This window comes from Kitasatospora sp. NPDC002040 (assembly GCF_040296785.1).
Taxonomy (GTDB): Bacteria; Actinomycetota; Actinomycetes; order Streptomycetales; family Streptomycetaceae; genus Kitasatospora.
The window spans coordinates 1-56,052 of sequence record NZ_JBEOXV010000023.1; the positions used below are offsets into that span (position 1 = coordinate 1).

Here is a 56,052-nt window from a genome sequence, read left to right on the forward strand (position 1 = left end):
GGATCATCGGCAAGGAGGGCCGCAACATCCGCGCCTTCGAGGCCGTCACCGGCGTCAACCTGGTGGTGGACGAGACCCCGGGCGTGGTCCAGCTCCCGATGCTCGCCCGCCGCGTCCACGAGGCCGAAGAACCCGACCCCGACGCGGAGTTCGCGTTCGGCTTGGAGTGCGTGCTCGACGGTCTCGCGGCCCGCTTGGGCCGCTGACCGTGCAGTACGGCCACCGGTTCAGGGCAGGACCGCCGTCTGCGCCCGTACGCCCCGTTGCCGTACGGTGCTTCTGGCAGCCGAAGGAGGTACCACGTGAGCGCCCAGCCCATCCACGGTCCCGAGCTGATCCCGCAGCCGGCCCGCACGCCCATGGCCCTGTACGAGGCGGTGGCTGCCCTCATGCCGAACCGGCTGGCCGAACTGACCGCAGACCAGGCCCGGGCGATGACGGAGGCGGTCGACAAGGGCAGTCTCAAGCCCCTGCTCCGCTTCACCGCGAAGTGGGCGGTGGAGGTGGAGATCGCCCGGCACCCGCAGACACTTGCCGAGCTGCACCGGGCCGAGTACCTCGCCAACCACGCGGAGACCCTGGAAGAACGGCGCAACCAGGCGGCTGTGGCCGGCGCCATCGCAAGCGCTGCCGCGGAGGCGGTGCACGGGTGACCTGGGCCTGGGAGTACAACCCGGACGAGGCCGGCGTCATCGCTGGCGCACCGCTCGCCTTCGTGGCCCAGGTGGAGAAGAAGGCCGACGAGATCGTCCGTGCCGCCGCCGCGCTCTACCTGGACGGCACCACCTACCAAGGAGCCGGCGAGAAGATGAAGACCGCCGACGTCGAGGACGGCATCCTCTGGTACCTGGTCATCCCGCGCGACGAGCGCGTCTACCTCCTCCGCGTCCAAGCCCTCTAGTGCTGTGACCGCATAGGTTCGCCGGGTTGGTCAGCCGAGACAGGGCCAGCGGTCTTGGGTAGCCTCGCCCCGTGGTGGATCAGGAGCAGTACGTCCGGTATCGGGAAGACTCGAAGGTGCTGGCAGCGATCGGGGAGCATGTCGAGACCCAGGTCGGCCGGGTCACCGTTCGGCTGCCCAGGGCCGTGGCCGAGGCCGCGGTGGATGCGTGGGAGCGTGACGAGCTGAGTGGGCTCGCTCCCGAGTCCCATGAGCAGTACATGGTGCGGGACCGGGCCGCGGAGCTGGCGTTCATCGGTCTCGCGATCTCGCAGCACGGTCGCTGGGAGGGCGAGGAGGTCGTGATCGACCTCGATGTCGCCTCCGCTGGGGCGGCCTTGAGGGCGTCGCAGTAGTCAGGCCGCCCCGACGACCGGCCGGCCGGCCGCCCCAGCGGAGGCCCTTCTCGCCGCGCGATCAGCAACCCGGCGCACCTATGCGGTCACAGCACCAGGCCGACCCACCACCCCTCCCAGGGGCGCAAGCTGAACTACTGGTGCAGCTCAAGGCTGCGACGACGACGCGGTGGTCCGCCGGGTCCTGCACCGGACCGACCCTGCCAGGGACGGCACAGGACCGTCCGGTGCAGTGTCGCTCCGAGGTGGCGGTGCGTCAGCTCTGTGCGGTGTCGTCGCCTGCCTGCTCGGCGCCGTCAACTGCGCCTTCCTTCTCGCGAATCTTGCGCACCAGCTCCGCCTTCCGGTCGGCCGCACCCTGGCGGTCGAGGTTGCGGTGCGGGCCGTTGTTCGCCCGCTCGGTGCGGGACAGCCTCTTCCGCTGGCCACCACCCATGCCCACGGGGTTGTTGATGTTCTTGCTCACGGTGATCGGTTCTCCCGGTAATCATCGATGGGGACGGGTGGTGACATCGAAGTATGTCAGCCGGGGTCCATCACACTCGCACTCGTAGATCGGCGCCCGACTGACCACCGCCTTCGCCGCGAGCTTGCACGGAATCGGCGAGGAACTGCCGCGCGTCGTGGGCCGGGATCCGAGGATCCTGACCGAGGCGCAGCAGGAGATCCGCTTGCCGCAGCGGCACCTGGGCGGTAGCCGAGCGATTTCCGGGCGAAATTGACCGGCGCGGTCGAACGGCCGTCGGTACGGTCACCCCATGGAAGAACTGCCTGCGAGCGTGGACCGCCACATCCTGGACCACAAGATCGTCCTAACGCTCAAGACGATCATGGACGCGTCCGGCTGCACCCTCCACGAGGCGATCGACATCTTCGGGGTGCGGTACGAGGAGCTCCGCCGCGACCGACCGGACGACTTCCAGGTGAGCCGTGAGGAGTACGGACGCAACGTCTACACCTGACCTGCGGCCTCCCTGCCGTTCAAACTCGGAGACCCCCAGTGGATGAAGCCAGGATGCAGCGCATCGCCGCCATGAGCGAGGCCGCGCGTCCGACCTGGGAAGCAACCCGTGACCCTCATCTGCTCCAGCAGTTCCTCAAGGATCACGACTGCCACGGCGTGGACGCGGTACTCGCCACCACGAAGGTCATGGACTGCGGCCTCCGCGAAGCTCAGGCCGCGTTCTTCACCGCACCCTGCCGGGCAGCGGAGCTGGAACTCCACAACCACTTCCTGGACGCTCTCGAAAGCACCGCTGACGACGTGGCCGTCCGCGACTGATCCGCCCCTGGCCCCCGAGGCCGCGGCGGAGAGAGCTGCTCAGGTCGGGTACGGCCAGGTGAACCCGAGCTCCTCCGCACGCTCGCGGCTGCCGGCGTACACCCGCGCGTAGGACTTCGGGTCCTCCTCGGCCAGTCGGCGGAGCGCGGCGGCAGCCTGCGCCTCGGGCGGGGTCCCGTCGTCGCGGAGGTCCCAACAGAACTGGAGCGGGCGGTCGGGTCGGTCCGGCTTCCCGGCGGCCAGGCCCGGCTGGTACCAGAAGGTCACCACGGCGGTGTCGGGGTCCTCGGAGTGGCTGCTGATCCACCCCCGGGACGCGTCCCACCGGGTCAGCAGCTCCGGCCGTTCGATCAGCCCGGCCTTGATCAGGCGCGCCACCGTCCGGGCCCGCCAGGACCAGGAGCAGTCGGCCTCCGCGCGGGCGATCTCCTGGTCGTAGGCCGCGGCGTCGAACCGGCGGGCGGGCGGCCCGACCAACGGTAGCCGGGAGGACGGAGTGGCCTCCGACCAGCGCCAGTTCTCCCACACCACCTGGTCGCCGTCCCGCCGGACGGTGACGTACAGGGCACCGCAGCACTCCTCGACGCAGGCGGCCTCGGCGAGCCGGACCTCGCGGGGCTCCGGCCCCGCCCGCAGCCCGCCCTCGTCCAGCAGGTCGTCGGGCCTGGTGGCGGGGCCGAGGCCGAAGAGGGCCGGGACCACCGGGCGACCGTCGATGAGGATGCGGGTCTCGACCGGGTTCCGGTCCGCCGGGTCGCCGGACACCACCTCGATCCGCAGGCCCTCCGGCGCGGCCGGGAGGTCGAACGGCCGCCGTCCGGTCCGGTGCAGCCAGCGCGCCCGCCGCCGCTGCTCCGGCTCCTGGGCGTCGGTGTCCGCCACTGCCCGGCGCGGCTCGGCGAGCAGCCGGCCGAGGTGGTCCAGCAACTCCTCCCGCCGGCCTGACGGCCAGTCGAGCAGCACGCCGGTCCCACTGCTCAGGTCCAGCGCGAGCGAGAGCAGCAGGGCCGCGTGGTCGAGCGTGGGCGCCAGCAGAGCGGCCCGGGTGACGACGGTGTCGTACAGCCTGAGCGCGTCGTGGTAGCCGAGCAGATCGTCCGGGTCGTCGCGTGAGCACCCCATCCGTACGAGCAGCCGGCCCGCCACGGCGAGCAGATCCGCGTCGGCGGGGTACTCGTCGAGCAGGTCGGGCAGTTGGGCGGTCGCCGCCATCCGGCGCGCGGTGGCGCTGCCGACGACGCGGGGCGTCAGCGGGACGGCGAGCAGCTCCGCCCGGACGGCCTGCCGGTCTCCGGTCCGCACCGCACGGACCAGCGGGCGGAGTTCCTGTTGGCGTCTGTTGACGGCCAGCCAGATCTCGGCGGCGCAGGGGGGATCAAGGACGTCCAGGACCGCGATCGCGGGGCCGGTGAACTCGCGGAACAGGCCGAGAACGGCCAACTCCTCGACGTCCCCCGGCTCGCCGACGCGCAGCAGCAGGGCGAGGCCCGCGGTCACGGCAGGCACGGACGTACCGGACCGGGTCAGCCCCCGTGCCAGGACCCGGACCGCCTCCGTCCGCCCGGCCGGCAGTGGCAGCGCCGCGACCAGTCGCCAGACCAGGTGCCGGTGACGGTCCTGGAGCCCGCAACGGTCGAAGCGTCGCTGCAGCTCGGCGGGGTCGTCCGGCAGCGGCTCCAGCGCCTCCCGGATGCCGTCCACGGCCTCCTGCCGGGACAGCGGGTCCGCGCCCGCCGGGCGCGCGCCCGCGAGCGACCGGTAACCGGGCCGTCGCGGGCCTCCGTCGGGGGCTGCGCGCAGCAGGCTCAGCGCGAGGTCGTACAGGGCGGGCGGACAGGTGAGCGCCTCGCGCTCGTCCCGGGCGGTCACCGGCTGGGGTGGTACTCGATTCCACAGGTCATGCGCGCAGCGTGCCAGGCCGGTTCGCGTCTGTCGACGGAATTTCGGCCCGGTCCTGGCAGGATGGCGGCATGGAACGTGTGCTTGGACTCGGCGGATACTTCCTGCGGGCGGGCGACCCGGCGGCCCTGGGTGCGTGGTACCGCGACTGCCTGGGGCTGGACGCCGACGAGCACGGCCTGTGGCGCCCGGAGGCTGGGGTGACGGTGTTCGCGACCTTCGAGTCGGACACCGACTACTTCGGCTCCCGGACCCAGCAGACGATGCTCAACTTCCGGGTCCGCGACCTGGACGCGATGCTCGCCCAACTCCGCGCCAAGGGAGCGGACGTGGCCGAGGAGACCCAGGACATGGCGGGAGTCGGCCGGTTCGGCTGGGTCACCGACCCCGAGGGGAACCGGATCGAACTGTGGCAGGCCGGCTGACACCGGCCTCGATCGGACCGACCTCACCAGGTCACGGGTCCGCACCGAGCCCGCCGCCTCAGCCCGGAACGACCCACCCGATCACGGCTTCCGCAGCGAGCGCTCCGCCTCGGCCAGCAGCTCGACCACCCGCAGGCCGAAGGCCGCGTCGCACGGGTGCGCGGTGCCGTCCGCCGCCGAGCGGAGCAGCGCCGAGACCGCCCGCCCGTAGGCGACCTGAGGGTCCTCGCTCCGGTCCGGCATCACCAATCGCCCGGCGTCGCCGCGGAGTTCGACCACCACACCCTCGACGGCCGCCCGCACCGGGGTGGTCAGACTGAGCGTCAGGGTGCTGGACGCGCCGCCGGTGTGCCGCAGCACCAGGTGCACGGTGTCCAGCGGCCCGGCCACGGCGGTGACCTCCGTGGCGTCGCCGAGGACGGGCAGCAGCATCGAGAGCGCGTGCGGGCCCACGTCCCACAGGGCGCCCTTCTCCCGGCGCCAGGGCGAGTCCGCGTACGGGCTGCCGCTGTCGGCGGCGAAGACCGAGCCGAACCACTCCGCCCGGGCGGTGAACCAGCCGCCCCGCTCGGCCTGTTCGGCCAGCCAGGCGGCCTGGGCGGCGCCGAACCGGAGGGTGAAGAAGACCACCGAGGCGACCTGCGCCTGCCGGGCCGCGTCCACCACGGCGCGGGCCTGGTCCACCGTCAGGGCGACCGGCTTGTCCAGCAGCAGGTGCTTGCCCGCCCCGGCGGCCCGGACGGCGTACTCGGCCTGCACGGCCGGGGGCAGCGCGATCGAGACCGCGTCCACCTCGGCGAGCAACTGCTCGACGTCGGCGAACGCGGGCACGCCGAACCGGTCCGCCAACTCCCCCGCCGCCTCGGGCCGCCGGCCCCACACCCCGGCGAACTCCGCCTCCGGATGGGCGGCCAGGGCGGGTGCGTGCACCCGCTGCGCCCAGGGCCCGGTGCCCAGCAGTCCGATCCGCATCCCTGACTCCTCCTCAGCCCGTCCGACGCCCGGCCCCGCTGTGCCCTAGCGCTCCACCCGGATCAGGGTGAAGCCGTCGTACCCCTTGGTCCCGACGGTCTGGACCGAGGTCGCCGTGACCCGGTCCGAGGCCGCCAGCTGGTCGTGCAGCCGGCGGGTGCCGAGCACGCTCGGGTCGGTGCTGTCGGCGTCGGCGACCGCGCCGCCGCGCACCACGTTGTCGACCACGATCAGCGTGCCCGGGTGCGAGTGCTCGATCGCCCAGGCGACGTAGTCCGGGTTGCTGACCTTGTCCGCGTCGATGAAGTAGAAGTCGAACGGCTCCACGCCCTCGGCCGCCAGCGCCGCCAGCGTGTCGGCGGCCCGGCCCAGCCGGACCTCCGCCTGCTTGCCCAGACCGGCCAGTTCGAGGTTCTGCCGGGCGACCTCGGCGTGCCCGGGGTCGATCTCCAGGGTGATCAGCTGCCCGTCGGCGGGCAGGGCCCGGCCGAGCCAGATGGTGCTGTACCCGCCGAGCGTGCCGACCTCCAGGATCCGCTTCGCCCCTGCGGTCCTGGCCAGCAGGTGGAGCATCTTGCCCTGATTGGGCGCCACCGCGATCTGCGGCAGACCGGCCGCGTCCGCCGCCGCCAGGGCGGCCGTCAGCACCTGGTCGTCGCCGATCAGCAGGTCGCTGAAGTACTCGTCAACCGTCGTCCACTGTTCCTGCGACATCGTGGTCCTCCCGTCGTCGGTGATCACCCACACACTAGTACCGCGAAAAAGCGAACCGCCGGTGAACCCCCTCGGGGTGCACCGGCGGCGGCGACGGCTGACGGTCAGTCGGCGACCGGGACCTCCACGACGGGCTGCCCGCCCGAGGTCTCCGCGACGGGCTGCCCACCCGAGGTCTCCGGGTGCTCGGCGCGGTGCTTGGCGGCCCGGCGCTTGATCACCCACGCCGACCCGATCCCGAACAGCACGGCCGCGACCAGCCCGACCCAGGAGAAGCTCTTCAGCCACTGCTCGGCCGCCTTGCCGACGGTGTAGATCAGCCAGGTGGTGCCACCGGCCCAGATGATGCCGCCGAGCACGTTGGCGACCAGGAACTTCCAGTACGGCATCTTCAGGCAGCCCGCGAGCGGCCCGGCGAAGATCCGCAGCAGGGCGATGAAGCGGCCGAAGAAGACCGCCCACATGCCCCACTTCTGGAACGACCGCTCGGCGGTGGCCAGATGGCCGGGGCCGAAGTGTTTGGGGAACTTCCGGCCGAGCTTCTCGAACAGCGGTTTCCCGCCCTTGCGCCCGATCGAGTAGCCGATCGAGTCGCCCACGATGGCGCCGATGATGGCGCAGCCCGCCACGATCCAGGGGTTGACCACGCCGCTGGCGGCCAGCACCGAGGCGGTCACCAGCGCGATCTCGCCGGGCAGCGGGATGCCCAGGCTCTCCAGCAGGATGATCCCGCCCACGAGCGCGTACACCGCGGCCGGTGGCACGTGCTCCAGCCATTGGTCGATGTGCAAGGTCGGATACCTCCGGGGCGGGACGCTCGCTCGGGGAGTGCCCCGGAGCAGGAGTGGTACGGAAAGGTACAGAAAGCCGAGGGCAGCCTAACCCGGTCGCCAGGCCCGCCCGTCAACACTCACGTTCGGGGAGCCCGGTCAGTTCCCGCCGCCGGCCAGGCCGCGGTGCAGCAGGGCGGTGAGGGTGTCGACGATCTGCGTGTCGGTGGCCCCGGGGCCCTGCTCACCGGCCGTCAGCACGGCGTAGCCGAACATCGACAGCATGCCGCCGATCGCGGCGGCGACCAGCTCCGGGTCCCCGGGCAGGGTGTGGCCCTGCTCGCGCATGTACTCCAGGTGGTCGCGGAAGACGCCGGTCTCGGCGGCGAGCGCGGCCCAGGCCCGGCCGGAGCGGGGCGGTTCGACCATCGTCGACTGGGTCAGCGCGATCACCACCGGGAGGTGGTCCCGGAAGACCTGCCAGGAGACGGCCAGGTGCTCGCGGAGCTGGGCCGGGTCGGAGAGGTCGTGCTCGCGCTGGTGCCCGTCGGCGGCGATCGCCGCGTCGGCCTGGTCGCCCATCTCCCGCAGCAGGGCCTGCAGCAGCTCGTCCTTGCTCGCGAAGTGGTCGTAGAACGAGCCGGTGGCCCGCCCGGCGGCCCGGGTGATGTCGGTGATCTTGGTGTTCAGGTAGCCGTGCTCGACGAACAGCCGCCGCGCCGCCTCCTTGAGCGCCGCCTCGGTCTCGGCCGCCCGCTCCTTGCGCACTCCCACCAGGGCACTCCTCTGTCCGCTCGGCGCCCCTCTTGACGCCGTACCGCCGGGATCAGCATACTGAGCCCGCTTTCACCGAATAAGGATTCACCGAATCAAGATTCAGGGAGTGATCATGCGCATCACCGTCATCGGCGGCGGCGTCGCCGGAGCCGCCACCGCCCTCGCCCTGCGCCGCACCGGCGCCGAGGTCACCGTCCACGAGGCGTACCAGGACCCGGCCGGAGCGGTCGGCTCGTTCATCAGCCTGGCCGCCAACGGACTGCGCGGGCTGGCCGCGCTCGGCTGCCTGCCGGAGGTGCAGCGGCGCGGCTTCGCGGTCGCCGAGCAGCGGATGTGGTCGGCCACCGGCCGGCTGCTCGGCGCGATGCCGCGCGGCCGGCTCGCCGGGGACACCCTGCGCAGCGTCACCCTGATGCGGGGTCAGCTGGTCGAGGCACTGCGGACCGAGGCCGAACGGGCCGGGGCCACCCTGCGCACCGGGCAGCGGCTGACCGGCCTGACCGAGCACGCGGACGGCGTACGGGCCGAGTTCGCCGACGGCTCCACGACCGAGGCCGACCTCCTGGTCGGGGCGGACGGCCTCTGGTCCGCCACCCGCACCCTGCTCGACCCGGCCGCGCCGGGCCCGGCGTACGCGGGGCTGTACAGCGTCTCGGGCCGGGCCGAGGGCGTGCCGGGCGACCCCTCCGTGTTCAACCTGACCTTCGGCCGCAGCGGCGCCTTCGTCCACCTCCCCGCCCCCGACGGCTCCACCTGGTGGTCGGCCCAGGTGGCCGCGCCCGAGCCGCCGGACCTGGCGGCCGTCCCTCAGGCGGACTGGCCGGACCGGCTGGCCGGGCTCTACCGCCACGAGCAGCTGCCGCTCGCGCTGCTCCGGGCCACCACCGAGGTGCACCGCCCCACCCTGATGCACACCCTGCCCGCCGTCCCGACCTGGCACAGCCGCCGGGTCGTCCTGGTCGGCGACGCCGCCCACCCGGTCGGCGCGGGCCAGGGCGCCTCGATGGCGCTGGAGGACGCCGTCGTGCTGGCCCAGGTGCTGCAGCGCGGCGGCCCGCTGGCCGAGTACGACCGGCTCCGCCGGGACCGGATCGGCCGGATGCTCAAGGCCGCCGCCGCCAACCGGGACGCCAAGACCGCGGGCCCGCTCGCCCGCCGGGTCAACGACGTGGTGCTGCCGCTCTTCTTCCGGCACTTCCACGACCGCTCCACCGCCTGGCTCTACACCCACGAACTCGGCGTCCTGGCCTGACGGTTCGCCACCCCCCGGGGACGACCGACCCGGGGTCAGCCCCGGCGCAGTGCCTCCGGCAGGCCGACCGACCCGACGATCCGGGCCCGCAGGTCGGGGAGGTCGAGCGCCAGCACCCGGAACAGCCAGGCGTGCCGGGCGATCAGCGGTACGGTCCGGGCGTCCCGCAGCAGCTCGTGCGAGCGGACGCCCCAGGGCATCGGCGGCACCCGGTACCCGCGCCGGTCGGCCCGGGCCTTCGTCGTCATGGTGCTGAACCAGCGCGGGACCACGTCGAAGAGCAGCGTCCCGCCGGGGAACCGCTCGGCGCAGCGGGCGAACAGCTCCCGTACCTCGCCGGGCCGCAGGTACATCAGCAGGCCCTGCGCCACGATCAGGACCCCGAGCTCCGGGTCCACCTCGTCCGGCCAGGCCGGGTCGGTGGCCGAGCAGGCCAGCAGGCGCTGACGCGGTTCCGGGGGCAGCAGGCGCTCGCGCAGTGCGACGGCCTCCGGCAGGTCGACGGTCAGCCAGCGGGCCCGGCCGTTGTCCACCCGCCAGTACTGGGTCTCCAGGCCGTCGCCGAGGCTGACCACGGTGCCGCGCGGGCAGCGCCGCAGGAAGTCCGCCACCTCCTGGTCGAACAGGCCGCAGCGGGCGCCCTGCATCCGGCCGGCCAGGCCCTGCCCGCTGCCGAACCGGGCGGCGAAGGGGTAGTCCAGCCGGTCGACCAGTTCGACCGCCTTGGGGTCGGGGTACCGCGTCCCGGGCCGCCGGGCCTCCCCGGCCCGGTGGTACAGCGTCCACAGCGCCGTCTCGGGAATCGCCGACAGCTCCTCCACCGCAGGTCCCTTCGATGAACCGGCCCCCGTCGCATTCTGACACCGCGTCGGGCCCCGGGCACCGAGGCGCAGCGACCGTTTGCCATCCTGGACCGATGGCGCACACCCCCGAGCACGACCCGGTCCGGCGGAGCTACGACACGGTGGCCGAGGAGTACCGGGGCCGGATCGGCGACGAGCTGGCCCACAAGCCGCTCGACCGGGCCCTGCTGGCCGCCCTGATCGAGCAGGCCGGGCCCGGCGCGCCCGTCGCCGACCTGGGCTGCGGCCCCGGCCACGTGGCCGGCTGGCTGGCGCAGCACGGCGCCCACCCGGTCGGCGTCGACCTCTCCCCCGCGATGGTCGCCCTGGCCCGCCGCGACCACCCGCAGCTGGAGTTCCGCGAGGGCGACCTGCTCCGCCTCCCGGCGGCGGACGGCGAGTTCGGCGCGGCGGTCGCCCTCTACTCGGTGATCCACCTGGCGCCGGACGAGATCCGGCCCGCCTTCGCCGAGATCCGCCGCGTCCTGCGGCCGGGCGGCCTGCTGCTGCTCGCCTTCCACCTCGGCACCGGGGTCAGGCACCTGACCGAGTGGTGGGGCCACCAGGTGGACGTGCGGTTCCACTTCCTGGATCCCGGTGCGGTCGAGCAGGACCTCACCGCCGCCGGCTTCACCGTCGAGGCCCGGCTGGAGCGCGCCCCGTACCCGCAGGAGGCGGAGACCCGCCGCGGCTACCTGCTGGCCCGCGCGGTCAGCGGGGCGGACCGGACCAGATGACGCTCTTGTGCTGCGACACGGGACCGTAGCCGTAGTCGACGGTGATCGTCTCGGCCGCGCTGTTCGGGACGGCGTACTGGAACCGGAGCTCGGCCTCCTTGCCGGGGGCGATGCTGTCCGGGAGGAACTTCTCCCGGCCGCTGCCGTCACTGATCGGGAACACCAGGCCGCCCTTGGCGTCCCGGACGAAGGGCAGCCCCGCCCCGACCAGCGAGAGCTCGGCCGGTCCGGTGTTCACCACGGTGATCGTCACCTGGATGATCACGGCGTCCTTCGGGGCCTCGAAGACGATCTCGCTCGGGACGTACCGCTCCGGCTTCGCCATCGTCACCTTCAGCCCGTCCGGGTAGGTGTAGGACCCGCCGAACGACAACTGTCGGGCCTTCTCGTCCGCGGCCTTCTTCGCCTGCTCGGCCTCGACCCGCTTCCGGTCGGCCTCCAGCCGGTTCCACTCCTTCACCTGCTCGTCCCGGGCTTTCGCCTCCCGCTCCCTGGTGGCCTGCTCCCAGGCCTTGTCCTCCGCCTGCTGCTGCTCCTTCACCCGGTACACGTGCGTCACCACGAACGCTCCGCCGCCGGCCGAGACCAGCAGCCCGGCCACGCCCAGGAGCACGCCCGCGAGCGCCATCGCGCGGTTGGCCGCCAGGCCCTTGCGCACCCGGCCCAGCCCGATCGCGCCGAAGACCACCGCGAGCACGGCCGGCAGCCAGCTCAGCCAGAACAGGACCACCAGGAAGCCGAGCACCAGCCCGACGATCCCCAGCACCAGGGCCGCGATGCCCATGCCGTCGCCGGACTGCGGCGCCGGCCCGGGGTGGGGCGCCCAGTACGGCGCACCGTAGGCCTGGCCCGGCACGGCTGACGGGGCCTCACCCTGCCCCGGGTTCGGCGCTGCCCACGGGTTGGTCTCGGCCGGTGCCTCGGCGGGCTGCGGGCTTTCGGTCGGGGCGGGATTGGTCACACGAGATCCTTCGGGTGCGTTCAGAGGTCGGGCGCCAGTTCGACGCCGACCCCGAAGTCTCTCCTGATCCGCCCGGTGGCAGCGACCCGATTTCGGTGCCCGGCCGTCGGCGGCCTACCCGCCGTGGGGAGTTGACGGTGCGTACCGCGCGCGCAGGTGGCGCAGGTAGTCGTCCGGGTCGGGGAAGGGGTGGTCCTGGGCCCCGTGGCGGTGCAGGGTCAGCCGGCCGTCGGGGTGCAGGGCCACGGTGGTCGTCGCCCGGCGGACCCTCCCGTCCGGCAGGTCGTCGCCGGGGTCCGGCAGGTGCAGGACGGGGACCTCGGCGGGGAACATCGACAGCGCCTCGGCGGTGCCTGCCGCGGGCGGACTGCCGGTGCGGTTGGCGCTGCTGACGTACAGCACCGGGTGTTCGTCCAGCAGCGGCCCGAGCAGCGGTCGGCGGGCACCGAAGAGCAGCACCCAGCCGTCCTTGCAGGCGGGCTCGAGCCAGTCGGGCCGCCGGGCCTCCGGGCGGAGCGGCAGCAGCAGGGTGAGGTGCTCCTCCGTCAGCAGCCGTCCAGCCAGGGCGGTGTCGGCGGGGTCGAGCGCGGAGCAGTCGGTGACGGCGCGGAGGGTCCCGGCGTGGTGGGCCCAGAGGGCGACCGGCTGGTCGGCGGGCCTGGCCTTGGCCCGGTTCACGGTCCGGAGTCCGATGGCGGCCACCACGTGAGTGAGCGGCGCCGGGTTCGGCAGCACCACGGCCGCACCCCCGCGCAGGGCCCGGCGGGCGGTGTCGAGATCCACCGGGCCGGGCGGCGCGGTGGCGGGGGTGCTGTTCATCGTGGTTCTCCGTCGGTTCCGTCGGTGTGTCCGGTGTGCTGGGTGAGGCCGTCGAGGTAGTCGGCGAAGGCGGCGTCCTCGACCACGGCCCGGCCGGTGCGGTAGGCGCGTCGCTTGACCCAGTCCATCGCCGCCCGGGTCTGCTCGCGGTCGAGGGTGTGGCCGAGCCGGGTGGCCACGGCGGTGACGACCCGGGCGCTGGCCAGCTGGGTGAGCACCACGCGGGGCGCGATGCCCAGCGTCTGCTCGGGGTCGAACGGCTGGAAGAGCTGCGGGTGGACGAAGGGGGTACCGGTGGAGATCGAGCCCACCCCCGTCCCGACGATCGGCGTGGTGACGCTCAGCGGGACGCCGGTCCGCTCGGCCACCATCCGGGCGATCACCGGCAGCCGGGTCAGGTCGGGCCGGGTCCACCACGGTTCGGCGTCCGCTCCCAACAGCTCCCCGGCGTGCCGGGCGAGCAGGAACAGCAGCTGTTCGGTGGCGACCATCCCGGCCCGCTCGGCGATGCCCAGCCAGGACGCGGAGAGCACCCGGACGCCCGCGCCGGCCGCCTGCAGGGTGTTGGCCAGTCCCAGCCCGAGGTCGTTGTGCAGGTGGGACGCCAGGACCACCTCGGGGCCGGCCGCCGCACCCACCCGGGCGAACATCTCCCGGCAGGCGGACGGGAGTTGGGCACCCACTGTGTCCGCCAGCACGATCAGCCCCGCGCCCGCACCCGTCATCTCCTGCGCGTGGTGCGCCATCAGCGCGTGGTCGGCCCGGGACGCGTCCGCGAAGCACAGGTCCACCGCGACCTCGTCGTCCAGGTCACGGGCCCGCTTCACCAGCTCGACCCCGGCCCCCAGTGCCTCGGCGGCGGTCCGATGGACCATCACCTGCGCCATCGCCTCCGACGCGGGCACCACCACCATCACGCGCGCGTGCCGGCTGCCCCGGACCGAGGCCACCGCCTGCTCCAGGTCCGGCCGCGCCCCGCGGCACACCGCCGCGACGCTCACCGCGCCCTCGGCCTCCGCCGCGACCCGCCGGACGGCCTCGAACTCCTCCCCGCACACGGCGGGGAAGCCAGCGGCGAACACCACGTGCCGGGGCCCGTCCGCGCCGAAGATCCGCCCCGTCTCCCGGGCCAGCGCCACCCGGAAGTCCGCCGGCATCAGCGTCTTCGCCTGCGCACCGTCCCGGGCCGACTCCTCCCAGAGCACCACCCGCCCCGCCCCGGCCGACTCCCGCACCACGTCCACCCGCACCACTCCCTCGCCCCGACCACCCGAACCGGGCGGTCCCTACTGGATCATCGACGTCACGGTAGGCACTCCCGGGCGCCGTGGGAGGAGATTCCAACGAGTTCGGGGCCGGGCCTTGACACCGGCGCTCCCGGTTCCGACGGACCGTCAGGTCCCGTCGGCCGGTTCCTGGACCCAGTCGTCGCAGTACTCGATGTGGATCTCCCGCGCGTTGCCGAGAATGCCGTCGTTGGAGTGGAGCTCCCGGCAGAAGTGCGGGCAGCCCGGATGGACGGGGACGTGGCCGGGACCGTTTCGGGCCACGTCGAGGAAGTGCCCGGCGGTCTCCCGGAACAGCTTCGCGCTGCCGGTCATGAACAGGGTCTCGGCGTGCAGGTGCTGGTGGAACAGGTCCCGGTTCTCGCGGAAGTGCCGCGCGGCGTGGTCCACGTCCCCTTCGACGTCTCCCGGGTCGGACAGCGACACGGTCTGCGGACGGCCCGGCCCGAGCCGCCCGCGCACCGTCTTCCACTGGGAGGGCGCGAACTGGAGCTTCCGGTGCAGCAGCACCAGGTCGAGCCGGCGCCTGCCGTCGTCGGACAGCTCGCCTGCGGGGGCCGGGTTGCCCCTCATCGGCAGGTGGACCAGCGCGCGCGGTGAGCCGGCGGCGAGGGTCCAGAGCGCGCCGATCCGCTCTGCCGCGTCCTGATCGAGATAGGCGTTCAGATATCGATCGTGGTCGGCGAGCACGGCGTTGACCAGTGGCCGGGCCGGTCGGATGACCTTGAACTCCACGGACCCGAGACGTACTTGGTGGATGGTGACGGACAGCTTCATCGGTTCCAGTTCACTGTGGAGGCCCTTCCCGGTCTGCACCGCCAGCCTAGGACATCGCACGTGGTCAGCCGTCACGCCGTGGGTGTCCGCCGGGTTTGGCGGCATGCCGTCGGCCGTCGTACAACTGTCGGATGCCGTCGAACCTGCACCGCCGCTACCTCGCCGCGTGCGCCACCGCGCCCAGCTATCCGGAGGTCGGCGCCACCGCGTCCCCCGCGCTGCCGCCCGGCTACTCCTGGCTGCGCCGCCGGATCCACGTCGGCCACGGGCCCGCGGTGCTGGAGCGGGCCGGCGCCTGTGTGCTGGGGTGGGGCACCCAGCTGGGCTCGGGCTTCGCGCTGTACCCGCCGCCCGGACGGGTCACGGCCGGCGACACCGTCCTGCTGCGGCTCGGCCTGCCCGGGCTGCGGCTGCCCCGGCTGGTGATCCCGTGCCGGGTGGTCTGGACGGTCGAGCAGCCCGACCGGACCGGCTTCGCCTACGGCACGCTGCCGGGGCACCCGGAGTGCGGCGAGGAGTCCTTCGTGGTGAGCGCGGACGCGAACGGCGACGTCTGGTTCGAGGTGACCGCGTTCTCCCGCTTCGGGGCCTGGTACGCCCGGCTCGGCCGCCCGGTGGCGGCGCTGCTGCAGCACCTGGCGATCGAACGGTACCTGCGGGTGGTGGCGCGGGCCGCCGCAGCGGGCTGAGGCGGCCCGCGCGGGTCAGGCCCGGGCGGGCGCCGGTTCGGTCAGGGCGAGGGTGCGCTGGGCGGTGTCGATGAGCTGGTCGTACGTCACCACCGAGATCCTGGCCATGTTGCTGTTGTACGTCCTGAGGGTCTCGGCGACCTCCGCCCGGGTGGTCGGGCCGGAGACGAACGACGCGTGCCCGATCACGACGGTCATGGTGGCGCGGCGGCAGTCGATGCCGAAGTCGGCCAGGATCTGGTGCCGGTGCTCGTCCAGGCTGCGCAGGTAGTTGAGCGCCTGGCCGGTCGCGTCGTTGATGTCGGCGCCGACGGTGAGGTGGCTGCGGTGCCGCTTGACCAGGCTGCGGATCCTGGCCTTCTTGATCTCCACGCCGTGCAGGGTGCTGTCGGGCCTGATCAGCGACAGGTCCAGCTGGTCCTGGGCGGTGAGGTCCCGCCGGGCGGCCCGGGACAGGAACTCGCCGCCGAAGATCCAGGTCATCCGCTCCAGGCACCGCTGCAGGTCCGCCTCCAGGCTGTCCGGGTCCTCGGCCACGGCGCGCAGCTCGGCCAGGTCGGCCTGCCGCCGGGCCTGCTGGACCAGGGCCGCCAGCGCCTGGGCCTCGTCGATCGCTCCGACGGCCTTCGCCGCGGCGGGGTCGCGTTCGAGCAGCCCGAGCAGCCGCCGGACGGCCTCCGCACCCGGAGCTCCCGGGGCGGCTCCTGACGTCCGGTCAGGTCCGGGCACCGGGCCCGCCTGCTCGGCGACCGGCACAGCGGGCACGGCGGACCCGGCGGGCTCGGCGGGCGGCGTCGGCGCGGTGCCCCCGTCGGCCAGCCGGAGGCTGAGGGCGACCCGGGGAGCCCCGTCGAAGGAGGTGCCGCCGTCGATCGGCGGCACCCCGCTCACCTGGCGCAGGCGCAGGATCGGCACCTGCCGCTGCCGGACGGTGCCGTACGGGGTGACCTGCTCGCCGGTGTCGACCCAGCGCGCCACCGGCAGGCTCTCGATCACGGCGAACTCACCGACGTAGAGGCACTCGCCCCGACGCGTCTCGAAGACGCGCAGCGGCAGGCCGCGCCGCAGGTGGCCGAGGACGGCGAGGTTCTCCACCGAGAGGTAGCGGTCGGTCTGGGTGTGGCCGGGCGCGAGCAGCACCTCCTGGCTCAGCCGGGGCATCAGCTCCGCACCGGCCGGGGAGCGGTTGAGGAAGAGGAAGACGTTCCGGGTCTTGCCGCTGGGGCCGGCCCAGACGCGCGAGTTGCCGCCGTAGACGTCGTGCAGCTGACTGCGGCTCACCACGGCGCCGGCCGGGATGTTCCACGCGGAGACCCACTCGGTCGCCGGCGCCGGGTGCTCGACCCACCGGAGCAGCGCCTCCCACTGGCGGTCCGTCAGCGCGAGCCGCGCGAGCACGCCCCGGGCGCCCACCACCGCGCCCGCGTCCCGGACCACCCGTCCGAGCTGGGGGACGCCCCACCGGTCGGCCGGCAGCGGGGTGCTCAGGAACAGCGTGTCGAACCGCACCCGGACCCGGCACCACGCGGGGTCCTCGTCCCCGACCGCCGTCTCCACGATCGCGCCGAGGGCCACGGCACCGCCCCCGCGCCCCGCCCGCCAGAGCACGACGGCGTCACCGACGTGGGCGGACGGATCGGCGAGCGCGTAGTGACCGGTCTCCCAGTCGTCGATCGCGGGGAACGAGCCGGACACCGAGCCCTTGTCCTGTGCGAGCAGCAGCCACCGCGACATGGATTGCTCCATTCATCCAGATGCTCCGATCGGTACCCGGCGCCATGATGCCGTGCGGCTCTGACAATCAGTCAGGCCACCGCCGTCAGCCGATGCTGAAGGCGCCGTCCGGCGGGGGCGGGGAGTCGGTGGCGGTGGCGTCGGTGACCGGGGCGGCGCGGCCGATCAGGCGGGTCAGTTCGGCTTCGTCGCAGAGCCGGGCCGGGAAGACGTCGGCGGCCAGCCGGCGGGTCAGGTCGGCCACCGGGAGCGGTCGGTCGGAGCCGATCAGCAGGACGTTGCCGTACCGGCGGCCGCGCAGCACCGAGGGCTCGGCGGCCAGGCAGACGTACGGGAAGACCGCCCGGACGGTGGCGGCCTGGGCCTTGGCGAAGGCCAGCGGCGGGCCGTCGGCCAGGTTGGCGGCGTAGCAACCGCCGGGGCGCAGGGCGGCGGCGGCCAGCCGGAGGAAGTCGACCGAGGTGAGCCGGCCGGGGGTGCGGGAGCCGTGGAAGACGTCCGCGACCACCGCGTCCACCGATCCGGCGGCGGTCGCGGCCAGCGCGTCCCGGGCGTCGCCGACCTCCACCGCGATGCCGTCCGGCCACGGCAGCTGATCGGCGATCAGCTGCACCAGCGGCCCGTCCAGCTCGACCACGCGCTGCCGGGACCCGGGCCGGGTGGCGGCGAGGTAGCGCGGCAGGGTGAGCGCGCCGCCGCCCAGGTGCAGCACGTCCAGCGGCCGCCCGGCCGGGGCGGCGGTGTCCAGCAGGTGGGCGATCCGCTGGGTGTACTCGAACTCCAGGTGGGTCGGGTCGGCCAGGTCGACGTAGGACTGCGGGGTGCCGTCCAGGGTCAGCAGCCAGCCGCCGTCGCAGTCCAGATCGGGCATCAGTTTCGCCGTGCCGAGCCCGACCGCCCGCTCGACCGGCATCCGGTCCTCGGGCTCCGAGGGGTCCGAAGGGTCCTCGGGGTGGGCGGAATCGCTCCTGGTCACGGCGTCACTCGGCATGACCGCAGCATAGGCGGCACGGCGGCGGAGTCCGCGCCCGCGCCCGGCTACCGGCCGGTACTCTCGGGGAGAGCAGCGGGCCGGAGCAGAGATTGGATGCGGCAGTGGAGTTTCGGGAAGACATCCTGGGTGCCCCGTACGAGGCGGCCGAGCTGCCGCTGGCGCCGGACGAGGAGGGCCCGGTCAGCGCGACCCTGGTCCGCCGGCTGGTGCCGGGGTCGCAGCGGGCGGTGCTCTACCTGCACGGGTACACCGACTACTTCTTCCAGACCAACCTGGCCGACCACTTCACCGCCGCCGGGTTCTCCTTCTACGCGCTCGACCTGCGCAAGTACGGCCGCTCGCTGAGGCCCCATCAGTCGCCGAACTTCATCCGCGACCTGTCCGCCTACGACGAGGAGCTGGACCAGGCGGTCCGGATCGTCCGCGAGCAGGACGGCCACACCCAGCTGCTGGTGAACGGCCACTCCACCGGCGGTCTGGTCGCCGCGCTCTGGGCCTCCCGCCGGGCCGGGCGGGGGCTGGTGCAGGGGATGTTCCTGAACAGCCCGTTCCTCTCCATGCCCACCGCTCCCGCCGTACGCACCCTGGGCGCACCCGCCGTGGAGGCGCTCGGCCGGCTCGCCGCGCTGCGCAAGCTGCCCGCCCCGCTCAACCCGCACTACGTGCACAGCCTGCACCGCGACCACCGGGGCAGCTGGGACTTCGACCTGGCACTGAAGCCCGCCGAGGGCTTCCCGCTCTACGCCGGCTGGCTGGCCGCGATCCAGCGCGGCCACCGCCAGGTCCGCCGCACCCTGCACATCGACTGCCCGGTCCTGCTGATGGCCTCGACCGCCTCCACCGTCACCGCCAAGTGGGACCCGGCGCTGCTGCGCACCGACGCCGTGCTGCGCGCCGACGACATCGCCGCGCTGGCCCCGCGCCTGGGCCACCACGTCACCACCGTCCGGATCGACGGCGGCATGCACGACCTGGTGCTGTCCGGGCCGGACGCCCGGGCCCGGGTCTTCACCGAGCTGGACCGCTGGATCGGCGCCTACTTCCCCCCGGTGCCCGCCTGACGCCGCCTCAGCGCACCAGCCCGGCCACGTGCTCGGTGACCAGGTCGAGCACCTCCGCCGCCGCCTCCGGGTCGCCGAGCACCAGGAAGTTGACGGTCAGTCCGTCCGTCATCGCGGCCAGGTAGCGGGCCAGCACCGGGACGGGGACCAGGAGTTCGAACTCCATCGTCTTGGCGAGCTGCTCGATCAGCTCCCGGTAGGTCTCGGTGTACAGCTCGTACTGCCGCCGGGCCAGGTGCTCGAACCCGGGCTGGCGCAGCGCGTACTGGGTCAGCTCGTAGGTGAGCATGTGCTCGGCCGGGTTGGCCACCACGTGGGCCCAGTACGCCTGGAAGCCGGCCCGGACGGTCTCCCGGAGGGTGGCCTGCGGCCGGATCGCGTCCCGCACCATGGTGACGGAGTGCTCGGTGATCGTGGTGATGACGGATTCGAGCAGGGCCTGCTTGGAGTCGAAGCAGTAGTGGAACACGCTCAGCGACAGCCCGGCTTCGGCGGCGATCGAGCGGGTCGTCGTCCTGGCCACGCCGTCGCGGGTCATCGCGCGGATCGCGGCCTCGGTCAGCTGGCGGCGCCGTTCGGCCGACGGCATCCGTGCCATGGGTGGTTCCCTTCGGTGCGGTGACGGGGTGCCGGTGCGGCCGGGCCGGCGGCTGCCGACCCGGCCGCACCGGTCACCGGGGTCAGGTGCTGTAGATGCCCACCTCGTACAGCGAGTAGCCCCACTGCGTCCCGCGCTGCACCCCGTGCACCCGTACGTACCGGGCCGGGACGCCGGCGAACTGCGCGGTGTCCAGGCCGCCGTCCCCGGTACTGGTCGACCAGACGGTCTGCCAGTTCGCGCCGTCGGTGGAGACCTCGATCCGGTACCCCTTGCCGTAGGCCCGCTCCCAGGCCAGGGTGACCCGCTTGACCAGGTGCTCCGACCCGAGGTCGACCTGCAGCCACTGGTCGTCGCTCCAGTCGCTGGCCCAGCGGCTGCCCTGGTCGCCGTCCACGGCCCGGCCGGGCGCGTAGCTGGTGAACGGGTTCCACTCCGACGCACTGGCCGAGGCGGCGGCGCCGGCGGCCAAGTTCACCCCGGCCTTGCGCTGCTCGGACGCGCCCCAGGTGTCGAGGTAGGACTCGGCGCCCCGGAACAGGTCGTCGATCACGCCCTGGCCGCCGACCAGCCTGATCTGCTCCAGCCAGTCCGGGACCAGGCCGTAGTGCGCGGCGCCGTCGGTGTTGAGGTCCCAGGTCCGCTGACCGGCCGTCTGACGGTCGATCACCGAGCCGCCGTCGGTGCTGCGGAAGGGGTACTGGACCGCGTTGGGGGCGTTCGCCCCGCGCGGGGCCGGCCAGCCGCCGACGCCGTTCATGTCGGTGCCGTAGCCGTAGCCGACGTTGTACTTGTCCCGCAGCGCGTCGGTCCGCTTGGCCTCCGCGCTGAAGGCCTCGGCGCCGTTCATGTACTGGGCGACGAAGCCGCCGAGCTTGTAGACCCGCTCGATCCAGTCCAGGTCCATCCAGCTGTGCGAGGAGAGCACGCCCGGGTAGGACTCGGACTCCATGATGTCGAAGGCCTGGCCCGCGGCCTTGACGCTCATGTGGTCGATCTCCAGCATCATCTTGCGCTTCACCATGCCCCGGACCGCGTACGCGCCGAGCTCGGTCAGGCCGCGGGTGTTGCACTGCGCGTCGGCGGCGTACGAGGGCACCGCCACGCCGGGCGGCAGTTCCTTCTGCGCCGTCAGCGCGGGTGCCAGGCCGATCGGGTTGTCGTGCTGCGGCCCGGCGCACTTCTCGGTCTGCCAGAAGGTGCCGGTCGACAGGAACTGCCCGACGTTGATCGCGGTGCCGAGCGCGCCCTCGTCGAACCGCACCCCGCACAGGGCGTTGTCGAGCTTGTGGCAGAGGAACATGCTGCGCACCCCGAGCCCGTACAGCTCGTCCAGGCCGCGGTCGATGTCCGCCTTGCTGCACTGCCCGACGTCCAGGATCTGCTTGCAGCCGAACGGCTCGGAGGTCTCCACCCCCAGGACCACCGCGAGCTTGCCCTGCTGGACCACCGAGCGGGCCTGCGCCGTGTCGGTGACGATCCGGAACCAGCCCTTGCCGGGGCCGCCGTACATGGTGTCGATGTACGCCTGCATCTCGTAGGTCTTCTGCGCCTGCAGGCGGATCGAGGTCATCTCGTCGCAGCTGCGGTCCTTGAAGAAGTAGACCGAGCAGATCACGCCGTTGGTGACCAGGTCGTTGACCAGCACCCGCTCGCCGCCGCGCCAGGCGCGCTCCACCCAGGCGTAGTAGTTCTGCTGGTGGGTCAGCGAGTCGTACGCCGGCCAGTCCTTGAAGGTGGGCCAGCCGTCGGGGTCGTGCCGGCCGTCCCCGCCCTTGGTGATGTAGTCGAAGACGGCCAGGCTGCCGTCGGGGTAGTGCTCCGGACAGTCCTTCAGCGCGTCCGCCACCCCCAGTTCGGAGAACGGCTTGCCGCAGATCAGCCGGCCGCCGAAGCCCTCGTTGGACATCAGGTGGTCGTGCGCGTCGACGAAGCCGCGCACCTCGCCCTTGGCGTTCGTCCCCTTGAACGGCTCGCCCGTGACGTTGATGCCGGAGTCCGGCGCCGGGCGGGCGGTCGGGGTCCACCAGTCCCCCGCTGCCGCGGCCCCGGGGACCGGGACCAGTGCCATCGCCACCAGGGCGAGGAGCAGCGAGAGAACCGCGATCAGTCTGTGCCTTCTGCTGTGCGGGTGTCGGGTCACGCTCACCACTCCTGACATGTCCAGTGTCCACGGCGTGATGAGAGAATCCCGGCTGTTGGACTCCGAGTCAACAGTCCGGGACGGATGACCTGATAGCCCGTCGGATTCCCAACTCGGGCTCCGGACAAGCAGGGTGGGGCCGGCTACGGGTGCTCGGGCTTGACCCGCCGGGGCCGGCCGGCCGTTCCCCGGAGCACCGAGACGATGCCGAGGCCCGCCGCGCAGAGCGGCACGGCCAGCAGCGCGCCGAGGATGCCGGCCACCCCCGAGCCCGCGACCACGGCGAACATGATGGTGGCCGGGTGGAGTTCGACCGTGCGGCTCTGGATCACCGGCTGCAGGATGTTGCCCTCGATCATCTGGACCGCGAGCACGATGCCGAGCGCCCAGAGCGCGGTGCCCAGGCCGCCGTCCGCGAGCGCGACCAGCACCGCGACGGTGCCGGACAGGAAGGCGCCGACGAACGGGATGTAGGCGCCCATGAAGACCAGCGCACCCAGGCCCGGCGCACCGGGGACGCCCAGGATGATCAGGCCGATGGTGATGAAGGTGGCGTCGATCAGCGCGATCAGCGTGGTGCCGCGCATGAAGCCCGCGGTGGCGGCGAAGGCCTGCTGCCCGCAGGCGATCACCGTCTCGGCCCGCTGGTCCGGCAGCACCGAGCGGACCAGGTCGCCGGTGCGGTGGCCGTCCCGCAGGAAGAAGAAGACCAGCGCCAGCGCCAGCACCGCGCCGGTGATCAGCTGGGTGGCCAGGCCGAGACCGGAGAGCACTCCGCTGGCCAGCGAGCTGACCAGGGAACTGCCGGAGCCCGCCGACTGGGTCAGCGCGAACTGGAGCTTCTCCCCGACCGGGCCGAGCCAGTCCGCCAGCTTGTCGCCCGCGTCCCGCAGCGCGTCGGCGATCTGCGGGGCGCTGTGCACCAGCGAGTTGGTCAGGATGGCCAGCACCCCGCAGACCACCAGCACCAGCACCACGCAGGTCAGCGCGGCCGCCAGACCGCGCTTGACGCCCCGTCGGACCAGCCACGGCATCACGGGGTGGAGCAGCGCGGTGGCGAGCAGCGCCATGATCAGCGGGATGGTGGCGGCCCGCAGCGCGACGAAGGCGTACACCACCAGGGTCGCGACGGTGATGAACAGCACCACCGCCAGCGACCAGGCCGCCGTCGCCCGCACGGTGGGCGGCAGCATCTCCTGCGCCGACCTGCGGTCCTCCGGCCGACCGGGCTCCGCTGGCATACCGTCTCCTGTCTGGGGCTGCCGTTGATGATCAGCCCATCTCAGCACAGGATCTGATGAAATGTCCGTTTAGGCGCGATCCAGCACCCGGCGCAGCAAGGTGATCCGGTTGCTGGTCACCGAGGCCACCCCGGCCCCGAGCAGCCGGGTCATGGTCCGCCGCCGGTCCGCGGTCCAGGTGCTGACGGCCAGTCCGGCCTCCGCCGCCGCGCGCACGTACTCGGCGTCGACCAGGCCGAACGGCGGGTTGAGGTAGCGCGGCCGCAGGTCGGCCAGCAGGGCGGGAACGGGCTGGCGGGGCAGCGTCCAGGTGAGCGACAGCTCGGCGGCCGGGTCCAGTGCGCGGACGGCGAGCATCGCCCCGACCGGCCCGCAGTACCCGACCCGCTGCTCGGCGCCGAGCCCGGCGACCACGGCGTGCGCGGCGGCGGCCGGGCCGGCGTCGTCCAGGTCGATCAGCAGCCGGGCGCCGGGCGTCTCGCCCACCGCCTTGACCGCCTCGGCCAGCGTCGGCACCCGGAGCCCGGGCCCGCCGATCTGCTCCAGCTCGGCCAGCGTGACCCGGCGGACCGGGCGCGGGTCGCCCCAGAGCCGCTCCAGGGTCTGGTCGTGCAGCAGCACCGGGACGCCGTCCCGGGTCAGCTGGACGTCCACCTCGACGGCGTCGGCCCCGGCGGCGAGCGCGGACTCGACCGAGGGCAGGGTGTTCTCGCGGTGGCGGTACGGGTCGCCCCGGTGGGCGACCGCGAGCACGCGGTTCGGCATGGTGGTCCGTCAGCTCCGTTCGACCACGACGTTGGTGGACTTGATCACAGCGGTGGCCGGGGCGCCCGGCACCAGCTTCAGCTCCTCGGCCGACTCCCGGCTGATCAGCGAGACCACCCGGAACGGGCCGGCCTGGATCTCCACCTGGGCGGCGACGTCGCCGAGCACCACATGGGTGACGATGCCGGGGAAGCGGTTGCGGGCCGAGGAGGGGCGGCCCAGCGCCTCGGCGTTCTCCGGCTTGGCCAGCTCGCGCGCGAAGGCGGCCAACTCGGCTCCGGCGATGATCCGGTGGCCGTGCTCGTCGCGCTCGGCGGCCAGCCGCCCGGCGTCCACCCAGCGGCGCACGGTGTCGGCGCTGACGCCGAGCATCGCGGCGGCCTCGCCGATGCGGTACGGGTTGACCGGCGGGTCGGACTGGCCCATGAGCTGCTCCTGTACCTGTGCACTGCTGCTGTCGCGGCCATCCTGCCGCATCGGGGGGCGGGTCAGCTAACGCCCAGTCAGTCATTTTTCGGCATTAAACTGAATGAATCGGGCACGATCGGAGTGGTCGGCCCCTTACCCGCCGGACCCGTCGCAGCCCAGGAGGAGCACTTTCATGGCACCCGAGCCCGTTCCGTTCTCGTTCGTCGCCGAGGCGGAGCGCCACCGGAGCAACGTCGCACCCCCGGCCCGCGAGCGCCGCTCGGTCCGGGCGGTCTGCGGCGGGGTGCTGATCGCGGTGGTCCTGATCGCCGGGCTGGTGGCGGCCGTGGCGCTCGGCACCCCCGCCCTCCGGGCACCCTCGGCGAGCTGACCGGGCGTCAGCCCCGGGGCTCGCCGAACAGGTCGCGGCGGACGGCGTCGCCCGCGGTCAGCACGGCGCCCGCCAGCACCGCTCCACCACCGGCCGTGCCGGCCCTGACCTCGGTCCCGAACGGCGAGAGACCGGCCAGGTGGCGCTCCACCCGCGCGGCCAGCTCCGCCCCGCCGGCCCGGCCGACCTCACCGCCCAGCACCACGCACCCGGGGTCGATCACCACGCAGATCGCGGCCGCCCCGAGCGCGATCCGCCCCGCCAGCTCGTCCAGGAACGCCTCCCGGCCCTCCGCCACCGCGACCCGCACCACCGCCTCGGCCTGCTCGACCGGCCCGCCGTCGGGGACGTCGAGACCGTGCGCGCGGGCCAGCTCGCAGACCGCCGCACTGGACGCCAGCGAGTGGAAGCCGCCGTCGCAGCCGGTCGCGGTGGGCAGCATCCCGGTGCCCGGCACCGGCAGGAAGCCGATCTCCCCCGTACCGCCCGAGGCGCCCCGGCGCAGCCGGCCGTTCAGCACCACCGAGGCGCCGACGCCGTGGCCCAGCCAGAGCAGCGCGAAGTCCTCCCGGCCCTGCGCCGCGCCGATCCGGTGCTCGGCGATGCCGGCCAGGTTCACCTCGTTCTCCAGGATCACCTCGGTGCCCGGCTGCGCCCGCAGCACCGCCAGCAGTTCGGTGTGCCAGCGCGGCAGCTGACCGGAGTTGTTCAGCACTCCCGTGGCCGGGTCCACCACCCCGGGCGCGCCCACCGCCACCGTGTGCAGTTCCCGCGCCCCGACCTGCTCGGCCGCCCCGAGCAGGGCCCGCACCGTGCGCTCGGCCAGGTCGTCCCCGTGGTCCGGGCCGGCCGGGATCTCCGCCGTCGCCAGCGAACGGCCCGTCAGATCCGCGATCACCAGGTTCACCCCGGTGGACCGGACGTCGATCGCGCCCAGGTGGGCCCGGTCCGCCACCAGCGCGTACAGCCGCGCGTTGGGGCCGCGCCGCTGCTCGCCGCTCTCGCCGGCCACGGCCACCAGGCCGCCCCGCTGCAACCGCTCCAGCAGATCGGCCACCGTCGGCCGGGACAGGCCGGTCAGGGTGCGCAGTTCGGGAGCGGTCAGCGGGCCCTGGCCCAGCAACAGGTCCAGCGCCAGCCGGTCGTTGATGGCACGGGCGGTACTCGGCGTGGCCGTGCGCGCAGTGGTCATGAAGAGACATCCTTCCAGAGCTATCTATCAGGGTACCTGCCTGATAGTTTTGCGCGCAGTCATGGGCGAGTCATCCAGAACGGGGACACCGAGGTCAATGGACAGCAACCAGGAGAACCGGCGGGCCAGAGTGCGCATCGCGCTGGTGTTCGCCGTGCACGGGGCCGTCACCGGAACGTTCGCCACCCGGATCCCCTGGCTCCAGCACCACCTCGACCTGAGCGCCGGTCAGCTCGGCCTGGCCCTGGTCGCCCCCGCGGTCGGCGCCGCGCTCTCGATGCCCCTGGCCGGCCGGGTGGTCCACCGGTACGGCGCCCGGGCCGCCGTCCGGACCCTGCTCTCGCTCTGGTGCCTCTCCCTGGTCCTGCCCGCACTGGCCCCCAACCTCGGCCTGCTCTGGCTGGCGCTGTTCACGTACGGCGCCACCGCCGGGATGGCCGACGTGGCGATGAACGCGCAGGGCGTCGAGGTGGAGCAGCGCCTCGGCCGCTCGATCATGTCCGGCCTGCACGGGATGTGGAGCGCGGGCGGGCTGATCGCCTCCGGCTTCGGGGTGCTGGCGGCCCACCAGCAGTTCGACGCCCAGCTCCAGTTGACCGTCACCGCACTGGTCCTGACCGCGCTCGGCATCGCGGCCTGCGGCGGTCTGATCGACGTCCGCCCCACCGAGGACGAGGACGCGCCGCCGCGCTTCGCGCTGCCGCCGCGATCCGCCCTGGCGATCGGCCTGGTGGGCTTCTGCGCCGTCTTCGCCGAGGGCGCCAGCATGGACTGGGCGGGGGTCTACCTCCGCGACGTCACCGGCGCCTCGCCCAGCATCGCGGCCGCCAGCTTCACCGCTTTCGCCGCCACCATGACCGCCGCCCGCCTGGCGGGCGACCTCATGGTCCGCCGGCTCGGCCCGGTCCGCGCGGTCCGGGTCAGCGGCTGCGTCGCCACCCTCGGCGGCCTGCTGGTGGTCAGCTCGCACTCGCCGTACCTCGCCATCCCCGGCTTCGCGCTGATCGGGATCGGCATCGCCGTCGTGGTCCCGCTCGCCTTCGCGGCCGCGGGGCGCACCGGTGGCAACCCGAGCCAGTCCATCGCGGGCGTGGCCACCATCGTCTACTCGTCCGGGCTGGTCGCCCCCGCCGTGATCGGCGTGATCGCCCAGGCCAGTTCACTGACGGTCTCCTTCACCGTGGTCACGGCCCTGACCGGCGCACTGGTGCTGGGAGCGGGCGCACTCCGGCAGTCCCCCTCCCCCGGCCGCTCCTCGGGCCGGACGGACGCCGACCGGCAGAGCATCCCCACGGCGTAGCCGCCGGGGCGCGGGGCCACCGCCCCGCGCCCGCCCGCGCCTCCCACCGGGGGCAGCCCGCCCGTTCCCGGGCCGCCGCTCCTGCCGAGCAGGCGGCCGCTCCTACCGAGGGGCCCGCCGCTCCTACCGCCGGACGGCGAGCAGCAGCCCGCTGGACCAGTCCAGCTGCACCGTCAGGAAGTCCGCCCTGGCGGCCAGTTCCGCCAACAGCCGGTCCACCGCCGCCTGATGGCCGTCGGGCCAGTTCGGCTGCGGCAGCAGGTCGTCGATCAGGTACGTCCCACCGGGGGCGACCAGCGCGAGCGCCCGGTCGAGGTGGGTGAACTTGCCGGGCCAGGTGTCCGCGAAGACCAGGTCGAACGGCTCGCCCTCGTACCCGGCGAGCCAGGCGCCGCCGTCGCCGGTGACGAACGAGACCCGCCGGTCGGCGCCGAGCTGCTCCCGCGCCACGGCCTGGAGCGCCGGGTCGAGTTCGACCGAGACCAGCTCCGCCCCGGCGTCCATGCCGCTGAGCAGCCAGGCCGTGCCCTCGCCGATGCCGGTGCCCAGTTCCAGCACCCGCCCGCCGGGGCGTCCGGCGGCGAGCACCGCGAGCAGGCTGCCGGTCCGTTCGTCGCAGCTCATGGTGAATCCGGCCCGCTCGGCGGCGGCGCGCAGCGCGGGCAGGGTGTCGGGACGGGTCTTCGGGGTGTCGTCCATCCAGAGATCATCGAGGGGCGGCCGGGCCACCGCAACCCCGATTCACCGCAACCCCGGACTACCGCAACCCCCGGTCCAGCCGCAGCCGCTCACCGTCGCCGGCCCGGATCGGACAGTCCGGCATCGGGCAGCCGCACTCGCCGAAGGAGAGCGCGGACCCGGAGACGTACTCGGCCCGGTCGAACTCCCGCCGCCTCCGCACCGCCCCACCGGGCCGCACCCGGTCCTCGATCCGCTCCGCCAACTCGCTCATGGCCGACCTCCGCTGTCGCGCTTTGCCTCGTTGCCCCGCCGACCGTGATCTCGATCGACTAGCTTGGTAACAGGATCGACACGGAGAGCTACCGCGAACAGAGCCGACGGTCCAACAGTCCAGCCGACAGACCCGGCCGCCCTCACCGGCCGGGCCCGCCGACCCGGGGGAACCACGGACGATGCCCAACCCACGCGAACTCGACCCATCCGAATCCATGCTGGCCCTCTTCGGCTCCGAGCTGCGCGAATACCGCTCCCGGGCCCGGCTCAGCCAGGAGAACCTGGGCGAGGTGCTCGGCTACACCGGTTCGCTGGTCGGCCAGATAGAGACCGGTCGGCGCACCCCCACCCGGGAGTTCGCCGAGCGGCTCGACGGGGCGCTGGAGACGGGCGGGATCTTCTCCAAGCTCTGGCCGCACATCACCCGCGGCCAGTTCCCGAGCTTCTTCAAGTCGTACGCCGAACTGGAGCCCCGGGCCTGCCAGATGCTGGAGTACGGCGGCGAGTTGATCCCCGGCCTGGGTCAGACCGAGGGGTACATGCGGGCGGTCTTCGAGGCCGGGCTGCCACTGGCCAGGCCGGAGACGATCGAGGAGAAGGTGGCGGCCCGGCTGGGCCGCCAGGAGCTGCTGACCGGTCCAACACGTCCCTTGTTGTGGTGGCTTCTGGCGGAAAATGCCATTCGTCGACCGGTGGGCGGATTCGGCACGATGGCTGATCAGTTGGGGCGCCTGGTTGATCTCGTCCGGTCACGGATGGTTGTGATCCAGGTGCTGGAGACCTCCAGGGGTGCGCACGCGTTGCTGGAGGGGTCCATGACGCTAATGTCCTTCGCAGACGGGACTCCCGACACGGGGTACGTCGAGGCGCCGCACGCCGGTGTGCTGATCGAACACCCCGACACCGTACGAGAGTTGAGGCTCTCCTACGACCTGGCACGGGCTGACGCACTGTCACCGGAAGCGTCGCTGAACCTAGTTGAAAAGGTAGCGAAGGAGCACCAACACCATGCTGACGAGCACCGAGCTGAACCGGGCTGACTGGCAGTCATCCAGCTACAGCGGGGCCTCCGGTGGCAACTGCGTCCAGCCGGCCCTGAACCTCACCGCCTCGCACGGCGTCGTCCCCGTCCGCGACTCCAAGAACCCCACCGGTCCGCACCTGGAGTTCCCGGCCGCCGCCTGGGCCGCGTTCGCGAGCTGGGCCGGCACCCACCAGGTCTGACCCGCCCTCCCCGCATGGCCGCGACGGCGCCCCCGATACCCTCGTGGCCATGAACACCGCAGCTCAGCCGTCTGCCCCCGCCACCCGCAACCCCGTCGGCGCCCATGTGCCGGTGGCCGGTCGCGGGCTGGTCGGCACCGGTCTGGCCTACGCGGAGCGGGTCGGCGCGGAGGCCGTCCAGGTCTTCGTCGCCAACCCGCGCGGCTGGGCAACCCCCAGCGGGACACCCGCACGGGACCAGGAGTTCCGGGCCGCGTGCGCGGCCGCCGGCATCCCGGCGTACGTGCACGCGCCCTATCTGATCAACTTCGGCTCCGACTCCACCGCCACCCGCGACCGCTCCGCCGACTCGCTCTGGCACTCCCTGGAGCGCGGCCACGCGATCGGCGCACTCGGCGTCGTGGTGCACACCGGCTCCGCCGTCGGCCGGTCCGCCGACGGCGGCTCCCGCCACCCGGAGGCGATGGCCCAGGTCCGCGCGGACGTCCGGCCCCTGCTCGACCGGCTGGACGCCCTCGGCGACGACGCCCCCTGGCTCCTGCTGGAGCCCACCGCCGGCCAGGGCAGCTCGCTCTGCTCCCGGATGGAGGACCTGGCCGCCTACGTCGACGCCCTCGACCACCACCCCCGGGTCGGCGTCTGCCTCGACACCTGCCACGCCTTCGCCGCCGGCCACGACCTCGCCGACCCCGACGGCGTCACCGAGCTCCTCGACACCCTGACCGCCGCCGTCGGCCCCGGCCGCCTCCGCCTGATCCACGCCAACGACTCCATGGACGTGGTCGGCGCCCGCAAGGACCGCCACGCCAACATCGGCGCAGGCCACATCGGCGCCGACGCCTTCGCCCGCCTCCTGGCCCACCCGGCCACTGAGGGCGTCCCCCTGATCATCGAGACGCCCGACGGCCGCCACGACCCGGCCCGCATCGAGGGCGCCCGCCACGCGGCGGACATCGCCCTGCTCAAGCGGCTCCGCAGCTAGGGCCCGGGGTGACCAGGCCCCGGCCGACCGGGCCCTCGCCGGTTAGCTGCCGCCGGTGTTCAGCAGTTCGTTCGCCGACTCCGCCCCGAGGGCCTTGAGCACGTTCTTGGTCGACTTCTCGCTGAGCCAGTCGGCGACCTCCTCCGGCGTGGCGTCCGGGTTCGCGGCCTTGTACAGGGCGGCGACGCCGGCCACGTGCGGGCTGGCCATCGAGGTGCCGTCCATGGTCACGCTGCCGCCGCCGAGCTTCGCCGAGAGGATGCCGGTGCCCGGGGCGTAGAGGTTGATGCAGCGCCCGAAGTTGCTGAACCCGGCCTGCTTGTCGTTCACGTCGCTCGCCGCGACGGTGAACGTCCGCTTCGATCCGGCCGGGGAGATGCCGCACGCGTCCACCGCGTCGTTGCCGGCCGCCACCACGGGCAGCACGCCCTTGCGGTAGACCGCGTTGGCGGCCGCGTTCACCGAGAGGTTGGTGCCGCCGCCGAGGGAGGCGTTCAGCACGCCCGGCCCCTTCGCGTTCTTCGCCACCCAGTCGAGCCCGGCGATGATCCCGGACCAGGTCCCCTTCCCGTCGCAGCCCAGCACCCGCACGCTGACCAGCGACGCCTCCCGGGCCACCCCGAAGGTGGCCCCGGCCGCGATCCCCGCGACGTGGGTGCCGTGCCCCTGGCAGTCCTGACCGTTCCGGCCGTCGCCCATCGCGTCGTAGCCGGCCACCGCGCGACCGCCGAACTCCGGGTGCTGGAAGTCGATGCCGCTGTCCACCACGTACACGGTGACGCCCTTGCCGGTGCCCTGCACCGTGAACTGCTGGTCCAGCGGCAGGTCCTGCTGGTCGATCCGGTCCAGTCCCCAGCTGGTCGCCGGTGCCCGGGAGGCCAGGCCGCCCCGGCCGCCCCGGCCTTCCTCGCCGAACGCGCCCGCCACGGCGTCCTGCTCGACCGCCTCCGTTCCCGGCAGGCCGCGCAGGGTCTCCAGCTGAAGGGGCGTCAGCCGGGCGGCGAAGCCGTTCAGGGCCGCGCCGTAGGTGAACAGCGGCACCAGCCCGGGGAACTTCGAGCTCACGAAGGCGGCCGGGTCGACGCCCTGCCGCAGGGTGACGATGTACTGGTCCGGGATCGCCCGCGCCGTGGTGTGCAGCGGGGCGGGCGTGGCACGCCGGTCCTGGGGTGCGCCTTGAGCACTGCTCATCGGCGCCACGGTCAGGGGCGCGAGCAGCAGCAGGGCGGCGGACGCGCGTCGTACGGACGATCGCATGCGGGACTCCGTTCGAGGGGGACATGGCGGAGCAGGACGGCATGCCGGGACAGGGCGGCCGTGCTCCCCTCGAATCTTCGTCCACGACGCACCGCCACTTGAGCCTCCGTCAGCCATCCGGCCGGTCGGCTCGCCCATCAGGCGTCGTGCCCCCGGCCTACCGGGCCAGGTACCCGCCGTCCACCGGCAGGATCGCCCCGGTGATGAACGAGGCCCGCTCCCCCGCCAGGAAGGCGATCGCCGCCGCCACCTCGCCCGGCTCGCCGAGGCGCCCCATCGGGTGCGCCTGCTCCATCTCGGCCAAGTACTCTGCACCGCCCGGCTGTTCGGCCACCGCCAGCGCCGCCTCGGTCCTGATCGTGCCGGGCGCCACCGCATTGACCCGGATCCCGCGACCGGCCCACTCCACGGCCAGATGCTTCGTCAGCCCCGACGCCGCGAACTTGGCCGGCCCGTACGCCGCCTGCCGGGCCTGCCCGGCCACCCCCGAGATCGACGAGACACAGACGATCGAACCGCCCGCCCCGTCCGCGACCATCGCCTCGATCGCGTACTTGCAGGTCAGGAACATCCCCCGGCCGTCCACCGCGAGCACATGGTCCCACTCCTCGACCGTCGTCTCCAACGCATCCCCGAGCGGAATCACCCCCGCATTGGCCACCACCACATCCAGCCGCCCGAACCGCTCCACCCCCGCCCGATCCCACTGGCCGCCCCGGTCACCAGGCACGCCTTACCCGTCACCCCGAACTCGCCCACCACGGCACCCCTCTCCCTCAGCGCGGCCCGACGCCCCGTCACCCCAACCTCAACGAGACCGCCCCAAAACGGGGTGCGAACATTCCCCCCGACGCCGCGGGCGCTCTCCGGGCTCGAACACGTCCGAGCGTAAAACCGAACAGGAAGGTCGGAGCTGGTCAGGTCGGCGAAGTTGAAAGCTCTGATAAACCATGGGCTCGAGGCGATCAGCCCTGTGACCTCTCAGAGCCGCCGGCCCCGTGAAGTCTCCATCACCACTCCCCCATGCGGTTTGGTATTGACATAGGACCAGCCTGGATCCACCGGTCTGGTGGATCCAGGCTGATTCTTTACCTAGCAGGCAAGCATTTGATTTCTACTTACCCGTTCAACAAGCTGGCGCCAAATGAGAACGGCCACAGCAGACCTACCCGGAGCTCCCATCACGGAAAGCAGTGTAGCCGGGCGACTGAAGAACATTGCTCAGGTTGCTGGCTTGTTGATTCCATTCCTTCCGTGCAAAATCAAGAGCCTCGACACTAAACCACGCAGGAAGAAGAGATCCGGTAGTCTGCGCGGTCTGCTTGAGATAAAGAGAATTATCCCTCGAGGAGACCGAGAATTCGACCGTCGACCCCGGCTTGTCGAAATACCCATCCTTGATAACCGTGAATTTGAATGACGTTGGCGTGACAGAGACCGAAACCGTCCCGTCTCCGCCGAGCGGCCCTCCAATTGTCCCTACAATTCCCTCTGCAATTCCCTCCGCAATTCCCCCTGTAGCTGCCCCTGAAGCTAGCCGTGCAACGTCCCCTGCAAATTGCTTTGCAGCTCCCCCGGCTGCATGGAGCAGACATTCGGCGCCCTCCTTGAACTCCGAGCAACCCTCCACCGGGAACGGGAAGATCTCTTGCGGATGCGCCTTGAAGTAAGCCATGACTTGCTCAGGGGTCCCCAGAGTTGCAGAACCCACGTATTCCTCGTACGTGTAGTCATACTTAGGCAGGAGTTTGTCTGCGACCTTTTGGTTCTGCTCGATGTAGAAGTCGCTGCGCCCGGTGTCAGGGACGAGATGATCCTCCCACCGGTAATTTATGGCCGCCAACAGCCCTGGGGCGTCATCACTGTCGTATCCGAGAGTGCGGCACAACGAACTGCACGTACGCCCGGGCCAGTCCCGATAGTCGGGATTCGATCGGACTTTGTTCACGCTCTGTTGGAGTTGCTGAGCATTTCCTGCCGTGGTTCCGGTCTCGGAGTCCACGGCGATGAGGCCGCTGGCGTCGCTGAAGGCGATGGGGTTGTTGTTCGCGTAGGCGTAGCCGCCCATCTGGTTGGGGTCGCCGGGCACCAACAACGGGTCGGCGGTGAGGAAGCGGCCGAGGACGGCGTCGTAGTTTCGGGCTCCGAGGAGGTTGAGACCACTGCTCGTTTCGACGGGCTTGCCGAGGAATCCGTGGTTGCCCGCCCAGTTTCCGGAGGCGGGTCCGCGGAGGGCGCCGTACGGGTCGTAGGAGCGGCGGGTGACCGCCCGGGTTGCGGCGTCGATCTGCAGCGTCGACGTCTTCTGCGGGTTGGCCGGCTGGTAGCTGATGCTGCCCGTGTTGCTGCGGACGACGGTGGTCCCGTCGGGCTGCTCGTAGTAGCGGTTGGCTGTGATGCTGGTGCCGTCGGCGGACCGGGTGATCTGCTCGGCACCTCCGAACAGGTGGAGGACGGTGCCCTCGGGGCTGCGCTGGATCAGCAGGTCACCGTTGGCGTCGTAGAGGTACTTCGAGATGGCGGTGCCGGTGGTGACGGTCGCGGTGCGGCCTTCGGCGTCGTAGGTGAAGGACTGGGTGGTGCCGGAGGTGGGCTGGTTGCCGCCCGAACCCCACTTCTGGTTGGCGCCCTGGTTGCAGGTCCACAGCGCGACCCGGGTTCCGGAGCTTGTGCTGTTCCAGGGGATGTCGATGCACAGGCCGGAGCTGTGGACCAGCGCGCCCTGCTCGGTGGTGCGCCACCGCTGGCTGCTGGACCCGTCGCAGGCCCACAGTTCGATCTGGGTGCCCGAGGTGCCCTGCCCGTTCACCGGCCGAATGCAGGAGCCGAGCGCACGTACGGTGCCGTCGGTGCCGAGGGTCAGGTCCTGGGCGTTGCTGCCGTTGCAGGTCCAGGACTGGACCACGGTGCCGTTGGCGGTCCCCGAGGCGTTGATGTCCAGGCAGAGCGGGACACCGCCGGTCGCCAGCCCCGAGGTGAGGTTGCCGGTGGTGGCGGTGGCGCGGGTGGTGGTGCTCCCCGCCGCGTCGTACTGCGGGGTCAGGGTGCTGGTGTAGGACGGCCCGGTGATCGCGTTGGTGGTCGCCGGCCACTTCTGGTTGGGGCCGCCGTTGCAGTACCACAGGACGACCAGGGTGCCGGGGGTCTGGTTCGAGTTGGGCAGGTCCAGGCAGTAGGTGCTGGAGGAGTGGAACAGCGCGCCGTCCGGGGTCCCCCACTTCTGCGCGTCGCTGCCGTTGCAGGTGCCGAGTTCGACCGCGGTACCCAGACCCGCCGGTCCGGCCGGCTGGAGGCACTTGCCCAGTGCGCGCAGTGTGCCGTCACCGGGGCGGGTCCATCGCTGGGCGCCGCTTCCGTTGCAGGTGTAGCTCTGCACCGGGGTCCCGTCGGCAGAGCGGCTGGACTTGACGTCCAGGCAGATCGTGCTGCCGCCGGCTCCCGCCACGTCGGACTTGAGGGTGCTGGTCGGTACTCCCGCACGGGTGGTGACGGACTGTACGGTGTTGGGCTTGGCGGCGGGGGTGCGGCCGTTGCCCGGGTAACTGCTGGTCTGGGTCACGTCGCGGCTGGTGTCGCCGGAGATGTTGCGCCGGACCTGCTCGGTGCGGTCGCCGAGTTGGTTGTACTGGAAGCTCTGCCAGTACGGGGCGGGGCCGCCGAGTGCGTCGATGGTGACGGTGGTGTTGTTGCACCGCGCGACCTGTCCGGCTCCGGGGGTCGTGGTGCCCCAGGTGTCGGTCCAGGCCTCGGTCAGGCGCTTGAGGCCGTCGTACCGGAAGCACTGGGTGTCGAAGGTCTGGTCGGTGCCGCCCGAGGACTGCAGTTCGGACGTGGTCGTGATGTTGCCGACCTGGTCGTAGCCGTACGTGGTGGCCGAGACCGGGTTGGCGGCGGACTCCTGCAGGCTGACCCGGTTGGTGGTGAGTCGGCCGGTGGCGTCGTCCCAGGTCTGCGCGGTGCGCATCAGCTGGCCGGCGGTGCCGTAGGTGGAGCGCAGGAGTTGGCCCAAGGGGTTGTAGTTGGCCAGGTCCAGCATCCTGACGCTGTTGCTGCCGGTGCCGACCACCCCGCCTTGGACGTTGCGGGTGTAGCCGTACTTCTCGGTGGGCAGGCCACCGTCCGCGTTGTAGGAGACGCCGGCGGGCAGGGCGATGTTGTCGGTGTAGTGGTTGGTCCGGCTGTAGTCGCCGGCGAGGCCGGTTTCGGCGGCCGGGATCCTGGTGGTGTTGCCGGTGGGCTGGTAGGTGGTGGTGTAGCCGTCGATCTGCTGCACATAGGCGCTGCCGCCGGCACCGCCGACGTAGCGGGTGGACGAGGTGGGGTACCCCTTGGCGAGGGTGTCGTAGGTGAAGGAGGCGAGCAGCTTGCTCTGGTCGCCGGTGTTGGTGCCTTCGTAGCGGCCCGTCATTCGCCCGGTCAGGTCGTACGTCATGGACAGCGAGGCGCCCCGGCCGTCCGTGGTGCTGGTGACCCGGCCGAAGTCGTCGTAGGCCGTGGTCGAGGTACCGGTGTCGGGGTCGGTCTGCGAGACCCGGTTGCCCCGGAGGTCGTACTCGTACTTCCAGGAGTTGCCGACGCTGTCGGTCATCTGGGAGTGAAGGCCGCGCCGGTCGTAGGCGTAGCGGGTGGTGCTGTCACCGATGCCGGCGCCGGCGTGCACGGTGGAGGAGGTGGTCCGGCCGAGGGCGTCGGTGAGCACCGTGGTGGGGCTGCCGCCGCTGGGCGGGGTGGTGTCGACCCGGCCTGCGCCCGGGTAGGAGGTGACGGTCTGCCAGAGTTCGGTGGCCTTGGCGTAGAACTTGCTGGCGGTCGGTCGGCCGAGGCCGTCGTAGACCGTCCTGGTCGCCGAGGGCAGGGTGTTGTCGGTCTCCAGGAACAGCGCGGTGCTGGGCCCGGTGGTCGGGTCCGACCAGAGCGGGATGCTCTTGCTGACCTGGCCGTGACTGTCGTACTGGGTGGAGGTGACGACCCGTCCGCTGTCCCCGTTGGCCGGGTAGGCCTGGGTCTGCCGGGCCTTCAGGAACCCGTCGAAGACGGTGATCGAGAGGTTGTAGGTCTCGTTCTCCCGCAGGGTCCTGGTGGTGACCGTGGCTGGGTCGGGGTTGGTGCCAGCGCCGTGCAGCCCGTACTCGTAGGTCCGCTCCGCGGTCTTTCCGGCGGACTTGCTGCGGCCCGGTCCCCACCACGCGAGGCGACGGCCGAGCGCGTCGTATGTCGATTCGTTGATCCGGCCGTTCGCGTCGACGACCCGGGTGGCCAGTGCGCGGGAGGGCAGGAGCGTGGTCTTGCCCGTCCAGCCGAGCGGGCCGGTGGTGCCGACCTCGGTGGGCAGGACGTCGCTGCTCGGGGTGAAGCTGGTCAGGTTGACGGCACCGGTGGCGTCGACGCTGCGCACCACGCGTCCGTAGGCGTCGACCCCCTGGGCGTTCAGCGTCTGGTAGACCGGCTGGCCCTGCGCGTCGTAACTCTTGAGAGCCTGGGTGGCGGTGACGATGCCGAGGGTGGTGCCGTTCTGCCCGAAGGTGCCGAAGGAACCCGGGTTGTTCGGGTCGGCGCTGCCGTCGTAGATCTTCCGCTGGTCGGAGATGGTGGTCGTCGCCGACTGCGCGGTCGTGCAGGAACCGGCCACCGTGACAGTCCGGTTCGGATAGTTGAGCAGCATCGGGTTGCCGGCCGGCGGCGTGAGGTAGTAGCTCGTCGCGCAGCTGTCCGTCGTCGGGTCGGCCAGGTCCGGCTGGGTGAGGACCTTCTCCGGGCGGCCCAGGTCGTCGTACGTCCTGGTGGTCCGCCCGGTACGCCAGGTGACTCCGTCGGGCAGCAGGGCCAGACCGCGCTCACTGCCCGACTTGAGTCGGCGGGCCTCCAGTGCGGGCAGGACCGACAGCTCGGACGGCGCGGGCGCGGGCTTCTTCGACGTCCACGCGGTGCGGGCGCGCGTGGCGCCCGGCGTGAAGACGCTCGCCCCGGCCAGTTGCTTGGTGACGACGGTGCCGCCCGCCTGGGTGCGGGTCGCCGTCTCCAGCGCGGTACCCGCCAGCCAGTCGCTGTCGACCGTGCCCTCGCCGAGGGAGTTGTTCACCGTGACGCTGCGCCGGTCGCCGCGCTCCTTCTTGTAGTCACCGTCCATGCCCTGCAGGTAGGTGGTGACGCTCTCGTGGAGCGGGTCCGGGGCAGCTCCGCTGGTGGTGGTGACGGTCCGGAAGCCGCGGAAGTCGTTCCAGGTGCGGTACTGGTCGTCCGTCCGGTCCGAGTCGTCCCGGTGCCAGGCCGGTCCGCTGTAGCTGTAGGAGGTGGTCCTGGCCGGAGAGTTGGCCTTGGTCGCGTCCGAGACGGTGACCTTGGCGAGCACGCTCTTGTTGAACCAGTCCTGGAACGGCGCCGCCGCTCCGGGGGTGCTCCACCAGACCGGGAAGCAGGCCATCGTGTTGTTGTCGGCACTGGTCGGCATGGTGTTGTTCTTCCGGGAGCACTCCGCATCGCGGTAGGTCACCGCGATGGAGCTGCCGTGCTCGGTGCGGACACCGATGATCCTGGGCCGGTACAGCGGAGTTGCCTCGGGGCTGGGGGGAGTTCCTGAGCCGGAGCTCGGGGTGTCGACCCGGTTGTCCACCTCGGCACCGGTGAAGACCACCGGGTCGAGCGCGATCGCGTTGCCGCCCGTGGAGTTGTCCACGCCGGTGTGGCGGATCTCGGCGAGCCAGAGCACGGACTGCAGGGAGCCGACGCTCGTCGGGTTCTGGGTCTGACCGGTGACCGGGTCGAAGATGCCGCCGGCGTCGGAGAACGCGTGGGTCAGGTCGTACCGGTCGACGCTCTGCCAGCCACCGACGGTGCGGATCTCGGTGGTGATGCGTCCCAGGCGCTTGGTGGACCAGAACGACGGCGAGGTGGCGCGGCAGACGTTGCTGCCACTGCCGCTGGTGGCCCAGCCGCTCTGGCAGCCGAGGTCGTACGGCACGTCCGGCCAGTTCGAGGCGGTCGAGGACGAGAGGTTCTGCGCCGTGCACACCGTGTCGGAGACCACGCAACGCTCACGGACGTCGAAGCCGATCCGGGCGGACGGCTCCCGGCCGGCCAGAGCGTCGGCGAGGCGGTAGCCGTAGGAGATCCGGCTCAGGGTGCCGCCACGCGTGTAAGGCGTCAGGGTGCCGCTGCTCCCGGCAGCGGCCTGGCCGCCGCCCCTGGCGTAGTAGTTGGTCTCGTTCGCCCAGTCGTAGCGGGTCAGGTTGCCGTGCACGTCGACCGAGAAGTCGAGGTTGAACCGCCAGCCGGGCTGGGCGTCGCACTGCGAGGCCGTGCCGTTGGACGCGCTGTAGCAGGGGTCACCGCTGTTGGGATGGTAGACCGGCACGCCCCAGGCGCTGTTGGTCGCGGCGTCCGAGGTGGTACCGGGGGCGTGGTTGAGGCCGAAGTAGTAGGCGGTGCCGTCGGGCGTGGTGACCTTGAAGTACTCGCCCTGCCACAGCCCGTTGCTCGCACCGGTCAGCCGCTCGACCTTGGTGCCGTCGTCCTTGGCAAGGTGGTAGAGCCCGTTGCTGTCGCGGATCAGCTCACCGGAGCGTCCGCCCAGCGAGACGGTCGCGTTCCAGCCCGTCCAGCACTGGTCCCCGGACTTGTCGATGCCGCTGTTGCGGCACGACCGGTAGGACCGCTCCACGTAACCGGGGCTGTACGACCAGCCGTCACCGATCCAGCTCGCCTGGGAGTTGCGGGCCGAGGTCGACCCGTCGACGGACTGCGAGCTGTAGGACAGCCCCACGTCCGGACCGGTACCGGTCAGCGCAGGTGGAACGGTGATCGAGTGGTTGTAGGTGAACGCGCCCGAGGAGGACTGGGTCCAGGAACCGGAGGCGGACAGGTCCGTCGCCTCGTACGAACCCTGCGAACCGCTGGCAGCGGCCTCGGCCCCCACCGCTATACCGCCACCCGCCGAGGCAGGGGCCTGAAGGGCGTTGAGCTTGGTGCCGGCCGGGGCGTCGGCCGAACCGGCCGCGCTCTCGGGCAGGATGCCCTTGCCGGCGGCGGGCAGGGCCAGAGTGCCGGAGATCCGCTGCGTGGCCGGGTCGACCCTGGACTCCAGCGGCCGACGGGTGCGGCACTCGGCCAGCTCGGGCGTGGTCAGCGCGCAGCTGGGCATGGCCACCAGCTGCAGCCGTGACGCCCAGCCGCCGCCGTAGGCGGCGGCTATCGCGCCGTAGTCGAGGGAGACCTCGACGCTGGCGCTGTCCTTCGCACCGTCGGCGCGTGCCAGCGCGACCAGCAGGCCGTCGACACCAGCCTGCTGCGCCTGGGCCCGGTCGGCGACCTTCACCTCGACGGAGGCCGGTGCGCCCGTAGGCTCCGCGCCACCGGCAGCGGCCTTGGCCTGCTTGCCGACCTGACCGGGCGCGGCGGTGCCGACCAGGACGGGGGTGTTCCCCGCCCGGACGGGCTCAGCCTTGGCCCCGGCGCCCGACTTGGCTGCCGGTGCCCCCAGTTGCACAGTCGTGGTGGCCTTGCCCGGCCACTTCACCGCCGTGGGCGTGTAGGACTTCAGCTCCCGTGCCCCGGCCGGCCGTGGCGGGGCCGGCAGCGCCGACCGGCCGCCGGCGACCTGACCGCTGACCTTCGGCAGGGTCGGAAGCGGCACCTCCTTCGCCGGAGCGGCTGCAACTGCCAACTCGGCACCTGCGGTTGAAATAAGCAAAGCCATGGTAACGCCGAGGACAACTGCAGTGGAACGTCCACCACCCTGTCCTCCGGGCCGAAGTGGGCCCGCCCCGAACCATCTGATTCGAGAACGCATATGGATCCCCCCTTGCTGGTCAATTCCTTGGAGCCGCCACCCGGGTGGTCCGTGCGAGAAGGAAAGGCCGCCGGGCGTACGGCGGTGGAACCGTATTGTCAACCGTCCGGTCGGCGCAATAGCGTACGGCTGCGTCCACGTACACCAGTTGGCGCCAAGTCAGCTGGTACAACGTCAGAAGAGTTACCAATAGCAAGCAAAAGGGACGCTTCGCTCCGGGGAAACGTGAGGTACGCCACAGCCTTCCGCGAGCGGCTCCGACACCGAGAAAAGGACTTGCCAAACCATGGGGGAACCCCTTATCAGCCGGTCACGGCATTCAGGTGTCCGACTGGCCAGACGCATTGCTCTGATATCCGCCGTGGGCGGGCTTCTGCTCGCCACCACCGGCCCGGCGACGGCGGCGGACGACCGCAGCCCCGCCGCCGCACCGCCCGGCAGCACCGCTACGGCCAAGCTCCCGGACCCGGCGCCGGGGAGTGCCACTCAGGCCGCCCGCCTGAAGGCCAAGAGCACCGGAAAGCCCGTCACCATCGACGAGTTGACCACCGAGACGTCGCTGACGGTCGCCGAGCCCAATGGCAAGCTGACCGTGACCACCCACCTGCAGACCGCCCGGATCAAGCGGAACGGCGGCTGGGCCGACCTCGACGCCCGCCTGCGCAAGAACGGCGACGGCACCTGGTCGCCCGAGGCCACTCCCTCCGGCGTCACGCTCTCGGGCGGCGGCACCGGACCGCTGGCCACCCTCACCGACCGGGACGGGAAGAGCCTCGCGGTGAGCTTCCCGATGCGGCTGCCCAAGCCCGTGGTGCAGGACAGCAAGGCGCTCTACCCGAACGTCCTGCCGGGCGTGGACCTGCAGGTGGACGTCACCGACCAGGGCGCGGTGCGTGAGGTACTGGTCGTCAAGGATGCGAAGGCGGCGGCCAATCCGGCCCTCAAGTCCCTGCGCCTGGCCACCAGCACCAAGGGCCTGACCGTGACCACCGAGGCGGACGGCTCGCTGACCGCGAAGACCGCCGACGGCCGGGCCGCCTTCATCTCCCCCACCCCGGTCATGTGGGACTCCGCCACCACGGCCACCGCCCCGGCCTCGGTCCTCTCCTCGGAGGCCCGGAGCAAGGCCGCTGCGGAGAGCCGCTCAGGCGGACAGACCGTCACCGGCCCGTCCACGGCCGACGGCCCCGGCCAGGGGTCCCGGGTCCGTCCGATCGGGGTGCGGGCCGACCGCGACGCCATCACCCTCGTCCCGGATGCTGAACTGCTCGGTGGCAAGGACACGGTGTGGCCGCTGTTCATCGACCCGCCGTTCCAGCCGCTTCCCACCATGGGGACCAATCACTACGCCCAGGTGAAGAGGGGCTGCCCGAGCACCCCGCTGTACGACAAGCCCCAGGACCGGGGCCAGGGCGTCGGGTTCCAGCATTACGACAGTGACTGCTATGGCATGTACCGCTCGTACTTCGAACTCAACACCACATATCTCAAGCCGAACATGTACATCGACAACGCCAAGGTGACCTTCACCGAAACCTATGGCGCGGACTGGAACTGCAACACCCCGTACTCGATAACCCTCAAGTGGACCGGGGCCATTGGTGGCGGAACCGACTGGAATCACCAGCCGGGAGTCATCGGGGACGTCGACACGAAGCAGACCACCAGCGCCAGCCCCAACGGCGGCTGCGGGTGGAAGACGTACAACTTCGACGCGACGGACGAAGTCCGTTCCCTGGCGCAGCAGGACGCCGACAACTGGACGGTCGGCCTGTTCGGTGACGAGGGCGGCGACGTCAACAAGCACGGCTTCATGCGGTTCGGCCCCAATCCGTCCCTTTCGGTGACCTACGACATCGCGCCGAACACCCCCGATTCGCAGTACATCGACCCCTGGCCGATCAACCCGGGCGGCTACGGCTGCAACGGGTCGCAGCCGGGCTGGGTGGGGCGGACGGTGCTGACCGGCAACGGGAACTCCGACATCACGCTGCACGCGTGGGGCTCGACCCCGATGCCCAACACCAACATCACGCTCGGTTTCCACGTCTGGGACAACATGACCGACGGCGGCAACGGGCAGCCGTACACCACCGGTTGGCCGCCGAGCCAGACCATCAACGGTGCGGGCTGGGGCAACGCGAACATCAGCATCCCGGTCTCCGACGGCCACCAGTACGGCTGGAACGCCTGGGCCACCGACGGTCTGCTCAACAGCCCGACCTCGGGCGACTGCCACTTCAACGTGGACACCAGTCCGCCCTCGCTCGCCCAGTTCGGCAACATGCAGGCGTTCCCCCCGCTCGGCAGCGGCATCAAGCCCACCGGCCACGCAGGTGACCAGGGCACCACGATCAAGGTCAGCAGCACCGACCCCACCCCCGGCGGCTGCAACCGGCAGAGCTGCATCAAGAGCGGTGTGTGGGGCTTCCGGTACTCGCTGGACGACAACGTCCCCGTGACCGGTGGCAACACCGCCTGGGCCACCCAGAACGCCGACGGCAGCGCGAGCGCCGACATCCCGGTGCAGCTGAACCCCGACCAGTGGGGCACCCACCGGCTGTACGTGCGGGCCTTCGACGCGGCCGGCAACACCCAGCCCGAGGCAGCCGTCTACGACTTCTACGCCCCGTGGAACCCGGCCACCAAGGTGGTCGCCGGTGACCTGGACTACGACGGCACCCCCGACCTGGTCGTCCCGGCCGCCGACGGCAGCCTGACCCTGCTCCCGGGCAACTCGGACTTCACCGCGCAGCCCGGCACCGCCTCCACCCAGGCCCACTCACCCGAGGGGGACAGCTGGAACAACTACCTGATCGCACACCGCGGTTCGACCATCGACTCGAGCGTTGACGACCTGTTCGCCTACAACAAGGGCACCAGGAAGCTCTACCTCTACCGCAACGACGCCTCCCATGTCCCACAGGGCACCGCTGGGCACTTCAACCTGACCGCCGGCGTCAGCCAGATCTACAACTCCACCAGCCTGTGCCACCCCACCCGACCGGGTGCCACCAGCAACATCACCCAGATGACGGCCCTCAGCCCGACCCCGGCGGTCAGTGGCCGTCCGAACCTGGTCACGGTCGAGGACGGACACCTCTGGTACTACCGCGCCAACACCCTCGCGGGCTGCATGCTGGAGGAGGGCCAGGACATCGGCACCGGCGACTGGTCCGGCGTCACCCTGCTCTCGCCCGGTCTGGTGGGTGGTCAACTGTCCGTCTGGGCCCGTGACAACGTCACCGGCGCGGTGCACAGCTACCCGCTGAACCTCGGCACCGACGGGAAGCCGACCAACACCCTGCCCGCCCCGACCCGGAGCACCCTGGTATCGGCCGTCAGCAGCGCCCAGGGTCAGCCGATGTGCGCGGACATCGACTACGGCCGCACCGACAACGGGACCCTCGCACAGCTCTGGGACTGCAACACCAGCAGCGCCCAGATCCTCTCGCGGGCCACCGACGGCGCCGTGCACATCCTCGGCAAGTGCCTGGACATCAACCAGGGCACCACCTACAACGGCAGCATCGTCCAGCTCTGGGACTGCAACGGCTCCGGCGCCCAGAAGTGGGTCGACGGCCCGTACGCGGGCACCCTGCAGAACCCGCAGTCCGGCCGCTGCCTCGCCGTCCCCAACGCAAGCAACACCCCCGGCACCAAGCTGACGATCTGGGACTGCCTGAGCGACGCCAGCCAGCGCTGGGTCCGCCCGGCCCAACAGGCCGTCCTGGTACCCGGTCTGAGCAGCGCCGCGTTCCCCGGGCTGGAGTCCCCGGGTGACATCAACGGCGACGGCAATCCCGACCTGATCGCCACGGCCGCCCAGGGCACCATGTACCAGTTCCTGGGCACCCAGCCGAGCAACGGCCTGGCCCAGTTCGGCTCGCCCCGGAGCCTGCCCACCGCCGCACCCGCCGTCTACAACATCGCCTCGATGCACGGCGCGGGCCGGTGCCTGGACAACTGGGGCGCTCAGAACGGAGCCGACCTGCGCCTGTACGACTGCTGGAACGGCCCCGGCCAGAAGTTCACCTTCGCCACCGACGGCACCCTGCGCACCGGCGGCCGCTGCGTCTCCACCAAGGACAACGCACTCGGCTGGGGCACCACCGCGACCATCACCGACTGCACCGGCGCCGGCGGCCAGATCTGGACCTATCGCACCGACGGCAGCCTCTACAACCCGGCCGGCAACGTCTGCCTGGAACTGCCCGGGATGCAGGACGCCAACGCCCTGATCGTCGGTGTCTGGGGCTGCGCCAACTACAACCACCACCGCTGGAACCTCTTCCGCACCACCCTCTGATCGCCTCCCCACCATCCCCGGGCCCGCGCTGCCACCGGCAGCGCGGGCCCGGCCCGTTCCCCGCCTGATCCCGCGTCAGCATGTACGGCTCACCTGCCCGTCCGCCCCCGAACCCGATGGTCGATACTGACCCGGGTGCCGGGCCCGACCGGCCCCCGCCGCACCCCGCAGGCCCACCCGCACCACGAGGAGCCCAAGAATGACCGACGACACCCGCATCGGCCCGCCCAACTTCGGCAGCGAGCGCGAGATGCTGCGCACTTTCCTCGACTACCACCGGGCCACCCTCGCCATGAAGTGCGAGGGGCTGACCGACGAGGAGCTTCGGCAGCAGTCGATGCCGCCCTCGACGCTCTCGCTGCTGGGGCTGGTGCGGCACCTGGCGGAGGTCGAACGCGCCTGGTTCCGCCGTGTGTTCGAGGACAACGAGGCGCCGATGGTCTGGTCCGACCGGATCGACTTCCAGGCCGCCTACGACGCGAGCGCCTCCACCCGGGCGGAGGCCTTCACCGCCTGGGAGGCCGAGGTGGCGAACTCCCGCCGGATCGAGCAGGCCGCCGAGTCACTGGACCTGGCCGGGTACCAGCCGAGGTGGGAGGAGGAGGTCTCGCTGCGGATGGTGATGGTGCACGTGCTGCTGGAGTACGGCCGGCACAACGGGCACGCCGACTTCCTCCGCGAGGGCGTCGACGGCACCGTGGGCGCCTGACCGCTCAGCAAGCTCAGCACCCACCGAGCGCCCGCGCACAAAACCGCTGGCGGGAGGCCGTCCGGGCTGCGACCATGCGCGGATGATCAACCTCGCCGACGACCTCGGCCACCTCGCGTACACCGTCACCGGCCAGGGCTCACCCGTCCTGCTGGTGCACGCCGGCATCACCGACCACCAGGTCTGGGACCCGATCGTGCCCGCGCTCGCCGAGCGGCACACCGTGGTCCGCTTCGACCTCCGCGGCTTCGGCCGGTCCGCCGCCCCGACCGGCCCGTACCGCCCGACCGACGACGTCCGCCGCGTGCTGGACCACCTCGGGCTCGACCGGGTCCAGCTCGTCGGCGCGTCCTGGGGCGGGGTGATCTCGCTCTGCTTCGCCCTCACCGATCCCGGCCGGGTGGAGTCGCTGACCATGCTCGCCCCGCCGTGGCCGGGCTACGACTGGTCGGCGGACCTGCACGCGTACGACGAGGCCGAGACCGCCGCCCTGGCCGCCGGTGACCTGGAGGCCGCGGTCTCGGTCAACCTCGACGTGTGGCTGCGCGGCCCGTTCCGCAGCTGGGACGACGTCGCCCCGGGGCTGACCGAGCAGCTCCGCACACCCGTCCGGACCTCGCTGCTGCACCAGGACGCCCGGGACGAGCACGCCCTCGACCTCCCGGAGCGCGACCTCGCGGCCGTCACCGTCCCCACCCTGGTCGGGATCGGCCTGCTCGACGTCCCCGACTTCCAGGACATCTCCCGCCGGTACGCGGCCGGTATCCCCGGCGCCGCCCTGGTCGAGTTCCCGACGGCGGCCCACCTGATCTCGCTCGACGCCCCCGCCGAGCTGCTCGCGGCCCTGCTCCCCTTCCTGAAGGCGAACGACCCGACCGCCTAGACTCAGCGGGTGTCTGTCGTGTCGCGGGTGGTCGGGTCGCCGTGGTTCCGGTTGGGGGCGCTGCTCGCGGTGCTCGGGGCGGCGGCCGGGTCGTTGCTGCTCTGGAGCCCGACCGAGCTGCTCCGGGAGGGCGTGCCGGCCCCGGTCTTCCTGCTGGTCTACGCGCTGGCGACGCTCGCCTTCGTACCGAAGCCAGCGCTGAACGGGGCGGCGGGCCTGGTGCTCGGCACCGCCCTGGGGGTGCCGGTGGCGGTGGCCGCGACCACGCTCGGGGCACTGCTGGCGTTCTGGCTCGGCCGGGCGCTGGGACGGGACGCGGTCCGGCCGCTGCTGCGCGGGAAGGTCGCCTCGGCGCTGGACCGGCGGCTCAGCGAGCAGGGCTTCCGCAGCATGCTGCTGGTCCGGGTGATCCCGGGCGTCCCGTTCCAGGCCGCCAACTACGCCGCCGCCTTCTCCGGCGTCCGCACCCTGCCCTACACCGCGGCGACCGCGCTCGGCGTGGCCCCGGGCACCGCCGCGTACGTGATCGCCGGGGCCAACGCCGACGACCCCGGCTCCCCGGCCTTCCTGATCTCGGCCGCGCTGATCGTGATCATGTGCCTCTTCACCCTGGTCGCCGGCTGGCGGGCCTGGCGCCGGAGGCCGTCCGCCACGGCTTCCCCCGCGCCGTCTCCCACGACGTCCCCCGCGCCGTCCCCCGGCCGGGGCAACGCCCCTGACGACCCGTCTAATTCGCTGTCCGTTGTCGGTCCGGTCCGCCAGGATGACTGTCCATGAGCACCACGGCCCACCCGATCCCCCCGTACGCCGCCGACGAGACGGCCATGCTGACCGCCTGGCTCGACTTCCACCGCGCCACGCTCGCCCGCAAGTGCGAGGGGCTGGGCGCCGAGCAGCTCCGGCTCCGCTCGGTGCCGCCGTCGAGCCTCTCGCTGCTCGGCCTGGTGCGCCATCTGGCGGAGGTGGAGCGGTACTGGTTCCAGCACATCCTGCTCGGTGCCGAGTTCGACGCCGTGCACTGGACCGAGCAGTACCCCGACGGCGACTTCGACCTGGTCGACACCGCCGAACCGGCCGAGGACTTCGCCCGCTGGCGGGCGCAGATCGCGCTGGCGCAGCAGGCGGCCGCCGGGCTGCCGCTGGAGACGGTGGGTCAGCAGCCGCGCCGGGGCGAGCAGGTGACGCTCCGGTGGATCCTGGTCCACATGATCGAGGAGTACGCCCGGCACAACGGACACGCCGATCTCCTCCGCGAGCTGATCGACGGCACGACCGGCGACTGAAACGACCGAATCCGTTACAGGACTGTTGACGAACAGTCAACTGTGGCCTGACGCACACCGATATGGTCTACGCGCGGAACCGTACGGCGAGCTGCGGCGTCGCAGGAGATGCCCGGAAAATCCGGGTTGTCCCGCGAGCCACGCCCCGCACGGCGGTCGCGAACGGGCACCGAAGCGGTGATCAGTGCGATACTCGGACAGTTCCGACGGATGGATGACGCGTCAAGAAGACGTGGTCGCCCGGGGGGACGAGTTCGGGACGAGACAGGGAGGCGCGGCATGGGAGCACTTCGCGACGAGCACCACAACGGGTGGCTGATGCCCTCCGGCAACTACCCCGCCGCGGTCTACGAGGATTCGTGGCCCACCCAGGAGTCGGCGATGGCCGTCCCCGCCCCGGCGAAGATCGTCTCGCTGAAGCCGACCGGCTTCGAGGCGGCCCGCACCGTCGGCGAGCACATCCGCGCGGGCGTGCCGGTGGTCATGGACGTCACCGAGATGACCGACGCCGAGGCCAAGCGGATGGTGGACTTCGCTTCCGGTCTGGTCTTCGGCACCCAGGGCGGCATCGAGCGGATCGCCCGCCGGGTCTTCCTGCTCACCCCCGCCGACGTCGAGGTGATGGTGATCGACCGCCCGCTCGACGAGACCGGCTTCTACAACCAGAGCTGAGCAGCACTACGGGCTAGGCCCGGAATGACCCTTGAGGTCGTTCCGGGCCTTTTTTGCGACCCGGCGTGAGATTCCGATGAAAAGAATGAGACATCCATGTCTCATGTGAGGTAGGGTCGGCGCATGGCCACCGACCGTGACTCCGTTCTCGAAGCCGCCGTCGGCGTGCTCTCCCGCCGTCCCACCGCCCACCTGGACGAGATCGCCCGGGCCGCCGGGATCAGCCGGGCCACCCTGCACCGGATATTTCCCGGCCGGGAGGCGCTGATCCGCGAGGTCGGTGCGCTCGGCCTGCGCAGGTTCGCCGCCGCGCTGGACACCGCGGACCTGGAGTCCGGCGACCCCCAGGCGGCGCTGCGCCGGCTGGTCGACGCGGTCGTCCCCGACGCGGCGCTCTGCGCCTTCCTCGCCGGGGAGAACCAGCTCTTCGACGACCCCGGCATCAACGAGCTCTGGGAGATCCAGGACGCCCGGGTCCGGGCCCTCTTCCTCCGCGGCCAGCAGCAGGGCGTGTTCCGGGTCGAACTCTCGGCCGGCTGGCTCAGCGAGGCCTTCTTCGACCTGGTGGCCGGCGTCGGCTGGGCCGTCCAGGACGGCCGCCTCGCCCCCCGTGACAGTGCCTACTCGCTCGCCGAGCTCTTCCTCGGCGGCGCCCTCAGGAGCCCTGAACAATCATGAGCACCACCCTCCGACCCGCCTCCAGGCAGCGCTGGGTCGGCCTCGCCGTCCTGGTGCTGGCGGTGACCCTGGTCGCGCTCGACGCGACCGTCCTCTCGCTCGCCCTGCCCTCGATCAGCGAGACCCTCCACCCCAGCGGCACCCAGCTGCTCTGGATCGGCGACAGCTACTCCTTCGTCCTGGCCGGGCTGCTGGTCAGCATGGGCGCGCTCAGCGACCGGATCGGCCGCAAGAAGCTGCTGCTGATCGGCTCCACCGCCTTCGGCGCCGCCTCCCTGCTGGCCGCCTACGCCCCCAGCGCCGGCTGGCTGATCGTGGCCCGGGCCCTGCTCGGTGTCGCGGGCGCCACCATCATGCCCTCCACCCTCTCGCTGATCCGCAGCCTCTTCCCGGACGCCCGGGAGCGGGCCACCGCGATCGGCATCTGGGGCGCGGGCGCCACCGCCGGCGCCGCGCTCGGCCCGGTGGTCGGCGGCGTGCTGCTGGAGCACTTCTGGTGGGGCTCGGTCTTCCTGCTCAACCTGCCGATCCTGGCCCTGCTGCTGGTGCTCGGCGCCTGGCTGCTGCCGGAGTCCAAGGACCCCAACCCCGGCCGCTGGGACGTGCTCAGCGTGCTGCTCTCGCTGTCCGGTGTGATCGCCGTGGTCTACGCGATCAAGGAGGCCGCCGCGGGCGGGCTCGGGCACTGGCCGGTGCCGGTCACCTTCGCCCTCGGCGCCCTCGCGCTGACCGTCTTCGTCCGGCGCCAACTCCGGCTGGAGACGCCGCTGCTGGACGTCCGGCTGTTCACCGACCGCAGGTTCACCGCGGCCGTGCTCGGCTCGCTCGCCTCGCTGATCGGCCTCTCCGGTGTGATCTTCTTCATGTCGCAGTACCTCCAACTGGTACGCGGCTACTCCCCCCTGACGGCCGGTCTGGCCGAGCTCCCCGCCTTCCTCGGCGCGGTGGTCGGCGGCCTGCTCACCGCCCGGCTGGCCCGCCGCGCGGGGGCCAGGGCCACCCTGGTCGGCGGCCTGCTGGTGATGGGCCTGGGCATCGCCGTGCTCGGCTGGGTCAAGCAGGACAGCAGCTACCTGGTCCTCGGCATCTCCTTCCTCGCCGTCGGCGCCGCCGAGGGCATCGTCTACACCCTCTCGGCCGACCTGGTGCTCACCGCCGCGCCCGCCGACCGGGCCGGTGCCGCCTCGGCGGTCTCCGAGACCGCGTACGAGCTCGGCACCGCGCTGGGCATCGCCCTGGTCGGCTCGGTGGTGACCGCCGTCTACGCGGCCTCCCTGGTCGCCCCGGCCGGGACCGACCCGGCGGTGGCGGCGCAGGCCGAGGAGTCGATCGGCAACGCGGTCGAGGCCGCCGGCGCCCTGCCCGGGCCGCTCGGCGACCAGCTCGCCGCCGCCGCCAGGACCGCCTTCGTGCACGGGATGAACATCGCCGCCTTCATCGCGGCGGCACTGCTGCTCGGCGCGGCCGCGTTCTCCTGGTACCTGCTCCGCCGCCGGGCCGGTGACACCAGCTCGGCGGACCGGCCCACCGAGCTGGTGCACTGACCCCGGCTCAGGCCCGGGTCGGCTGCACCAGGGTGTGGCTGAGGTTGACGTGCCGGGGGCGGCTGACGGTGTAGCCGATCAGGTCCGCGACGTCCTCGGCGCTCAGCACCGGCCCGGTCCGCATGGCCGTCCCGAGGTACGCCGCCAGCTCGGCGTTGTCGATGTGGCCGACGATCTCGGTGTCGGTCAGCCCGGGCTCCATCGCACTCACCCGGACCCCGCGCGGCCCGTACTCGGTCCGCAGCGAGGCGGACAGGTGGGTGACTGCCGCCTTGGTGGCGGCGTACACGGCGAAGGCCGGGAACGCCGTCCGGGCGGAGACCGAGGAGATGTTGACCAGGTCGGCCGCCCGGTCCTGCCCGCCGGCGGCCACCAGGTCCCCGCCGAAGGCGCGGATCACCCGCAGGGTGCCGGTGAGGTTGGTGTCGATCATGCGGGTCCACTCGTCCGACCGGCCCAGCTCGGCCGGGTTCGGCAGCGCCACCCCGGCGGCGTTGACCAGCAGGTCGACGCCGCCGAGGACCCGGTGGACGGTGGCGGCGGCCTGGTCGACCGACAACTGGTCGGTGATGTCGGCGGCCACCGCCAGCGCCGTACCGCCCTCGGCGGTGATCTTCGCGGCCAGCTCCTCCAGCCGGTCGGTGCGCCGCGCCAGCAGCGCCACCGCGGCACCGCCGGCCGCGAGCAGCCGGGCGGTCGCGGCACCGATGCCGCTGGCGGCTCCGGTGACCACGGCGGTACGTCCGGCCAGGGCGGGGTAGGTCATCTCGGTACGTCCTCGGGAGTCGGTGCGGGCGGCCCGCCGGGCGGCGGGCACGAGCTCCACCCTGGCTCCGGTCGGCCCGGCTGCCCAGGGCCGTTCCCGCCGTAGGTCCGGCAGGACCAGGCTCGGTTCGGCCGCGCGCCCTACGCTGTGGCCATGGAGAACGCACTGGGTGAGTTCCTGCGCTCGCGCCGCGCCCGCCTGCGACCGGAGGACCTCGGCCTGCCCAGCCACGGCCGCCGCCGGGTGCAGGGGCTGCGCCGGGAGGAGGTGGCCCAACTCGCCGGTGTGAGCGTGGACTACTACATCCGGCTGGAACAGGGGCGCCGCGGGCCCTCGGTGTCCGACTCGGTCCTCGGCGCGGTGGCCCGGGCGCTGGCCCTCGACGAGGTCGAGCGCCGCCACGTCTTCGACCTGGCCCGCCCGGCCGCGCCGCGCCCGTACCCGCAGCCGCCGGTCCGGGCCGGCCTGCGGGCGCTGCTGGCCGCGATGGACACGGCACCGGCGTTCGCGCTGGGCCACCGGATGCAGGTGCTGGCCTGGAACCCGCTGGCCGACGCGGTGCTGGGCTTCTCCGCCGTGCCGCAGGGCTACAACGCCGCCCGGCAGATCTTCCTCGACCCGGCTTCCACCGCGCTCTTCGCCCACTGGGGCGAGGTGGCCGCCGATGCCGTGGCCTACCTGCGGCTGGACGCGGGCCGCCGCCCGGACGACCCCGAACTCGCCGCCCTGATCGGCGAACTGTCGCGCCGCAGCGAGGAGTTCCGACGCCTCTGGGCGGTCCGGGAGGTCCGGGACAAGACCCACGGCCACAAGCTGATCCGCCACCCCCTGGTCGGGGAGCTGGCCTTCGGCTACGAGAGCCTGGTCCTCCCGGGCGACCCGGACGTCCTGGTGGTGGCCTACACCGCCGAGGCAAAGTCCGACACCGCCGCCCGCCTCGCCCTGCTGGCCAGCTGGACCGCCCGGCCCGTCCCTCAGCGGTAGTCGGGCTCCGTCCCGGCCCGGACCACCTTGCCATCCCTGGTCTGGCGCCTCCCCAGCGCCGGTCCGGCTCGCTGACCAGGTGCATGCCCCGGCCGCCTCGCCCTGCTGGAGGCCTGCCCCACCCCTCAGCGGTAGCGGTAGTCGAGCTCCATCTCGGCCCAGACCACCTTGCCGTCCCTGGTCTGGCGGGTCCCCCAGCGCTGGGCCAGCTCGCTGACCAGGTGCATGCCCCGGCCGCCCTCGTCCTCCTCGGCCGAGCTGCGGATCCGGGGCGCCTGGCTGCCCGAGTCGGCCACCTCGACGGTGAGCGTGCGGTCGCGGAACAGCCGCAGCCGCCGCGGTGCGTCGGCGTGCAGCAGGGCGTTCGTGACCAGCTCGCTGACCAGCAGTTCGGCGAAGTCGGACAGCGCCGTCAGGTCCCAGGCCTTGAGGGTGTCCCGGGTGAAGCGGCGGGCCAGGCTCGGGGCCGGGCCGACGCCGTCCAGCTGGAGGGTGGCGATCCGGTCCGCCGGGATCGGCAGCGCGCGCGCCATGATCATGGCGATGTCGTCCTCGGTGCCGTCCCGCACCAGCGCCGCCAGCGCCGCGTCGCAGCTCTCCTCCAGGGTCCGGCCCCGGCCGGCCAGGGTGTGCGAGAGCAGGCCGATGCCCTCGTCGATGTCCTGGCCCCGGCGCTCCACCAGGCCGTCGGTGTAGAGCGCCAGCAGGCTGCCCTCGCGGAGGGTGAACTCGGTGCTCTCGAACGCCACCCCGCCCACCCCGAGCGGGACGCCCGGCGGCAGGTAGAGCGCCCGCGCGGTGCCGTCGGGGGTGACCCGGATCGGCGGCAGGTGCCCGGCCGAGGCGACCGTGCAGGTGCCGTCCACCGGGTCGTAGACCGCGCAGATGCAGGTCGCGAACTGGCCCTCGCCGATGCCCGTCGCGGTCTCGTCCAGCCGGGTCAGCACCTGGTCCGGCGGCAGGTCCAGGGTGGCCAGCGTCCGTGCCACCGTGCGCAGCTGACCCATCGTCGCGGCGGCCCTGATGCCGTGGCCCATCACGTCGCCGACCACCAGCGCGACCCGTCCGCAGGACAGCGGCACCACGTCGAACCAGTCGCCGCCGACCTCGCTGACCACGCTGCTGGGCAGGTACCGGTAGGCGATCTCCAGGCCGATGGTGCGGTGGATCTCCTGCGGCAGCAGGCTGCGCTGCAGGGTCAGCGCGGTCTCCCGCTCGCGCCGGTACAGCCGGGCGTTGTCGAGCGCGATGGCGGTCCTGGCGACCAGCTCCTCCGCCAGCGCCACGTCGGCGGCGGTGAACGGCTCGGGGTTGCGCATCCGGACGAACTCCGAGCCGCCGAGCACCATGCCCCGGGCCAGGATCGGCACCATCAGGTAGGAGTGGATGCCCGCCTTGACCCCGGGCCCGACCCGGTCCGGCTCGTTGACCAGGGCCGCCAGCACCTTCTCGTCCACGTGCGGGCGCAGCAGCGGCCGGCCGCTGCGCAGGCACTCGGTGTAGACCCGCTTGGAGTCGTACTCCGAGGTCGCCCCGACCGCGTCCGCGGTGCCGGTCATGCCGGACTCGTACGCCTCGCCGACCGCGACCGCGCGCAGCAGGACTCCCCGGTCGGGCTGGAGGTGTGACGGTTCCTCACCCAGCAGCACGGGCTCCAGCAGGTCCACCGTGGCGAAGTCAGCGAACCTCGGGATGACCGCCTCGATCAGCTCCTCGGCGGTGCGCTTGAGGTCGAGCGTGGTGCCGATCCTGGCGGTGGCCTCGGCCAGCAGGGCCAGCCGCTCCTGGGCCCGGGAGGCCCGGGCCTCGGCCTGGAACCGCTCGGTCACGTCGATGATCGAGGAGCTGACCCCGAGCACCCGGCCGGTGGAGTCCTCCAGCCGGAAGTAGGAGGCGGACCAGGCCCGGTCCCGGCGCGGGTCGCCGGGGGTGCGGCCGTGCGAGCGGGCGTCCACCACGGGCCGGCCGGTGGCCAGCACCTGGCGCATCACCGCCTCGATCTCGGTGCTGTTGATGCCCGGCAGCACGGCGCCGATCGGCCGCCCGAGGTGTTCCTCCACCGGCAGGCCGTTGATCCTGGCCAGCGCGTCGTTCAGCCGGACGTAGCGCAGCTCGGTGTCGTACACCGCCATGCCGATCGGCGACTGGGTGAAGATGCCGTCCAGGACCGCGAGGTCGCCCTCGACCTGGCGCAGCGAGCCGACGTCGGAGGCGGTGGCCAGCAGCAGCCGGGCGCCGCCGGGGCCGACGATCGGGTAGGTGCGGAACTCCAGCTCCACCCGGCGGCCGTCCCGGTGCCGGATCGCGGAGACCCCGGACCAGCCCGTGCCGGACATGATCCGGCCGAACAGTTCGAAGACCGCGGCCCGGTCCTCCTCGGGCACCAGGAGCTGGCCGACGTAGCGGCCGACCGCCTCCTCGGCGGTGTAGCCGGTGAGGCCCTCGGCGTCCTCGCTCCAGTGCAGGATCCGGCCGTCGCCCTCGATCATGGCGGTCGCCAGCGGGACCAGCCGGTGCCCCTCCGGACGCGTGGAAGCGGCACCCGCCGCTGGGCCGGTGCCGTCCGGGACGTTGCGCTCGCTGCCTTGCATGATCAGGGGATCACCTGTCAGGTACCTTCCCCGGTGGGGCCGGGGCGAATCGGCTTCCACCAGACTGCACGGCGGTGGAGAGGGCGGCTACTGCTGGTCCGTCAGGTGGGGTAACACCGTGGGGACGGCTGAGCCTCTCAGGTGATCAGGACGGCGTCCAGGGTTTTGGCCCACTGGCGGACGACTCCGGCCCGGCGGGGCCCGTCGTCGGTGAGCAGATTGGCCAGCCCGAGGCCGCGCGCCAGGTCCAGCGTCGCCTGCACGGTCTCCCTGGCACCGGGGTGGGACTCGTCCGCGCCGAGGAACTCGACCGCCGCCCGGTGCGCCTCCCGGCCGAGGTGGTTCTCCAGCGCGACGATCCGCTCGCGCAGCACCGGCTCGGTGGCGGCCGCCACCCACAGGTGCAGCGCGGCCCGGAACAGCGGGCCGGTGTAGAGCCGGACGATCAGCTCGACCACGGCCTCGGTGCGGGCCGTGCCCGGTGGCGGCAGCCGCTCGGTGTCGGCCCGGACGGCGGCCAGCCGCTCGTCGGTGACGTACTCGACGGCGGCGGTGAACAGGTCCTCCCGGGTCGGGAAGTGGTGCTGGGCCGCGCCCCGGGTGACCCCGGCCCGCTCGGCCACCACCGCGACCGTGCTGCCGTTCCAGCCCAGCTCGGCCAGGCACTCCACGGCGGCCTCCAGCAGCCTCCGGCGGGTGGCGCGACTGCGGTCCTGCTGCGGGGTACGAGCGGACTGGGTGGTCATACCGGCCTTTCTCCGTTGCCTCGGGCCGTGCTGCCCGGGGCGCGGGCACCGCGATCCCGCCGATCCTGCCAGACCGGCGGGGCCGCGGGCGGCTCAGGTGCGGTCGCGCAGTTGGCGGCGGAGGATCTTCCCGGCCGCCGACTTGGGCACCGCGTCCACGAACTCGACCGCCCTGACCTTCTTGTACGGCGCCACCCGCCCGGCCACGAAGTCGGCGACCTGCTGCTCCGTCAGAGCGCTGCCGGGGGTGCGGACCACGAAGGCCTTGGGCCGCTCCTCGCCGTCCGCCCCGGTCACGCCGATCACGGCGGCGTCGGCGACGTCCGGGTGGGTCAGCAGCAGCGCCTCCAGTTCGGCGGG

53 protein-coding genes (1 of these 53 only partly in view) are annotated in these 56,052 nt (G+C 72.4%); 25 read left to right on the forward strand and 28 right to left on the reverse strand.

What is annotated here, in order from left to right; translation table 11 throughout:
- The 4 genes from ABT118_RS29825 to ABT118_RS29840 form a co-directional block, all read left to right on the forward strand.
- Positions 1-206, forward strand: a 206-nt coding sequence (locus ABT118_RS29825) for a TetR/AcrR family transcriptional regulator C-terminal domain-containing protein (RefSeq protein WP_350675614.1), incomplete at its 5' end; no start/stop codon positions are given.
- A gap of 96 nt (positions 207-302) precedes the next feature.
- On the forward strand, positions 303-653 hold the full coding sequence (locus ABT118_RS29830) for a hypothetical protein (RefSeq protein WP_350675616.1): 351 nt from the start codon (positions 303-305) through the stop codon (positions 651-653).
- Positions 650-901 carry a hypothetical protein gene (locus ABT118_RS29835; RefSeq protein WP_350675618.1) on the forward strand — a complete coding sequence of 84 codons (252 nt, stop codon included), beginning with the start codon at positions 650-652 and terminating at the stop codon, positions 899-901. The genes ABT118_RS29830 and ABT118_RS29835 overlap by 4 nt, the downstream gene beginning before the upstream one ends.
- A 71-nt stretch (positions 902-972) precedes the next feature.
- The gene (locus ABT118_RS29840) at positions 973-1,296 is read left to right on the forward strand and encodes a hypothetical protein (protein ID WP_350675620.1); all 324 of its coding nucleotides are present in this window, start codon (positions 973-975) and stop codon (positions 1,294-1,296) included.
- A gap of 256 nt (positions 1,297-1,552) precedes the next feature.
- Here the strand turns inward: ABT118_RS29840 and ABT118_RS29845 are convergent, their stop codons facing one another.
- Positions 1,553-1,768 (reverse strand): DUF6243 family protein, encoded by a 216-nt coding sequence (locus ABT118_RS29845; RefSeq protein ID WP_350675808.1) that lies wholly within the window; start codon positions 1,766-1,768, stop codon positions 1,553-1,555.
- Positions 1,769-2,054: 286 nt separating this feature from the next.
- Here ABT118_RS29845 and ABT118_RS29850 point away from each other — a divergent pair, with 286 nt between their 5' ends.
- Entirely contained in the window at positions 2,055-2,258 is a 204-nt protein-coding gene (locus tag ABT118_RS29850) for a hypothetical protein (protein ID WP_350675622.1), read from the forward strand.
- Positions 2,259-2,311: 53 nt separating this feature from the next.
- Positions 2,312-2,578 (forward strand): hypothetical protein, encoded by a 267-nt coding sequence (locus ABT118_RS29855; protein ID WP_350675624.1) that lies wholly within the window; start codon positions 2,312-2,314, stop codon positions 2,576-2,578.
- A 39-nt stretch (positions 2,579-2,617) separates the two neighbouring features.
- On the opposite strand, the gene ABT118_RS29860 is transcribed toward ABT118_RS29855, so the two are convergent.
- On the reverse strand, positions 2,618-4,447 hold the full coding sequence (locus ABT118_RS29860; RefSeq protein ID WP_350675626.1) for an amino acid adenylation domain-containing protein: 1,830 nt from the start codon (positions 4,445-4,447) through the stop codon (positions 2,618-2,620).
- A gap of 101 nt (positions 4,448-4,548) precedes the next feature.
- On the opposite strand from ABT118_RS29860, the gene ABT118_RS29865 reads away from it, so the two are divergent.
- Complete coding sequence (locus ABT118_RS29865; protein ID WP_350675628.1) at positions 4,549-4,902, forward strand: VOC family protein; 354 nt, start codon at positions 4,549-4,551, stop codon at positions 4,900-4,902.
- 81 nt (positions 4,903-4,983) lie between these two features.
- Here the strand turns inward: ABT118_RS29865 and ABT118_RS29870 are convergent, their stop codons facing one another.
- The 4 genes from ABT118_RS29870 to ABT118_RS29885 all read right to left on the reverse strand — a co-directional run bounded on the left by ABT118_RS29870 (position 4,984) and on the right by ABT118_RS29885 (position 8,132).
- Positions 4,984-5,874, reverse strand: a complete 891-nt coding sequence (locus tag ABT118_RS29870) for a Gfo/Idh/MocA family protein (RefSeq protein ID WP_350675631.1) — start codon at positions 5,872-5,874, stop codon at positions 4,984-4,986.
- 45 nt (positions 5,875-5,919) lie between these two features.
- Positions 5,920-6,588 carry an O-methyltransferase gene (locus ABT118_RS29875; RefSeq protein WP_350675634.1) on the reverse strand — a complete coding sequence of 223 codons (669 nt, stop codon included), beginning with the start codon at positions 6,586-6,588 and terminating at the stop codon, positions 5,920-5,922.
- Between the two features lie 104 nt (positions 6,589-6,692).
- On the reverse strand, positions 6,693-7,379 hold the full coding sequence (locus tag ABT118_RS29880; protein WP_350675637.1) for a DedA family protein: 687 nt from the start codon (positions 7,377-7,379) through the stop codon (positions 6,693-6,695).
- A 138-nt stretch (positions 7,380-7,517) separates the two neighbouring features.
- Entirely contained in the window at positions 7,518-8,132 is a 615-nt protein-coding gene (locus tag ABT118_RS29885; RefSeq protein WP_350675640.1) for a TetR/AcrR family transcriptional regulator, read from the reverse strand.
- A 115-nt stretch (positions 8,133-8,247) separates the two neighbouring features.
- Here ABT118_RS29885 and ABT118_RS29890 point away from each other — a divergent pair, with 115 nt between their 5' ends.
- Positions 8,248-9,387 carry an FAD-dependent oxidoreductase gene (locus ABT118_RS29890; protein WP_350675642.1) on the forward strand — a complete coding sequence of 380 codons (1,140 nt, stop codon included), beginning with the start codon at positions 8,248-8,250 and terminating at the stop codon, positions 9,385-9,387.
- A 35-nt stretch (positions 9,388-9,422) separates the two neighbouring features.
- On the opposite strand, the gene ABT118_RS29895 is transcribed toward ABT118_RS29890, so the two are convergent.
- Positions 9,423-10,208 (reverse strand): class I SAM-dependent methyltransferase, encoded by a 786-nt coding sequence (locus ABT118_RS29895; RefSeq protein ID WP_350675644.1) that lies wholly within the window; start codon positions 10,206-10,208, stop codon positions 9,423-9,425.
- A 95-nt stretch (positions 10,209-10,303) separates the two neighbouring features.
- Here ABT118_RS29895 and ABT118_RS29900 point away from each other — a divergent pair, with 95 nt between their 5' ends.
- On the forward strand, positions 10,304-10,966 hold the full coding sequence (locus tag ABT118_RS29900; protein WP_350675646.1) for a class I SAM-dependent DNA methyltransferase: 663 nt from the start codon (positions 10,304-10,306) through the stop codon (positions 10,964-10,966).
- Here the strand turns inward: ABT118_RS29900 and ABT118_RS29905 are convergent.
- The 4 genes from ABT118_RS29905 to ABT118_RS29920 all read right to left on the reverse strand — a co-directional run bounded on the left by ABT118_RS29905 (position 10,941) and on the right by ABT118_RS29920 (position 14,809).
- On the reverse strand, positions 10,941-11,927 hold the full coding sequence (locus ABT118_RS29905; protein ID WP_350675647.1) for a DUF4190 domain-containing protein: 987 nt from the start codon (positions 11,925-11,927) through the stop codon (positions 10,941-10,943). The genes ABT118_RS29900 and ABT118_RS29905 overlap by 26 nt on opposite strands.
- A gap of 114 nt (positions 11,928-12,041) precedes the next feature.
- Positions 12,042-12,746, reverse strand: coding sequence for a Sua5/YciO/YrdC/YwlC family protein (locus ABT118_RS29910; protein ID WP_350675651.1), 705 nt, complete (start codon positions 12,744-12,746; stop codon positions 12,042-12,044).
- Positions 12,743-13,990, reverse strand: a complete 1,248-nt coding sequence (locus ABT118_RS29915) for a hydroxymethylglutaryl-CoA lyase-like TIM-barrel protein (protein WP_350675653.1) — start codon at positions 13,988-13,990, stop codon at positions 12,743-12,745. The genes ABT118_RS29910 and ABT118_RS29915 overlap by 4 nt, the downstream gene beginning before the upstream one ends.
- A 150-nt stretch (positions 13,991-14,140) precedes the next feature.
- Entirely contained in the window at positions 14,141-14,809 is a 669-nt protein-coding gene (locus ABT118_RS29920) for a hypothetical protein (protein ID WP_350675655.1), read from the reverse strand.
- A gap of 131 nt (positions 14,810-14,940) precedes the next feature.
- On the opposite strand from ABT118_RS29920, the gene ABT118_RS29925 reads away from it, so the two are divergent.
- The gene (locus tag ABT118_RS29925) at positions 14,941-15,498 is read left to right on the forward strand and encodes a DUF1990 domain-containing protein (RefSeq protein ID WP_350675658.1); all 558 of its coding nucleotides are present in this window, start codon (positions 14,941-14,943) and stop codon (positions 15,496-15,498) included.
- Positions 15,499-15,513: 15 nt separating this feature from the next.
- Here ABT118_RS29925 and ABT118_RS29930 read toward each other — a convergent pair whose 3' ends face one another.
- Positions 15,514-17,232 carry a Shedu anti-phage system protein SduA domain-containing protein gene (locus ABT118_RS29930; RefSeq protein ID WP_350675660.1) on the reverse strand — a complete coding sequence of 573 codons (1,719 nt, stop codon included), beginning with the start codon at positions 17,230-17,232 and terminating at the stop codon, positions 15,514-15,516.
- Between the two features lie 85 nt (positions 17,233-17,317).
- The gene (locus ABT118_RS29935; protein ID WP_350675812.1) at positions 17,318-18,145 is read right to left on the reverse strand and encodes a spermidine synthase; all 828 of its coding nucleotides are present in this window, start codon (positions 18,143-18,145) and stop codon (positions 17,318-17,320) included.
- A 182-nt stretch (positions 18,146-18,327) separates the two neighbouring features.
- On the opposite strand from ABT118_RS29935, the gene ABT118_RS29940 reads away from it, so the two are divergent.
- Positions 18,328-19,287, forward strand: coding sequence for an alpha/beta hydrolase (locus ABT118_RS29940; protein WP_350675662.1), 960 nt, complete (start codon positions 18,328-18,330; stop codon positions 19,285-19,287).
- 7 nt (positions 19,288-19,294) lie between these two features.
- Here the strand turns inward: ABT118_RS29940 and ABT118_RS29945 are convergent, their stop codons facing one another.
- The 5 genes from ABT118_RS29945 to ABT118_RS29965 form a co-directional block, all read right to left on the reverse strand.
- The gene (locus ABT118_RS29945; RefSeq protein WP_350675665.1) at positions 19,295-19,885 is read right to left on the reverse strand and encodes a TetR/AcrR family transcriptional regulator; all 591 of its coding nucleotides are present in this window, start codon (positions 19,883-19,885) and stop codon (positions 19,295-19,297) included.
- Positions 19,886-19,967: 82 nt separating this feature from the next.
- Positions 19,968-21,956 (reverse strand): galactose-binding domain-containing protein, encoded by a 1,989-nt coding sequence (locus ABT118_RS29950; protein WP_502884720.1) that lies wholly within the window; start codon positions 21,954-21,956, stop codon positions 19,968-19,970.
- Positions 21,957-22,171: 215 nt separating this feature from the next.
- Positions 22,172-23,269, reverse strand: coding sequence for an AI-2E family transporter (locus tag ABT118_RS29955; protein WP_350675669.1), 1,098 nt, complete (start codon positions 23,267-23,269; stop codon positions 22,172-22,174).
- A gap of 69 nt (positions 23,270-23,338) precedes the next feature.
- Positions 23,339-24,034 (reverse strand): glycerophosphodiester phosphodiesterase, encoded by a 696-nt coding sequence (locus tag ABT118_RS29960; RefSeq protein WP_350675671.1) that lies wholly within the window; start codon positions 24,032-24,034, stop codon positions 23,339-23,341.
- 9 nt (positions 24,035-24,043) lie between these two features.
- A complete protein-coding gene (locus ABT118_RS29965; RefSeq protein WP_350675674.1) occupies positions 24,044-24,460 on the reverse strand; it encodes a TOBE domain-containing protein in 417 nt (138 codons plus the stop codon).
- A gap of 175 nt (positions 24,461-24,635) precedes the next feature.
- On the opposite strand from ABT118_RS29965, the gene ABT118_RS29970 reads away from it, so the two are divergent.
- Positions 24,636-24,833, forward strand: a complete 198-nt coding sequence (locus tag ABT118_RS29970) for a hypothetical protein (protein ID WP_350675676.1) — start codon at positions 24,636-24,638, stop codon at positions 24,831-24,833.
- A gap of 7 nt (positions 24,834-24,840) precedes the next feature.
- On the opposite strand, the gene ABT118_RS29975 is transcribed toward ABT118_RS29970, so the two are convergent.
- Positions 24,841-26,025, reverse strand: coding sequence for an ROK family transcriptional regulator (locus ABT118_RS29975; protein WP_350675678.1), 1,185 nt, complete (start codon positions 26,023-26,025; stop codon positions 24,841-24,843).
- Between the two features lie 97 nt (positions 26,026-26,122).
- Here ABT118_RS29975 and ABT118_RS29980 point away from each other — a divergent pair, with 97 nt between their 5' ends.
- On the forward strand, positions 26,123-27,325 hold the full coding sequence (locus ABT118_RS29980) for an MFS transporter (protein ID WP_350675681.1): 1,203 nt from the start codon (positions 26,123-26,125) through the stop codon (positions 27,323-27,325).
- Between the two features lie 123 nt (positions 27,326-27,448).
- Here the strand turns inward: ABT118_RS29980 and ABT118_RS29985 are convergent, their stop codons facing one another.
- The gene (locus tag ABT118_RS29985) at positions 27,449-28,024 is read right to left on the reverse strand and encodes an O-methyltransferase (RefSeq protein WP_350675683.1); all 576 of its coding nucleotides are present in this window, start codon (positions 28,022-28,024) and stop codon (positions 27,449-27,451) included.
- A 58-nt stretch (positions 28,025-28,082) separates the two neighbouring features.
- Positions 28,083-28,277 (reverse strand): hypothetical protein, encoded by a 195-nt coding sequence (locus ABT118_RS29990; RefSeq protein ID WP_350675685.1) that lies wholly within the window; start codon positions 28,275-28,277, stop codon positions 28,083-28,085.
- A 181-nt stretch (positions 28,278-28,458) separates the two neighbouring features.
- On the opposite strand from ABT118_RS29990, the gene ABT118_RS29995 reads away from it, so the two are divergent.
- From ABT118_RS29995 to ABT118_RS30005, 3 genes are read left to right on the forward strand one after another with little or no spacing between them, the layout of a single operon-like run.
- Positions 28,459-29,319 (forward strand): helix-turn-helix domain-containing protein, encoded by an 861-nt coding sequence (locus ABT118_RS29995; protein ID WP_350675688.1) that lies wholly within the window; start codon positions 28,459-28,461, stop codon positions 29,317-29,319.
- Positions 29,288-29,503 (forward strand): DUF397 domain-containing protein, encoded by a 216-nt coding sequence (locus ABT118_RS30000; protein WP_350675690.1) that lies wholly within the window; start codon positions 29,288-29,290, stop codon positions 29,501-29,503. Before ABT118_RS29995 ends, ABT118_RS30000 begins: the two co-directional genes overlap by 32 nt.
- A 49-nt stretch (positions 29,504-29,552) precedes the next feature.
- Positions 29,553-30,485, forward strand: a complete 933-nt coding sequence (locus tag ABT118_RS30005; RefSeq protein ID WP_350675692.1) for a deoxyribonuclease IV — start codon at positions 29,553-29,555, stop codon at positions 30,483-30,485.
- Positions 30,486-30,527: 42 nt separating this feature from the next.
- Here the strand turns inward: ABT118_RS30005 and ABT118_RS30010 are convergent, their stop codons facing one another.
- The 3 genes from ABT118_RS30010 to ABT118_RS30020 all read right to left on the reverse strand — a co-directional run bounded on the left by ABT118_RS30010 (position 30,528) and on the right by ABT118_RS30020 (position 40,401).
- Positions 30,528-31,742, reverse strand: a complete 1,215-nt coding sequence (locus ABT118_RS30010) for a S8 family peptidase (protein WP_350675694.1) — start codon at positions 31,740-31,742, stop codon at positions 30,528-30,530.
- Between the two features lie 157 nt (positions 31,743-31,899).
- Positions 31,900-32,472, reverse strand: coding sequence for an SDR family NAD(P)-dependent oxidoreductase (locus ABT118_RS30015; protein WP_350675696.1), 573 nt, complete (start codon positions 32,470-32,472; stop codon positions 31,900-31,902).
- 435 nt (positions 32,473-32,907) lie between these two features.
- Positions 32,908-40,401: a ricin-type beta-trefoil lectin domain protein gene (locus tag ABT118_RS30020; protein ID WP_350675699.1), complete on the reverse strand. Its 7,494-nt coding sequence runs from the start codon at positions 40,399-40,401 to the stop codon at positions 32,908-32,910.
- Positions 40,402-40,888: 487 nt separating this feature from the next.
- On the opposite strand from ABT118_RS30020, the gene ABT118_RS30025 reads away from it, so the two are divergent.
- From ABT118_RS30025 to ABT118_RS30060, 8 genes are all read left to right on the forward strand, one after another.
- On the forward strand, positions 40,889-44,836 hold the full coding sequence (locus ABT118_RS30025; protein ID WP_350675701.1) for a ricin-type beta-trefoil lectin domain protein: 3,948 nt from the start codon (positions 40,889-40,891) through the stop codon (positions 44,834-44,836).
- A 199-nt stretch (positions 44,837-45,035) separates the two neighbouring features.
- Entirely contained in the window at positions 45,036-45,545 is a 510-nt protein-coding gene (locus ABT118_RS30030; protein ID WP_350675703.1) for a DinB family protein, read from the forward strand.
- Between the two features lie 82 nt (positions 45,546-45,627).
- Positions 45,628-46,428 (forward strand): alpha/beta fold hydrolase, encoded by an 801-nt coding sequence (locus ABT118_RS30035; protein WP_350675705.1) that lies wholly within the window; start codon positions 45,628-45,630, stop codon positions 46,426-46,428.
- 9 nt (positions 46,429-46,437) lie between these two features.
- Positions 46,438-47,205 (forward strand): TVP38/TMEM64 family protein, encoded by a 768-nt coding sequence (locus ABT118_RS30040; protein WP_350675708.1) that lies wholly within the window; start codon positions 46,438-46,440, stop codon positions 47,203-47,205.
- Positions 47,202-47,711, forward strand: a complete 510-nt coding sequence (locus tag ABT118_RS30045; RefSeq protein ID WP_350675711.1) for a DinB family protein — start codon at positions 47,202-47,204, stop codon at positions 47,709-47,711. The genes ABT118_RS30040 and ABT118_RS30045 overlap by 4 nt, the downstream gene beginning before the upstream one ends.
- A gap of 279 nt (positions 47,712-47,990) precedes the next feature.
- Positions 47,991-48,383 carry a cell division protein SepF gene (locus ABT118_RS30050; RefSeq protein ID WP_350675714.1) on the forward strand — a complete coding sequence of 131 codons (393 nt, stop codon included), beginning with the start codon at positions 47,991-47,993 and terminating at the stop codon, positions 48,381-48,383.
- A gap of 123 nt (positions 48,384-48,506) precedes the next feature.
- The gene (locus tag ABT118_RS30055; protein ID WP_350675725.1) at positions 48,507-49,061 is read left to right on the forward strand and encodes a TetR/AcrR family transcriptional regulator; all 555 of its coding nucleotides are present in this window, start codon (positions 48,507-48,509) and stop codon (positions 49,059-49,061) included.
- Entirely contained in the window at positions 49,058-50,605 is a 1,548-nt protein-coding gene (locus ABT118_RS30060; protein ID WP_350675732.1) for an MFS transporter, read from the forward strand. The genes ABT118_RS30055 and ABT118_RS30060 overlap by 4 nt, the downstream gene beginning before the upstream one ends.
- 7 nt (positions 50,606-50,612) lie before the next feature.
- Here the strand turns inward: ABT118_RS30060 and ABT118_RS30065 are convergent, their stop codons facing one another.
- Positions 50,613-51,371, reverse strand: coding sequence for an SDR family oxidoreductase (locus ABT118_RS30065; protein WP_350675815.1), 759 nt, complete (start codon positions 51,369-51,371; stop codon positions 50,613-50,615).
- Positions 51,372-51,524: 153 nt separating this feature from the next.
- Between ABT118_RS30065 and ABT118_RS30070 the strand changes: the two genes are divergently transcribed.
- Positions 51,525-52,355 (forward strand): helix-turn-helix domain-containing protein, encoded by an 831-nt coding sequence (locus ABT118_RS30070; protein ID WP_350675747.1) that lies wholly within the window; start codon positions 51,525-51,527, stop codon positions 52,353-52,355.
- Between the two features lie 125 nt (positions 52,356-52,480).
- Here the strand turns inward: ABT118_RS30070 and ABT118_RS30075 are convergent, their stop codons facing one another.
- The 3 genes from ABT118_RS30075 to ABT118_RS30085 all read right to left on the reverse strand — a co-directional run.
- Positions 52,481-54,946: a SpoIIE family protein phosphatase gene (locus ABT118_RS30075; protein ID WP_350675752.1), complete on the reverse strand. Its 2,466-nt coding sequence runs from the start codon at positions 54,944-54,946 to the stop codon at positions 52,481-52,483.
- 137 nt (positions 54,947-55,083) lie between these two features.
- Positions 55,084-55,692: a TetR/AcrR family transcriptional regulator gene (locus ABT118_RS30080; protein WP_350675756.1), complete on the reverse strand. Its 609-nt coding sequence runs from the start codon at positions 55,690-55,692 to the stop codon at positions 55,084-55,086.
- A 93-nt stretch (positions 55,693-55,785) separates the two neighbouring features.
- Positions 55,786-56,052, reverse strand: the end of a protein-coding gene (locus tag ABT118_RS30085) for an AMP-binding protein (RefSeq protein ID WP_350675759.1). It continues 1,311 nt past the right edge of the window; the window shows 267 of its 1,578 coding nt (coding positions 1,312-1,578); its start codon lies off the right edge, out of view — the gene reads right to left on this strand; it ends in the stop codon at positions 55,786-55,788.

Excerpts from the sequence above, each read along its gene's own strand:
- ABT118_RS29850 (WP_350675622.1), top strand. The coding sequence starts at position 2,055 with ATGGAAGAACTGCCTGCGAGCGTGGACCGCCACATCCTGGACCACAAG.
- ABT118_RS29855 (WP_350675624.1), top strand. The coding sequence starts at position 2,312 with ATGCAGCGCATCGCCGCCATGAGCGAGGCCGCGCGTCCGACCTGGGAA.
- ABT118_RS29865 (WP_350675628.1), top strand. The coding sequence starts at position 4,549 with ATGGAACGTGTGCTTGGACTCGGCGGATACTTCCTGCGGGCGGGCGAC.
- ABT118_RS29870 (WP_350675631.1), bottom strand. The coding sequence starts at position 5,874 with ATGCGGATCGGACTGCTGGGCACCGGGCCCTGGGCGCAGCGGGTGCAC.
- ABT118_RS29875 (WP_350675634.1), bottom strand. The coding sequence starts at position 6,588 with ATGTCGCAGGAACAGTGGACGACGGTTGACGAGTACTTCAGCGACCTG.
- ABT118_RS29890 (WP_350675642.1), top strand. The coding sequence starts at position 8,248 with ATGCGCATCACCGTCATCGGCGGCGGCGTCGCCGGAGCCGCCACCGCC.
- ABT118_RS29900 (WP_350675646.1), top strand. The coding sequence starts at position 10,304 with ATGGCGCACACCCCCGAGCACGACCCGGTCCGGCGGAGCTACGACACG.
- ABT118_RS29910 (WP_350675651.1), bottom strand. The coding sequence starts at position 12,746 with ATGAACAGCACCCCCGCCACCGCGCCGCCCGGCCCGGTGGATCTCGAC.
- ABT118_RS29920 (WP_350675655.1), bottom strand. The coding sequence starts at position 14,809 with ATGAAGCTGTCCGTCACCATCCACCAAGTACGTCTCGGGTCCGTGGAG.
- ABT118_RS29925 (WP_350675658.1), top strand. The coding sequence starts at position 14,941 with ATGCCGTCGAACCTGCACCGCCGCTACCTCGCCGCGTGCGCCACCGCG.
- ABT118_RS29930 (WP_350675660.1), bottom strand. The coding sequence starts at position 17,232 with ATGTCGCGGTGGCTGCTGCTCGCACAGGACAAGGGCTCGGTGTCCGGC.
- ABT118_RS29935 (WP_350675812.1), bottom strand. The coding sequence starts at position 18,145 with ATGCCGGTCGAGCGGGCGGTCGGGCTCGGCACGGCGAAACTGATGCCC.
- ABT118_RS29945 (WP_350675665.1), bottom strand. The coding sequence starts at position 19,885 with ATGGCACGGATGCCGTCGGCCGAACGGCGCCGCCAGCTGACCGAGGCC.
- ABT118_RS29950 (WP_502884720.1), bottom strand. The coding sequence starts at position 21,956 with ATGGCACTGGTCCCGGTCCCCGGGGCCGCGGCAGCGGGGGACTGGTGG.
- ABT118_RS29955 (WP_350675669.1), bottom strand. The coding sequence starts at position 23,269 with ATGCCAGCGGAGCCCGGTCGGCCGGAGGACCGCAGGTCGGCGCAGGAG.
- ABT118_RS29960 (WP_350675671.1), bottom strand. The coding sequence starts at position 24,034 with ATGCCGAACCGCGTGCTCGCGGTCGCCCACCGGGGCGACCCGTACCGC.
- ABT118_RS29965 (WP_350675674.1), bottom strand. The coding sequence starts at position 24,460 with ATGGGCCAGTCCGACCCGCCGGTCAACCCGTACCGCATCGGCGAGGCC.
- ABT118_RS29970 (WP_350675676.1), top strand. The coding sequence starts at position 24,636 with ATGGCACCCGAGCCCGTTCCGTTCTCGTTCGTCGCCGAGGCGGAGCGC.
- ABT118_RS29975 (WP_350675678.1), bottom strand. The coding sequence starts at position 26,025 with ATGACCACTGCGCGCACGGCCACGCCGAGTACCGCCCGTGCCATCAAC.
- ABT118_RS29980 (WP_350675681.1), top strand. The coding sequence starts at position 26,123 with ATGGACAGCAACCAGGAGAACCGGCGGGCCAGAGTGCGCATCGCGCTG.
- ABT118_RS29985 (WP_350675683.1), bottom strand. The coding sequence starts at position 28,024 with ATGGACGACACCCCGAAGACCCGTCCCGACACCCTGCCCGCGCTGCGC.
- ABT118_RS29990 (WP_350675685.1), bottom strand. The coding sequence starts at position 28,277 with ATGAGCGAGTTGGCGGAGCGGATCGAGGACCGGGTGCGGCCCGGTGGG.
- ABT118_RS29995 (WP_350675688.1), top strand. The coding sequence starts at position 28,459 with ATGCCCAACCCACGCGAACTCGACCCATCCGAATCCATGCTGGCCCTC.
- ABT118_RS30000 (WP_350675690.1), top strand. The coding sequence starts at position 29,288 with ATGCTGACGAGCACCGAGCTGAACCGGGCTGACTGGCAGTCATCCAGC.
- ABT118_RS30005 (WP_350675692.1), top strand. The coding sequence starts at position 29,553 with ATGAACACCGCAGCTCAGCCGTCTGCCCCCGCCACCCGCAACCCCGTC.
- ABT118_RS30010 (WP_350675694.1), bottom strand. The coding sequence starts at position 31,742 with ATGCGATCGTCCGTACGACGCGCGTCCGCCGCCCTGCTGCTGCTCGCG.
- ABT118_RS30030 (WP_350675703.1), top strand. The coding sequence starts at position 45,036 with ATGACCGACGACACCCGCATCGGCCCGCCCAACTTCGGCAGCGAGCGC.
- ABT118_RS30035 (WP_350675705.1), top strand. The coding sequence starts at position 45,628 with ATGATCAACCTCGCCGACGACCTCGGCCACCTCGCGTACACCGTCACC.
- ABT118_RS30045 (WP_350675711.1), top strand. The coding sequence starts at position 47,202 with ATGAGCACCACGGCCCACCCGATCCCCCCGTACGCCGCCGACGAGACG.
- ABT118_RS30050 (WP_350675714.1), top strand. The coding sequence starts at position 47,991 with ATGGGAGCACTTCGCGACGAGCACCACAACGGGTGGCTGATGCCCTCC.
- ABT118_RS30055 (WP_350675725.1), top strand. The coding sequence starts at position 48,507 with ATGGCCACCGACCGTGACTCCGTTCTCGAAGCCGCCGTCGGCGTGCTC.
- ABT118_RS30060 (WP_350675732.1), top strand. The coding sequence starts at position 49,058 with ATGAGCACCACCCTCCGACCCGCCTCCAGGCAGCGCTGGGTCGGCCTC.
- ABT118_RS30065 (WP_350675815.1), bottom strand. The coding sequence starts at position 51,371 with ATGACCTACCCCGCCCTGGCCGGACGTACCGCCGTGGTCACCGGAGCC.
- ABT118_RS30070 (WP_350675747.1), top strand. The coding sequence starts at position 51,525 with ATGGAGAACGCACTGGGTGAGTTCCTGCGCTCGCGCCGCGCCCGCCTG.
- ABT118_RS30075 (WP_350675752.1), bottom strand. The coding sequence starts at position 54,946 with ATGCAAGGCAGCGAGCGCAACGTCCCGGACGGCACCGGCCCAGCGGCG.
- ABT118_RS30080 (WP_350675756.1), bottom strand. The coding sequence starts at position 55,692 with ATGACCACCCAGTCCGCTCGTACCCCGCAGCAGGACCGCAGTCGCGCC.